The organism is Flavobacterium sp. 2755 (assembly GCF_031455715.1).
Lineage (GTDB): Bacteria > Bacteroidota > Bacteroidia > Flavobacteriales > Flavobacteriaceae > Flavobacterium.
Window position 1 is genome coordinate 1 of the sequence record NZ_JAVDTG010000014.1, and the last position, 57446, is coordinate 57446.

Genomic DNA, 57446 nt, shown 5'->3' on the forward strand with positions numbered 1-57446 from the left:
AATAATAATAATAATAATAATAATAATAATAATAATAATAATAATAATAATAATAATAATAATAATAATAATAATAATAATAATAATAATAATAACAATAACAATAACAATAACAATAACAATAACAATAACAATAACAATATCAATCATTAACAATCAACAATTAATAATCATCAATCAATCAATCAATCAATCAATCAATCAATCAATCAATCAATCATGAAAAATTTTACCATTTACCTCGTAATCCTCGTTTTCTTATTCGTAAGCAAAGTACTGGGACAGGAAACCTTTGAATCAAGAGCAAAGCAAATTGCTAACAAAATCGAAAAGATTACCAAAGAAGAAAAAGAAACCCTTAAACAAGAAATTGAAGCTGTAAATGTGCAATTATCAGAAGGGAAAATTACACAAGAACAGGCAGATAAACGCAAAAAAGAATTAGCAGAAGCCCGTGCTGTAATTATCGAAGAAAAAGTGACTTTGGCACAAAACGAACTGAACGATTTGGTTCAGCAAAAAGTCGACGGAAAAATCAAAGAAGATTCTTCTAAAGTCTACATGATTCGATGGAAATCTAACAGGCATGACAAAGATTCTATTCACGGCGAAAAAAGAACAACATCACAATTTGTATTTGCAATGGGTTTAAACAATACAATGGTTGACGGAAAACTGCAGGATTCAAATTATCGTTTTATGGGTTCGCATTTTTACGAATGGGGTTTTACTTATAACTCCAGATTAATGAAAAACGATAATCTGCTTCATGCAAAATACGGGCTTTCCTTAATGTATAATAATATTCGTCCAACAGATAACAGAAGTTTTGTGGTAAACGGCGATCAAACCAATTTGGTGGAAAACCCGGTTCATTTAACGGAATCTCGTTTTAGAAACGTGTATTTAGTAGCACCGGTTCATTTAGAATTTGATTTCACAAAAGCAGGAGAAAACAATGGTAAAAAATATTTCAAAACACATAAAAGTTTCCGTTTTGGAGTAGGAGGTTACGCTGGAATCAATGTGAAATCAAAACAAATTTTAAAATTTGAAGAAGACGATTTAAAATATAAAACCACAATTAAAGGCGATTATAATGTAAATAATTTTATTTACGGTTTAAGTTCTTACATTGGTTACAGAGAATTGAGTTTGTATTTTAAATACGATTTAAATCCCATATTTCAGGATAATTTAACCAAAGAAAACAATGTTTCTTTAGGATTGCGTCTTGATTTGAATTGAGAATAAAGTTTGAGTTTAGTTAGTAGAAAAAGTGCTTCGAAAGAGGCACTTTTTTTATTTTAATAACAAAAATTCAAAATGGATTTGTGTACTTTTACAAGCTATAATTTTTAAAAAATAAATTACGTTTTGATTTCACAAAGTACAATAGATTCTGTTTTTGAAACTGCTCGAGTTGAGGAGGTTATTGGTGATTTTGTCAATTTAAAGCGCGCAGGAAGTAACTACAAAGGCTTGAGTCCGTTCTCTGATGAGCGCTCGCCTTCGTTTATGGTTTCGCCTGCAAAAGGAATCTGGAAAGATTTTAGTTCCGGAAAAGGCGGGAATTCAGTTGCTTTTTTAATGGAACATTCCCATTTTACCTATCCCGAAGCCATTCGGTATTTAGCCAAAAAATACAACATTGAAATCGAAGAAACCGAACAGACAGATGCTGAAAAGGCAATGACAGATGTTCGTGAAAGTATGTATCTGGTTTCGGAATTTGCGGCAAAGTATTTTGAGGATGTTATGGTTAATTCTGAAGAAGGAAAAGCCATCGGTTTATCTTATTTTAAAGAAAGAGGGTTTACTGCTGAAACGATCAAAAAATTTAATTTAGGATATTCACCGGAAACCTGGGATGCGTTGACGAAAGAAGCACTTGGAAAAGGCTATAAGTTAGAATTTTTGGAAAGTACAGGTTTAACAATTGCGCGGGAAGACCGTCCTTTTGACCGTTTTAAAGGCCGTGTAATGTTCCCAATTCACAGTATGTCGGGACGTGTTTTAGGTTTTGGAGGGCGTATTTTAACTAACGATAAAAAAGCAGCAAAATACCTGAATTCACCCGAAAGTGATATTTACCATAAAAGTAAAGTCCTGTACGGAATTTATCAGGCCAAACAATCCATTGCCAAACAAAATAATTGTTATTTGGTAGAAGGTTATACCGATGTTATCCAGTTTAATCAAGCCGGAATTGAGAACGTTGTAGCTTCTTCAGGAACTGCATTAACGCCGGATCAAATCCGATTAGTGAATCGTTTGACCAAAAATATTACGGTACTTTTTGACGGCGATGCTGCCGGATTACGTGCTTCTATTCGAGGAATCGATTTGATTTTGGAAGAAGGCATGAATGTTAGGGTTTGTACTTTTCCTGACGGAGAAGATCCTGATAGTTTTGCCCGCAAAAATTCGCATGACGCATTAGTTGCTTATTTAGAAGAAAACAGTAAAGACTTTATACAGTTTAAGGCTTCGATCTTGATGAATGAAGCTAAAAACGACCCAATCAAAAAAGCAGATTTGATTCGTGATATGGTAACTAGTATTTCTAAAATACCAGACCGTATTCAGCGTGAAGTATATATTCAGGAATGTGCCCGAATTATGGACATTTCGGAGCAGGTTTTGGTTAGTACGCTGGCGCAGTTAATTCAAAAAGATCTTGCAGACGCTAATAAAAAACAAAAGCAGGAACAAAAACCTTTTGATGTTGTTAGAAACCAGCCTTCAAAAAATGTCAATTATTCTGGAGGAGATCCCGAAGATCCAAGAAATGGACCGCCAGATGATTATCCAGGTGATTTTGGGTATCCGGCAGAACAGGAGAAAGTAGATATTTTATACGGTTTCGAAAGAAAAATTATTGAGATATTATTGCTTTACGGAAGTGTAGAGGAAGATTTTGAAGATGTTTTCCTGAAAGCAGATGAAGAAGGAAATGTTAAAGAAGTTAGCGAAAAACGAAGATACAGAGTTTACGAAAAAGTCTATTTGAGTCTTCAGGAAGATGAAGTAGAATTGTCAAACTCGTTATTTCAAAATATTTACACTAATATTATTGAATTCTATAATCAAAATGAAGCTTTTAGTCTTGATAAATATTTGATGCATTTGCAGCCTGATTTTGCTCAGGAAGTGACTAATATTTTAATGGAAGATGAAAAAGTAAACATTCATAACTGGGAAGGACAGAATATTTTTCCGAAACATAAAAACGAAACCATCGAGCAAAATGTTTCTGATACTATATTTTCTATGAGATGGTTTTTGGTTTCGAAACTTATTCATGAATTAAAAAATTCACTTATTTCTGATCCGCAGGAAGATAATTCAGAATTGTTGATGATGGTAGTAGATTATTCTAAACTGCTCAATAATTTCTCTAAAAAGCTAGGAAGGGTAGTAGTTCCTTACCATGGTGGCTAAAAATCAAAAAGCTCTATAGTGATAAACAATATAGAGCTTTTTTTATGGTCGATGATTCTGGCCTAAGCGAATCAGGATACCATCAAATTAAATAATTTCTAAAGTCTTAGCCTTATTTACTAAGTCTACTAAATTAGTAACATTTAATTTAGTCAATAATCTTAGTTTGTAAGTACTGATCGTTTTCTCGTTCAGATTTAAGATTTTAGAAATCTCATTGTTTTTCTTACCATCACTTAAATAACGTAAAACCTCGATTTCACGGTTAGAAAGTTTTCTGTACAAACGTTCGCTCTTGCTTTGTTTAGCAATAAGGGCCATGTTTTTGCGAACTGTTTCGTTGATGATAATTTTCCCTTCGTGTACTTTAATAATAGAAAGACCTAAAGTTTCAAGTTTTTCTGTTTTGTGTACATACCCGGATACTCCTGCTTTAATAGCATTTGGAGCATACATTTGCTCAGCTAGGTCACTGAAAATTACAATTTTTGTCTTCGGGAAATTTTTCAAGATTGATTTAACTTCGAAGATACTTGAAAGTCCTTCTAATTCTAGATCTAAGATTAGAATGTCGATTTCCTTCGTTTGAAGAATATCTCTAACCATTGAAAAATTGCCTACGTTGGCAACAATTGAAATTTGATCGTGGTCTTTGAAATAAGACTTAACGCCAAAGTGAGTCACAGGATGATTGTCTGCAAGACATACTTTAATCATAATTTTACCTTTTTAGAATTGTTATCATGTTTTTGGAATTGTAAAATTAATAAATAAATTCTGTAATTAATTGTTGACAAATGTTAAAAATTTTATTTTAACGTTTTTGGGATTAAACAAACTGGTATTGCATCCATTTTATGCTTGTTGCTGGTGTTTAATCTTTTATAAATTTCAAAGACAGATTTTTCTCTCCCGTTGAAGTCATCTGCCGATTTTCCTGACTCCGCGGCGATCATCGCCCATTCCAGCTCGTCGTAACTTGCACCTAATTGATCTTCATCTGTTCTGTTATCTCCAAAAAGTCCATCTGTTGGAGCAGCTGTTAAAATTGAATTTGGAATAGTTAAAAATTCACCCAAAGCATAAACATCAGACTTCATTAAGTCAGCAATTGGGCTTAGGTCGACACCACCGTCACCATACTTTGTGTAGAATCCTACACCAAAATCTTCTACCTTATTCCCTGTCCCTGCTACTAAAAGCCCATGAATACCAGCTAGATAGTATAAAGAAGTCATTCTTAAACGCGCTCTTGTGTTGGCTAATGATAAATTAACTTTTGTTGAATCTTTTGAAGTTGGTACAGATGACTTAAACGCCTCAAAAGTGTCAGTTAAATCTGTTTTTATACTTGAAACGTTTGGAAAACGTTTTTTTAACTGATCAATATGTTCTCTTCCTCTTGATACCTGACTTTCAGCCTGATGAATCGGCATTTCTACACATAAAACTTGCAAACCGGTCTGCGCACATAGCGTAGAGGTCACTGCAGAGTCAACTCCGCCTGAGATTCCGATTACAAATCCGTTGACTTTTGCATTAGCAGCATAATTTTTTAACCATTCAACAATATGTGTATTTACTTTTTCTGTCTGAATTGTGCTTTTTTTAGCCATAATAGTTCAAGTTTTAAGATGGAGGGATGTATATTTGCAGAATTATTTTTTAAGTAGAAAAGTACTTAAAATCCAGCAACACAAATCTAAATAAAATAAAATGAAAATTTATCGCTTTGTAGTGGTTCTGTGCTTGTTTTTTTTGTCTTGTGACCAAAAAACAAAGGTTGAAAAAGAGGTCGAAGAAATTCCGGTAGATATAAAAGTAGAGCGTTTTGATAAAGCGTTTTTTGAAACTAAACCTGAGGATCTTGCCAAACTAAAAAAACAATATTCATACTTTTTTCCAGGAAATGATGACAACGTCTGGCTTCAAAAAATGAAAGAGCCAATTTGGAGAGAAGTTTACGAAGAGGTACAAAAAAAATACAGCAACTTTGAGCCTGTCCGCGAAGAATTCAATGAGCTTTTTAAACACATAAAATATTATTTCCCAAAAACTAAAACGCCAAAGGTTGTTACTGTAATAGGAGAAATGGATTATAATGCAAAAGCAATTTATGCAGACAGCCTTGTTGTAGTTGCTTTAGAATTGTATTTAGGTAAGGATCATAAATTTTATGAGTTTCCGACGTATTTAAAATATAATTTTGAAGAAAAACAGATTATGCCAGATGTAGTTTCGAGTTTTACTTACCGAAACATTCCGGCTTATCCGGATAAAAATTTAGTTTCTCAAATGATTTTTGAAGGAAAACAATTATATGCAAAAGATTTGCTTCTGCCTAATTATACAGATGCAGAAAAAATGGGTTACACACCCGAACAAATAAAATGGTGTGAAGAAAATGAAAGCTATATGTGGCGTTATTTTCTTGAAAGCGAAATGTTGTACAGTTTAGATCCTAAATTAACAACACGATTTATAGCACCGGCTCCATTTTCTAAATTCTATTTAGAAATAGATAACGATTCTCCGGGAAGAGTCGGAGCATGGATTGGCTGGCAGATTGTTCGTTCGTATATGAAAAACAACAATGTGTCGCTGTCAGAATTATTAAAAGTGAATGCAAAAGAAATTTTCGAAAAGTCAAAATATAAACCTAAGAAATAATGTCAAATACAATACAATCAGAAATTAAATTCAACGTCGAGTTAGACGAAAACCGTGTTCCCGAAAAATTAACGTGGAGCGCACAAGACGGCGGTGTTAGTGCCGAAGAAGCAAAAGCAATAATGTTGTCAATTTGGGACAGTAAAGCAAAGGAAACAATGCGTATTGACCTATGGACAAAAGATATGCCGGTAGATGAAATGAAAATTTTCTTTCACCAGACATTAGTTGCTATGGCTGATACTTTTAAACGTGCTACAGATGACGAAAAAATGTCAGATACAATGAAAGATTTCTGCGATTATTTTGCAGAGAAACTGGAACTGACAAAGTAGTTTTGAATTCCAATAAAAAAATCCCAAATTCCAATTTTACAGGTTGGAGTTTGGGATTTTTTATATTTTAAAATTTAATCTTTTTATTGGAACTTGGAATTTAAAAAATTGGAATTTATAATTTTAAATCGAATCTAAAAATCCACTATTGCTTTTAAAGACTTCCTGATTTACTTCGTCGATATAGGTTAAAAGTTCTTCTTTTCCAATCGATTCTGTAGATGAGGTTACAAAATAATGCGGCATTTCGGCCCAATTGTTAGCATACATTTGTTTTTTGTAAGCGGCAATATGAGAGTCAATTTTCACTTTACTGATTTTATCGGCTTTAGTGAAAATAATGCAAAACGGAATTTCGCTTTCTCCCATATAAGACATAAATTCAATATCAATTTTTTGAGCTTCGTGACGAATATCAATTAAAACAAAAGCACAGACTAACTGCTCTCTGTTTTCAAAATAATCCGTAATAAACTGCTGGAAAATTGATTTTGTTTTTTTTGAAACTTTAGCATAACCATAACCTGGTAAATCGACTAAAAACCAATTGTTGTTGATTTTAAAGTGATTTATCAGCTGTGTTTTTCCTGGTCTTCCAGATGTTTTTGCTAAATTTTTATGATTGGTAATCATGTTAATCAATGATGATTTACCAACGTTTGATCTGCCTATAAATGCGTATTCCGGCAGAAAATCTTTCGGGCATTTTGATGCATCAGAATTACTGATGAAAAATTCGGCGGTATTAATTTTCATATTCTTGTTTTTTAAAACCTCCTAAAATCGAAAGTTAGAGGCTATAATTTCTGCTCAGTAAGCCATTTTTCAAGAATTTCATTAAATTCCTGAGGATGTTCCATCATAGCTGCGTGTCCACATTTGTCAATCCAATACAAAGTTGAATTTGGCAATAATTTATCAAATTCTTCGGCAACATTTGGCGGCGTTACAGAGTCATTTTTACCCCAAATAATACAGGTTTCAACTGTCATTTTTGGTAAATCTTTAGCCATATTATGACGAATAGCGCTCTTTGCAATCGTTAAAGTTTTGATCAGTTTAATGCGATCGTTAGCCGTTGCATATACTTCATCAATAAGTTCAGGAGTAGCAATTTTTGGGTCATAAAATACATCTTCAGCTTTCTTCTTGATGTACTCATAATCACCTCTTCTTGGATAACTATCTCCCATTGCGCTTTCGTAAAGACCAGAACTTCCGGTAATTACAAGTCCGGCTACTTTTTCAGGATATAATTTTGTGTGGTACAATGCAATGTGCCCTCCCAATGAATTTCCTAATAAAATAACCTTGTCAAAACCTTTAAAAGTGATGAAATCCTTAACGTATTTAGCAAAGCTTTTTACATTCGTTTTTAAAATGCTTTGTGTGTATATTGGCAAATCCGGGATAACAACTTTATATCCTTTCGTTGGGAAATATTCTGCTACACCATCAAAGTTACTAAGGCCTCCCATTAACCCGTGTAAAATTACAATAGGGGTTCCTTCGCCAGCTTCAAAATAGCTGTATTTGCCTTCTTTTTTGTAGTTTTTGTCCATCTAGTTTAATGCCAATTTCAATTTCGACAAATATAGGGTTTAATAAATAAAAATGAATTTTTGCTGCCATTTTTTAACTACATAATTTTAGTCGAATATATAAGTGTTTAAAAATCAGCTTTTAGAGTGCGTTTTGTTATATTATGGAATTGTTAAAATCATTGCATTATAATTACTTTTTTAAGAGAAAGACTATTTATTTTTTTTAATTGTTAAAGGATTCGAATCTTAAACTGATTAATATCTAAAGTGTTGATTTGGTAATAATTAACTGAAGTGGTAGAAATGTGGTTAAACTTATTAACAAAGTGGTATTTAGTGGTAATATGTGGTAATTTTTTTTATATTTTTGCTGTATAACATGTTAAGTGGATTTTCTTGAACACAATTGTAGGAACATATGAGTGTAAAGTCGATGCTAAAGGGAGGTTAATGATACCTGCACCTTTGAAAAAGCAATTGGCTTCTTCTCTTCAGGACGGTTTTGTCTTGAAGCGCTCTGTTTTTCAACAATGTTTGGAATTGTACCCAATGGATGAGTGGAATTTGATGATGGCGAAAATTAACAAGTTGAATCGTTTTGTAAAAAAGAACAATGATTTCATTCGCAGATTTACTGCCGGCGTAAAAGTGGTAGAGATTGATGCATTAGGAAGATTGTTAGTGCCAAAAGATTTGGTGGCTTTTTCTGGTATTGCTAAAGATGTTGTTTTTTCATCTGCGGTTAATATTGTGGAGATTTGGGATAAAGATTTATACGAAAAATCAATAAGCGGCGAAGATATGGATTTTGCAGATTTAGCCGAAGAAGTAATGGGAAATATTAATGACGACGACAATGGAATATCATAATCCGGTTTTACTTCATCCAACAGTTGATGGTTTAAATATTAAGCCAGACGGCATTTACGTAGATGTAACGTTTGGCGGCGGTGGTCACTCAAAAGAAATTTTGAGACGTTTAGGGCCAAACGGAAAGTTATTCGCTTTTGATCAGGATGAAGATGCTTTAGCAAATGCCCTGCCGGACGAAAGGTTTACTTTAATTAATGAGAATTTCAGATTTATAAAAAGATTTCTTCGTTTTCATGGTGTTAAATCGGTTGACGGGATTTTGGCAGATTTAGGAGTTTCATCACATCAGTTTGATGTTCCGGAAAGAGGTTTTTCAACCCGATTTGATGCCGAGCTTGATATGCGGATGAGTCAGAAAAATGATTTAAATGCTTACCGAGTGGTTAACGAATATGAAGAACAGGATTTACGTCGTGTTTTTTTTGATTATGGGGAGTTGAAAAACGCACCGGTTTTAGCAAGAACAATTGTAGAAGCGAGAAGAGATTACCCAATCAAAACGACAGACGAATTAAAAGACGTTTTGAAGAAATTTTTACCTGAAAAAGTTCGAAACAAAATATTGGCCCAGATTTATCAAGCTATTCGAATTGAAGTAAATCAGGAAATGGACGTTCTAAAAGAATTTATTGAGCAATCGTTAGAGATTCTTAACCCAGGCGGAAGACTTTCAGTAATCTCATACCATTCTTTAGAAGACAGGCTGGTAAAAAGATTTATTAAAAACGGAATGTTTGAAGGAGAGCCTGAGAGAGATTTTTTCGGAAATTTTTCAGTACCGTTTAAAACAATAGGAAAACTGATTGTTCCTGATGATGAAGAAATCAAAATCAATAACAGAGCAAGAAGTGCAAAATTGAGGATTGCCGAAAAGATATAATATATATAGGTAGAAAAAATGAAAGGTGGAGTATTCAGCATATTAAAAGCAAGATTTCTAATAAACGATGACGCAGTAAAAAACTGGCGATTCATAGTTTTTATAATTCTGCTGGCCATTTTGATGATTGCAAATACACAGCGATACGAACAAAAGGTTTTTGAAATCGCAAAATTGAATAATGAAGTAAAAGAATTGAGATCTGAATTTGTAGATCGACGTTCAGAATTGATGAAGTTAAAAATGGAATCGACGATATCAGATAAAATGCTCGAAAAGCAAATTTATCCATCAACAGTTCCTCCAACAAAAATAGAAGTTAAAAAAGAAGAAGAAAAAAGTTTCTTTAAAAGAATATGGCAGTAGACGATAAACATATATCCTACAGAATTTACCTCGTAGCAGTTTTCATCTTTTTGATGGCAATTGCTATTGTTGTTAAATTGACCAATATTCAATGGGTAGAAGGAGATCATTATAGACAACTGGCAAAACAGCGTACCGTTAGAAATTTTGTAATTCCGGCAAACAAAGGAAATATTTATTCTGCTGACGGAAGTTTACTGGCAACCTCAATCCCGAATTATGAAATTCGTTTTGATGCCAAAGCGCCAAAAACAGAAACTTTTGAAAAACATGTAAAAGCATTATCAGATTCTTTAGAAACGATCCTGGATAGGCCATCAGGTTATTATGAAAAAGAATTAAGAAAAGCGAGAGCAAACAAAAACCGATATTATTTAATTGCCCGCAATTTAAGTTATACCGAATATGTGAAAATTAAAGGTTTTCCATTATTCAATTTAGGTGCTTTTAAAGGCGGAATTATTGTAGAACAAGAAACGGTTAGAAAACATCCGATAGGAAAAATTGCTGAAAGAACAATTGGTTACGACCGTATTGATCCGGCAACCGGAATTGAAGTTGGAAAAGGGATTGAATGGGCTTTTAAAAGTTATTTAAACGGAAAAGACGGGAAAATCCTAAAACAAAAAATTGCAAAAGGACAGTGGAAACCCATTCGTGATTTAAACGAAGTAGACCCAATTGACGGTTATGATGTTATTTCGACAATAGATGTTTTCATTCAGGATATTGCGCATCATGCTTTGTTAAAACAACTGGAAGACTACGAAGCAGATCATGGTTGTGTGGTAGTTATGGAAACCGAAACAGGCCATGTAAAAGCAATTTCAAATTTAGGAAGAGCAGAAGATGGGTCGTATTATGAAACAACAAATTATGCAATTGCAGAATCTCATGAACCGGGATCGACTTTTAAACTAGTTGATTTAATGGCAATTTTAGAAGACAAAGTAGCCGATACAAGTACAGTTTTCGATAGTCACGGAGGTCAGGTTAAATATTACGGGCGAGCTGTTAATGATTCGCACAAAGGTGGTTATGGAAAAGTTTCATTAGCACGCGGATTTGAGCTTTCGTCAAATACGGTTATGGTTCAGGCGGTTTATGAAAATTACAAAAGTAATCCGTCTAAGTTTGTGAATCATATTAATAGTTACGGATTAAATAAGACATTAGGATTGCATTTTAAAGGAGAAGGTAGACCGTATATTCCACAGCCAGGTGACAAACATTGGTCAGGAACTACACTTCCGTGGATGGCTTTTGGATATAATGTTTCGGTTACGCCAATGCAGACTTTGGCATATTATAATTCAGTTGCCAATAATGGTGTAATGGTAAAACCGCAATTTGTTTCTGAAATTAAAGAGTGGAACAAAACCATCAAAAAGTTTGATGTTGAAGTAATAAATCCAAGAGTTTGTTCGCCGGAAACTATTAAAAAACTGAAAGCAGTATTGCTGAATGTGGTTAAAAAAGGAACAGGTTCTAAATTGTATTCGAAAGATTTTTCGATGGCAGGAAAAACAGGAACGGCTCAGATGAATTATGGAGGAAAAGAAGGAAAATCAGCATTGTATTATGCATCATCTTTCGTAGGATATTTTCCGGCAGAGCATCCAAAATATTCTTGTATTGTGGTAGTTCACAAACCAAATACATCAAAAAACAATTATTACGGAGCAGACGTTGCAGGGCCGGTATTTAAAAGAATTGCCCAAAAAATATTTACAGACGCGCCGTCAACAAATAAAATTAAACAACTGGATTCTAAAATTGCAAAACAGGAAATCAGTTATGACAAGTTTGATAAAGAATCAAATAAAAAATTAAATCAAATTCCGAATTTAAAAGGAATGCCAGGGATGGACGCCGTTGCTCTACTTGAAAATTTAGGTTTAAAAGTAAAAGTAAACGGATTTGGAAAAGTTAAGAATCAATCGATTCAGGCGGGACAAAGCATAATTAAAAACACAACTATAGTATTAGAATTATCGTGAAAATACTAAAAGACATATTATATAAAGTAGCTATCGAATCTGTAACAGGTTCGACAGAAATTGGTATCCACAAAATTGAATTTGATTCACGAAAAGTAGAGTCAAATGATATTTTTGTTGCCATTCGCGGTTCATTATCTGACGGACACGATTATATCGAAAAAGCGATTCAGTTAGGTGCAAAAGCTATTATTTGTGATACACTTCCTCAAAATATTGAGAAAGAAGTAACCTATATTCAGGTAAAAGATACCAATACAGCATTGGCTTTTATTGCGGCTAATTATTTTGAAGATCCATCTTCAAAACTAAAATTAGTAGGCGTAACCGGAACAAACGGAAAAACAACAATTGCATCATTATTATTTCAATTGTTTCAAAAAGCAGGATTTAAAGTTGGTTTATTATCAACCGTAAAAATCATGGTAGATGATACAGAATATCCTGCAACGCATACAACACCAGATTCAATTACAATCAATCATTATTTAAATGAAATGATCGAAGCTGGAGTTACGCATTGTTTTATGGAAGTAAGTTCACACGGAATTCATCAAAAACGTACAGAAGCTTTGCATTTTGTAGGTGGGATTTTTACGAACCTTTCGCACGATCATTTAGATTATCACGCAACATTTGCTGAATACAGAGACGTAAAAAAATCATTTTTTGATTCTCTGCCAAAAACAGCTTTCGCATTATCAAACATCGATGATAAAAACGGAACTGTAATGCTGCAAAATACGGTTGCAAGAAAATTTACATATGCCCTAAAATCGTATGCTGATTTTAAAGCAACAATTTTAGAAAGCCAGTTATCTGGTTTATTGTTAAAAGTAAACGACAATGAAGTTTGGGTAAAACTAATTGGAACTTTTAATGCATACAATGTTTTGGCTATTTACGGAACTGCAGTTGAATTGGGAATGGATAGTTTGGAAGCATTGCGCTTACTGTCTGATTTAGAAAGTGTTTCAGGCCGTTTTCAATACATTGTTACCGATTCAAAAATAACTGCAATTGTAGATTACGCACACACGCCGGATGCTTTAGAAAATGTTCTAAAAACGGTTGATGATATCCGTACAAAAAACGAACAATTGATTACAGTTGTAGGCTGCGGCGGAAACAGAGATAAAACAAAAAGACCAATTATGGCGAAAATTGCGACAGATCTTAGTGATAAAGCAATTTTAACATCAGACAATCCAAGAAACGAAGATCCAGAAGTGATTTTAGATGAAATGGAACAAGGTGTTGAAGCTCATAATTATAAAAAGATATTGAGAATTACGGATAGAAAACAAGCCATTAAAACTGCTTGTCAATTGGCTCAGCCAAATGATATTATTCTGATTGCCGGAAAAGGGCATGAAACCTATCAGGAAATAAATGGTGTTCGCCATCATTTTGACGATATGGAAACTGTGAAAGAAATTTTAGACCAACTAAATAAATAATAAAATTTTTAAGTTCAAATACCGCCAGAATTGGAATTTGGAGTTTCAAATTGGAATTTAAAAAATAGAAAAATATGCTATACTATTTATTTGAATATTTTGACAAAACACTTGATTTACCAGGAACAGGAGTATTCCAGTATATCACATTTAGATCGGCTTTAGCATTTTTGCTTTCATTGCTTTTGTCAACTATTTATGGTAAAAGGGTGATTAACTTTTTGCGTCGCCAGCAAGTTGGAGAAACAGTTCGAGAACTTGGTTTAGCAGGTCAAAACGAGAAAGCAGGTACGCCAACAATGGGAGGATTAATCATCATCCTGGCTACATTAATTCCGGTTTTTCTATTTGCAAGATTGCACAACATTTATATCGTATTGCTTATTGTAACTACGTTATGGATGGGAACTATTGGTTTTGTTGACGATTATATCAAAATATTCAAAAAAGACAAACAAGGACTAAAAGGAATTTTCAAAGTAATTGGTCAGGTTGGTCTTGGGATAATTGTTGGAGCAGTTCTATATTTTAATCCAGCCGTGACGGTAAGAACAGATACAGGACGTACAGATGTTTTTAAATCAAATGTGAGTACAACGGTAGTTTTGCCGGCGCCAATTGAAGAAAAATCGACAGCAACCACTATTCCTTTCGTAAAAAATAATGAGTTTGATTATGCCGAAGTTTTGTCATTTATGGGTGATGGATATGAAAAATGGGCTTGGTTAGTATTTATTCCAGTTGTAATTTTTATCATCACAGCAGTTTCAAACGGAGCCAATTTAACAGATGGAATCGATGGTCTAGCGGCCGGAACCTCCGCAGTCTCGGTACTCGCACTCGGAATATTTACGTTTGTTTCGGGAAATATCATTTTCTCAAACTATCTCAATATAATGTACATACCCAATTCGGGGGAAATGACCGTCTTTATATCGGCCTTTGTTGGAGCTTTAATTGGATTTCTTTGGTACAATTCATTTCCGGCGTCCGTATTTATGGGAGATACAGGAAGTTTGACCATTGGAGGAATCATTGCCGTTTTAGCCATTGCAGTTCGTAAAGAAATATTGATTGTTTTATTCTGTGGAATTTTCCTTGCCGAAAGTGCTTCAGTAATTATTCAGGTGACTTATTTTAAATATACTAAAAAACGTTTTGGCGAAGGCCGAAGAATTTTCCTGATGTCGCCGTTACATCATCATTATCAGAAAAAAGGATATCACGAAAGTAAAATTGTGACCCGTTTCTGGATTGTTGCCGTAATGTTAGCCATTTTATCAATTGTTACCCTAAAATTAAGATAGATGAGATTAGTGGTATTAGGTGGAGGAGAAAGCGGTGTTGGAACCGCGATCCTGGGTAAAAAAAAGGGATACGATGTTTTTGTATCGGATTTTGGAAAGATAAAAGAAAGCTATAAAGAAGTTCTTATCATTAATAAAATTGCCTGGGAAGAAGAACAGCATACCGAAGATTTGATTCTGAATGCTGATTTGGTAATGAAAAGTCCGGGAATTCCAGATAAATCTCCAATAGTTAAAAAGTTGATTGAAAAAGGGGTTAAAGTGATTTCAGAAATCGAATTTGCCGCTCCTTATACAGAAGCAATGACAGTTGGAATTACCGGAAGTAATGGTAAAACCACCACCACAATGCTCACGTATCATTTGCTTAAATCGGCTGGGCTCAATGTAGGTTTGGGAGGAAATATAGGAAAGAGTTTTGCCTGGCAGGTAGCCGAAAATAAATACGACGCATACGTTCTTGAATTAAGCAGTTTTCAGTTAGACGGAATAATAGAATATAGGCCGGATATAGCGATAATAACAAACATCAGCCCGGATCATTTAGATCGATACGAATATAAATATCAAAATTATATCAATTCGAAGTTCCGAATAACAATGAACCAAACCGAAAGCGATTATCTCATTTACGATGCAGATGACGAGGCAAGCGCAGAATGGTTAAAAAATAACAAAACAAAAGCAAAATTAATTCCTTTTTCTCTGACAAAAAGTTTTGACGAAGGAGCTTCTATAAATAACAACAAAATGGAAATAAAGATCAACCAAGAAGAGTTTACAATGGAAACAGAATACATTGCGTTAGAAGGAAAACATAATATGAAAAACGCAATGGCAGCAAGCTCTGTAGCAAAATTGATGCAAATTAGAAACGCAACAATACGCGAAAGTTTATCTAATTTTCAAGGTGTTGAACACCGTTTAGAGAAAGTATTAAAAATCCAGAATGTACAATACATCAACGATTCAAAAGCAACAAACGTAAACGCTACTTTCTTTGCATTAGACAGCATGAATGTACCAACTGTTTGGATTGTTGGAGGAGTTGATAAAGGAAATGATTACAACGAATTAATGCCATTGGTTCGTGAAAAAGTAAAAGCCATTATATGCCTTGGAGTTGATAACCATAAAATTATTAATGCTTTTGGTGATGTTGTTGATATTATGGTTGAAGTGAATAATATGAGCGACGCTGTAAAAACAGCTCAAAAATTAACTGAAAAAGGCGATGCCGTTTTATTGTCTCCAGCCTGCGCAAGTTTCGATTTATTCGAAAACTACGAAGATCGTGGAAAACAATTCAAACAAGCGGTACATAACTTGTAGAAAATAGTTTAAAGTTTCATGTTTCAGGTTTCAAGTTCGAAGCTGAAACAGGAAACCTGAAACAAAAGAAACCTGAAACAAAACAACAATGAAAGAACTAGTAAACAAACTAAAAGGAGATAGGGTAATATGGTCATTCGTGGCCCTATTGGCATTGTTTTCGTTTATGCCTGTTTTTAGTGCGAGTAGTAATCTGGCGTATATCGGTCATGGAACCGGAAACACATTGGGTTATCTGGTAAAACATTTGGCACACGTTTGTATCGGTTTTTTGATTATTTACTGGGTTCACAAAGTACCGTATCATTATTTTAGAGCAATTTCAAAAATTGCACTTCCGGTGGTTTGGTTGTTGTTATTATACACATTGTTGAAAGGAACTGTAATTGCAGGAGCAAATGCAAGTCGTTGGATTCAGGTACCGTTCATTGGAATCACGTTTCAAACATCAACATTAGCGGCAAGCGTATTATTTATTTACGTAGCCCGTTATTTGTCGAAAACCAAAGAAGAAAATGAGCCGTTTCAAACCTCATTTGTTCAGCTTTGGGTTCCGGTATTTATCACTTTGGCATTAATATTACCAGCCAACTTTTCGACCACAGCGTTGATTTTTGCCATGGTAATGATGCTGACATTTATTGGTAAATATCCATTAAAATATATTGCCTTTATCATTGGCTCAGGAATTGCGATGTTAGCCTTTTTCTTATTGGTAGCAAAAGCATTTCCAGAATCAAGATTCTTTAGCAGGGTATCAACATGGGAAAGTCGTATTATGAACTTTACCACAGATAAGCCAGACGAAGATGATTATCAAATTGAAAAAGCAAAAATTGCAATCGCATCTGGAAGATTAGGCGGATTAGGGCCGGGAAAAAGCGTTCAGAAGAATTTTTTACCACAATCATCTTCGGATTTTATTTACGCGATTGTAGTAGAAGAATATGGTTTAGTAGGCGGAGTTTCGATATTGGTGCTGTATTTATTGTTATTGTTCCGATTTGTGATTGCGTCACATAAAGCCAATACATTATTCGGAAAACTAGTCGTCGTCGGTCTCGGATTTCCGATGATATTTCAGGCCATGATTAATATGGCTGTTGCAGTAGAATTACTGCCGGTAACAGGACAGACGCTTCCGTTGATAAGTTCTGGAGGAAGTTCCATCTGGATGACTTGTTTCTCACTTGGAATAATTATTAGCGTAACTAAGAAAGAGGAAGAAATCGCCGAAGAACAAGAAGAAAAAGAAAGAAGAAAAGAAGCGCTTCAACGATTAATAGATAAAGAATTGGCAGAAGAAGATCTGCCGGTTGATGAAAGAGAAGAAATTTACGAAGAAGAAGCGATGTATTCTATTCAGGATAATTCAAAAAATCCGATGAATGCAGTTTTAAACAAATAATAAAGGATAAATAGTTTAACGATAACTATTACGAGATATGACAAAGTATAAATTCATATTAAGCGGAGGCGGAACAGGAGGGCATATTTATCCTGCAATTGCTATTGCAAATGAATTAAAATTACAATTCCCTGATGCTGAATTTCTTTTTGTAGGTGCCAAAGATAAAATGGAAATGCAAAAAGTACCTCAGGCAGGTTACGAAATAAAAGGTCTTTGGATTGCCGGATTGCAAAGAAAATTAACCTTGCAGAATATGATGTTTCCTCTAAAATTAGCAACAAGTTTGTTAGAATCAAGAAGAATCATCAAACAATTTAAACCAAATGTAGTAATAGGAACTGGAGGTTTTGCCAGCGGACCATTATTACAAGCAGCAGGATCGGCAGGGATTCCAACTGTAATTCAGGAACAGAATTCTTTTCCGGGAATTACAAACAAGCTGCTAAGCAAAAAAGCAAATGCAATTTGTGTGGCCTATGAAAATTTAGAGCGATTTTTTCCAAAAGATAAAATCGTTTTGACAGGGAATCCGGTTCGTCAGGATTTAATTGATATTGATGATAAACGCGACGAAGCAATTGCTTTTTATGGTTTAGATCCAAATAAAAAAACATTGCTGGTTCTGGGCGGAAGTTTAGGCGCAAGAAGAATCAATCAGTTAATTGAAAAAGAATTGCAAAATTTTCTTTCGCAAGATGTTCAGATCATCTGGCAGTGCGGAAAATTATATTTTGAAGATTATAAAAAACACAATCAGCAAAACGTAAGAGTAGTTGATTTTATTGAAAGAATGGATTTTGTTTACGCTGCCGCAGATGTAATTATTTCAAGAGCAGGCGCGTCATCAGTTTCAGAATTATGCATTGTGGGGAAACCGGTAATTTTTATTCCGTCTCCAAATGTTGCTGAAGATCATCAAACAAAAAACGCACAGGCGATTGTCGAGGCTAAAGGTGCCATTTTGTTGAAAGAAACTGAACTAGACAGCGAGTTTAGCATTGTTTTTGAAGCGCTGCTGAAAGATGATGGAAAACAAAAACAATTAAGCGCAAATATTAAAAAACTGGCAAAACCAGATGCGACAAAAGTAATTGTAGAAGAAATTAAAAAGTTGTTATAATATAACTTTTTACAAAAATTATGAAACATTCAGCGAATTGCGCAATGTTATTTTTAGGCAATTTGGTCAAATAAGAAGAAGAAAAATACAAAGACTTAATTATTAGTTTTTTATGAAATTAAAAGCAGTAAACGAGTTTTGAAAAATAGAATTTAAAGAGTAAAGTTTTATGGCTTAAAGCCTAAAACATAATGCTTAAAGTAAAAATTGAAATGAATTTAAATCAAATACAAAACGTTTATTTTATTGGCATCGGAGGAATCGGAATGAGTGCCTTGGCCCGCTATTTTAAATATATCGGGAAACAAGTTTCAGGTTACGATAAAACACCGTCAATGCTGACAAGTGAATTAATTGAAAGTGGTATTGATATTCATTTTGAAGACAATATTAGTTTAATTCCGTCTGATTATTATGTGGAGAATACGCTGGTAATTTTTACACCTGCAGTTCCAAAAACACATTCAGAATGGAATTATTTTATCGAAAGAAATTACGAAATTAAAAAGCGTGCCGAGGTTTTAGGGATTATCACCAAAGACACTTTTAGTTTTGCAGTTGCCGGAACACACGGTAAAACAACAACGTCAAGTATTTTAGGACATATTTTATATGAAAGCGGCGCAGATGTTACGGCATTTGTGGGCGGCATTGTAGAGAATTATAATTCTAATTTAATTGGAACCGGAAAAACGGTAACCGTTGTAGAAGCTGACGAATTTGATCGTTCGTTCCTGCATTTACATCCAAATATTGCCTGCGTGACTTCAATGGATGCAGATCATTTGGATATTTACGGAACAAGTGATGCTATTGAGGCTTCGTTTGTGGAGTTTGCTTCTAAAGTTGAAGATAAAAGCAAATTGTTTATAACCAAAGAATTGCCTCTTGACGGAGTTCAATGTGCTATAAATGAAGATGCTGTATACAAAGCATACAATGTTCGAATTGAAGACGGAAGTTATGTTTTTGATGTGCAGACACCATCAGAAATTATAAAAGACCTTCATTTTGGACTGCCAGGAAAACACAATCTTATGAATGGGTTAATGGCTATTGCGATGGCAAAAACTTATGGTACCCCAACCGATGCTATCGCAAAAGCTATTGCCTCGTTTAACGGAATCAGAAGACGTTTTTCGTATCAGATTAAATCTGAAAAATTAGTTTATATAGATGATTATGCACATCATCCAACAGAAATAAATGCTGTTCATCAAGCAGTTAGGGAATTGTATCCGGGACGTAAAGTTTTGGCAATTTTCCAGCCGCATTTGTTCAGCAGAACAAGAGATTTTGCTGACGGATTTGCCGAAAGCTTATCTCAGTTTGACGAAGTGTTTTTAATGGATATTTATCCGGCACGCGAATTACCGATGGAAGGGATTACATCGCCGTGGCTGTTGGAGAAAATGACCAATTCGAACAAAAAAATTGTTGCAAAAGAAGATCTATTAGCGCAGATCAAAGCCAGTGATGCGCCAATAATTGTAACAATAGGAGCTGGTGATATTGGTGAAATGGTACCGTCAATTAAAAAAATGCTAAATGAAAATATTTAATTGGACAAATATTCGATTAGTACTCATTTTAGGGCTTGTTCTTTTTTTATATTCTTTCGCACAACACCGAAACGGAGATAGAAAATTGAAAAAATCTATGGTCGTTTTTGTAGGAGAAAATACGCTTTTTGTAAAACCGGAAACGGTTAATAAATTGTTGATAGAAAATAAAAGGGACGCTTCCAGTATTAGAAAAGATGAAGTAGATTTGAATAAGATAGAAAAAAACCTTGATACGCAAGACATGATTGAAAAGTCAGATGTTTTTGTAAGTATCGACGGTGTTCTAAAAGCGGTAGTAAAACAGAAGACACCAATAGCGCGAGTTTATGATGGTGATCGCTCTTTTTATATTGACTATGAGGGAAATAAAATGCCCTTGTCAGATAATTTTACGGCGCGAGTTCCTCTTGTTTCAGGGGCAATAAATGAAAAAAATAACGAAGATTTAGCTGCTTTATTTCGCACAATTTACGACGATGCGTTTTTGAAAAAAAACATCATTGCGATACAAATTATGCCTAATGGCAGCCTAAAAATGTTTAACCGAAACTATGATTACTTCATAGATTTTGGTCGTACAATGAATGTTGATAAAAAATTTAGAAACTATAAAGCGTTTTTTCAAAAAGCAGTTTTAGATAGTTCGTTATATAAATACAGCAAGATTGACCTTAGGTTTACGGAACAAGTAGTTTGCACAAAATAATAGAAGATGGAAAAAGATAATATTGCAGTAGGTCTAGATATTGGAACGACAAAAATAGTTGCCATGATAGGCAAGAAGAACGAATATGGTAAACTTGAAATTTTGGGTATTGGGAAATCCAAAAGTTTAGGTGTTGCAAGAGGTGTTGTTAACAACATTACGCAGACTATTCAATCGATTCAGCAAGCAATACTTGAAGCAGAAAATAATTCAGGTTACAAAATAAAAGATGTTGTGGTGGGTATCGCCGGACAGCACATCAGAAGTATTCAGCATACAGATTACATCAGCCGTAATAATCCGGAAGAAGTAATTGGCGAAAAAGATATTCAGCTTTTAATCGATCAGGTAAATAAACTGGCAATGTTACCGGGAGAAGAAATTATTCACGTTCTGCCGCAGGAATTTAAAATCGACGGACAGTCTGAAATAAAAGAGCCAATCGGGATGTACGGCGGAAGATTAGAATCTAGTTTTCACGTTGTAGTAGGACAGGCTTCTTCAATCAGAAATGTTGGAAGATGTATTCAGAGTTCAGGAATCGAATTATCAGGATTGACATTAGAACCATTAGCTTCGGCAGATGCCGTTTTAAGTCAGGAAGAAAAAGAAGCTGGAGTTGCGCTTATCGATATTGGTGGCGGAACTACAGATTTAGCCATTTTTAAAGACGGAATTATTCGCCATACCGCTGTAATCCCTTTTGGAGGAAATGTAATTACAGATGATATTAAAGAAGGCTGTTCGATTATCGAAAAACAAGCAGAGCTTTTAAAAATAAAATTCGGATCAGCATGGCCGGGAGAAAATAAAGACAACGAAATTGTTTCTATTCCAGGTTTAAGAGGAAGAGAGCCAAAAGAGATTTCGCTTAAAAACTTATCTAAAATTATTCACGCCCGTGTTGTGGAAATTGTAGAACAGGTTTTCGCAGAAATAAAAGCTTACGGACACGAAGATCCCCGCAAAAAATTAATTGCAGGAATCGTTCTTACAGGTGGTGGAGCTCAGCTAAAACATATTAAACAATTAGTAGAGTATATTACTGGGATGGATACCAGAATTGGATATCCAAACGAGCATTTAGCTGGAAACTCAAGCGAAGAAATTTCTAGTCCGTTATTTGCAACCGCTGTTGGATTAGTAATGAACAGCATTGAAAACAGCACACAAAGCGCAATTAGAATGGAAGTTGTAAATGAACAGCCAAAAGTTGTTTATAGAAATGTTCCTCCGCCGGTGCAGCGATACGAAGTTGAAGAAAACTACGTTGAACAAGTAGAAACTTTTGAAGAACCAAGAGAAGTGAAAACGACAAAGGTTGCTGCAGAATCTACAGAAACAAAAATAAGACGATCATTTTTTGATAGATATGTCGATAAAATCAAAGATTTTTTAGACAACGCTGAGTAAATATAAGCCGAATAAAAAGAGAAAAGGATTACTTTTTGCCCCAAGTCAAGAAGTAAAAAATGTACTAAATAAGAATTTCAAAAAACCAAAAAGATGATGAGCAACTCAGAATTTGGAAGTATTTCATTTGATTTACCGAAAAACCAATCAAATGTAATCAAAGTAATAGGTGTAGGTGGAGGTGGTAGTAACGCGATTAACCACATGTTTAAACAAGGGATTAAAGGTGTAGATTTTATCGTATGTAATACCGATTCACAAGCATTGCAAAATAGTTCAGTACCTAACAAAATTCAGTTAGGTATGAATTTAACAGAAGGTTTAGGAGCAGGAGCAAATCCTGATGTAGGACAACAGTCTGCTATTGAAAGTATCGCTGACATTGAAAAAATGTTAGACCGTGGTACTAAAATGGTATTTATTACCGCAGGTATGGGTGGAGGAACCGGAACAGGTGCTGCACCAGTTATCGCACAATTAGCAAAAGAAAGAGAGATCCTTACAGTAGGTATCGTGACAATTCCGTTTCAGTTTGAAGGGAAAGTACGCCAGGAGCAAGCTTTATTGGGAATCGAAAAATTACGTAAACAAGTTGACTCTTTAATCGTAATTAACAATAATAAATTAAGAGAAGTTTACGGAAATCTTGGTTTCAAAGCAGGATTCTCAAAAGCAGATGAAGTTTTAGCAACAGCCTCTAGAGGTATTGCTGAAGTAATTACGCACCACTATACTCAAAATATCGATTTACGCGATGCTAAAACAGTTTTGGCAAACAGCGGAACGGCTATTATGGGATCTGCTGTGGCAGAAGGAGAAAACAGAGCAAAAGATGCTATCGTATCTGCCTTGGATTCACCTTTATTAAATGACAATAAAATTACAGGAGCCAAAAACGTATTGTTGCTTATCGTTTCTGGATCTAACGAAATAACGCTTGACGAAATCGGAGAAATCAATGATCACATTCAGGCAGAAGCAGGTTATAATGCTAATATTATCATGGGAGTTGGTGAAGACGAAACCCTTGGTGAAGCTATTGCAGTAACTATTATTGCTACTGGTTTTGATGTTGAACAACAAAACGAAATCGTTAATACGGAGCCTAAAAAAATCATTCACACGTTAGAAGATGAGCAAAGAAGTGTTCACAATTTAACAAACAGACCGCTTACTTCTTTTGATTTAAATGCAGAGACACCTATTGCAAAAACAGAAGATAAAGTAGTTTTTGATTTAATGGAAGATACGGTTGCTCCCGTAATTCAAACTCCAGTTGCGCCGGTAACAACGCCAACAATTAATCAGGAAGAATTGGTAGTGATGTCTGAGTTTATTAAAAACCTTGATGTGACTTTTGAAATCGTTTCACCAATTACTGATATTGATTTTAAAATTTCAACTCCGGCAGCAGTTGTTCAGGAAGTGAAACCTGTACAGCAGCAAAGAACTTTTGAAAGAGAAGAACAAACTACTTTTTCATTTGATTTACCGCTTTTCAAGTCTGAGCCAGAAGTGAAAAGAGAGCCGGCAGCAGAGCAGGAAAATAAAATCATGTTTGAGTTAACAAACGAAACTCGTAACATTAAAGTAAACGATCCAGTTTCATTTGTTCCGGTAACAGAACTTTCTGATAACGGAATTATCAAATATTCGTTAGAAGAATATATGGAAGTTGAAAATGAATTAACAGCTTCTAAACCAGTTGAAAAAGTGATTGAAGATACAGTTCCTGAGGAATTGAACATTACTTTGAAACCAAGAGTTGATTTTGCAAGTCAGCCTGATTTTACAACAACTTCAGAAGTTTCTCCATTAGAATTAACAATTGAAGAAACACTTCGTTTAAGAGCTGAAGAAAGAAGAAAGAAACTAAAAGAATTTAATTATAAATTCCACAATAACGTTTCAAGAATCGATGAGTTGGAAAAAGAGCCGGCTTACAAAAGATTAGGAATCGATTTATCGAATTCTCAATCAAACAATACAAATTCCAGAATTTCGGTTGGAACAGATAGTAACAACGATTTGCAATTGCGTTCAAACAATTCATTTTTGCACGACAACGTAGATTAATTTTACAATCATAATATTAGGATAGCCCGAAAATTGGATTTAATTTTCGGGTTATTTTTTTTATCTTCGCACAGAATTTAGAAATTTGACTTTTAAATTAGTATTTTAAAGACAATATTGTCACCCTGAGCGAAGTCGAAGGGCTTTTTGTCGGAAAGGGCTTCGACTTCGCTCAGCCTGACAAATTAGAAATACTAGTTAAAATAAAAAAAACACCTAATTAATAGATCAATTTATAAGCATTAGCTTATTCAAATAAAAAAAATAAAAGATGAGTTTACAAACACAAATCATGGAAGAGATTAAAACTGCCATGAAAGCAAAAGATACAGTAGCATTAGAATCTTTAAGAGCAATTAAATCTGAATTATTATTAGCTTCAACAGCTTCTGGATCTAAAGAAGAATTATCAGAAGACGATGAAATTAAATTACTTCAAAGATTAGTTAAAACTCGTAAAGAAAGCGCAAGAATTTTTACAGAACAAAACCGTCCAGATTTAGCAGAACCAGAATTGGCTCAGGTTGCTGTAATCGAGAAATTTTTACCAGCGCAGTTAAGCGAAGAAGAAGTAGAAGCTGTAGTTGCAAAAATTATCGCTGAAACTGGAGCTTCAGGAATTGCTTCAATGGGTAAAGTTATGGGATTAGCTTCTGCTCAATTAGGCGGAACTGCTGAAGGAAAAACTATTTCTACAATTGTGAAAAAATTACTTTCGTAAAAAATTTTAGATTTTAGAGTTCAGATTTTAGATTGAATCGGAATTCTAAAGTCATAAATCTAAAATAAAATGACCGCGTAGTTCAACTGGATAGAATATCAGATTTCGGCTCTGAGGGTTGGGGGTTCGAACCCCTCCGCGGTCACTATAAATGCTAATTTATTGGTGTTTACAAAGGTTTTGTGCAACCAGCGTGCAACTAAGTTGTAAACGGTTTCATAAAACCTTTTTTTTAGTTTAATTCAGTTAACTAAAGATTAAGAGAAAAGGTAATACGTGCGAACAGATAGTTGCATATTTGTTTCTTCTTTTTTACGGGTACAAAAACTCAATTTTGATTTCGTCTATCACTGCCAAAAATTATTAATTACACTACCTGTACGCGCGCGCGTATTGTTTTGATTTTGAAAAAAAAATTGATTAATCAAATTTTTTCAAATTGAATCGGACGAAATGAACGATATAAAAAGGATTTCACTTGTGAACAGATACCTATAAATTACACGCGAACAGATAGGCACGAACTTTTAGGTATTTTGGCATAGAGAAGAAAAGTAAAACAATACGCGCGCGTAATGGTCTCCTTTTATCTCGCGCGAACAGATAGGGAAATATTTGCTAAATGGTATCAGTGCAAATCCTGATTCTACATAAACAACGATACTACTTTTAACTAATTTAGATTGATAAAGTGCCTTTTAATGCTTAATTTTGATATGTTTACTGCTTGCCTGTGGTTGGACTGTTTGAATAAAAAAAGGCGTTCCTTATGGTTCGCCTTTCTCATTTAGTAACTATTGATTGCAGTTAACTTATCATCGTCAAAATGATAATAAGTTTTACCGTAAATATAAATCCGAGATATTCCGTTGTAACTTTGAAAAGTAGAAGTGTCGTCAGGTTGTCCAAGTATTTTTACAACATCATAGTTAGTCATTCCTAATGTTACTTGTTTTTTGGGTTGCTTTGTATAAAATTTAGATTGTACTTTGTAGATATTGCAATCAATTTCGACCTCTGCATAATCTTCATGTAATTTGATTAAGTCTAAGGTTGCACCGTGTCCGTAATATTTAAAAAGTTTTCCGTTTTCATCATAAACCTCTGTTTCATTTGCAACTTTTAATTTTTCTTGTGCTAAAACATTAATGGAAATTAAAAACAATATGATAATTAGAAAATTTTTCATCGTCAATGATTTAGTTTGAAATTTGTAAAGCGAGTTCTTCGTTGAAATTAATTTTATCAGGTTATGTATATTACTTAATAAATTTTGATAATTCAGCTTTCTTTAAATCGTACTGCTCTTTTGTTATTAGTTCTAGTTCATATTTATCTTTTGCTTTTTTTAGCTCTGACAAAGCTTGGTCGCTTGTCATTCCATAAGACACAATCTCTTGGTTTGCAATCGCATTTTCAAAATCAATATTGAAGTTGTTGATTCCAATTGAACTTTTTGTTTTTAACCATATTGTAAATCCTGCTTTTTTTGTCCCTAATATTTTAAATTTAATAATCTCGGTTTTTTGTCCACTAAGTGATATAGTAGCAGGAACAAGAGGCATCATTATTCCATCTCCCGTTGAGATAAAAGCAAAGACATTATTCTTAGTAGGAATTCCGATTGTTAATATGTCACCAACTTTATAGCTTGATCCATCTTTTGCAATATATTCAGTTATGTCATTGTCAAATTTAGGACGTTCTTTTGAATTTGTAATATTTTCATAAGTAGCTTTTACGCTTTCTTGACAAAAACTGTTTACTGCTGATAATAAAATAAAGCTTAGTAATATTTTTTTCATTTTCATTTTTCCTTTAAAATTTATAATCTTCAAATCTAGTCTTTTCTATTTAAACTTAAATACGGTTTTCCATACTTTCTTAATCTAGAGGAAAGTCTAGCTGTGGAAAACTAAATTTTCCTTTTGGTTTTACTTGTTTTAAAACGAGTTTTTCTTTAAAGTCAATTTTATGAAAATTACAATATTCTTTGAAAAATACTTCGCCTCGGCTGTAAGCGTCTTCAATGGTAGTATTATTAAAAATGCTTTTACTAATATCAGTATCAAATACATTGCTCAAATTTGAAATAGGTACAATTTCCTGTTTTAATATTGTCATGTATCTTAAATCAAATTCAATAGCTCCAGCTTCAACACTATCAAAATTTTTGTCACTAACTGATTTAATCAAATCGGCTTTTAAGTTTTTAATGACTTCTAAATCTCTTTTAATTTCTAATTCAGTGGCTTGTCCTGAAATGTCACATAGTATTAATAGCAATTGTTTGGTAATAATTCTATTGTTGACTAATTCATTAAACTTTATTAATGATTTTTCGTAGGCTTTTATTTTCTTCTTTAAAAAAGCATTTTGTTGTTGTTGTTTTAACGATAACGACTTAAAAAGTATGCTCTTTATAGAAGTGTTATAAAGAGTTTCATTCTTAACTTGTTTTCGTCGTGCGCGCTGTAATCCTGTACATAATAAATTAAATTTTTGAATGATTGCAAAAACGAGTAAATTGTTCTTTCGTGCTCCATTTTGATTAATTGGGTTTATGTAATTATAATCTTCAATTGTTATGCGTTCTTCAATTAAGCAAAAGAGTTCTTTGAAGTTATTTTGATTATTAACTTTTTTTAAAGCATCATATTTCGCTTTGTTAAAGTCGCCTCTTTTTTTAAAACTCATTTGCTCTGTTATTGTGTAATTACGTTCCTTAATTAATATTAAAGCTGGATTGTATTTAAATTTAATAACTCTTAAATACACTGATTTTACATTAAAAATGTATTGACTATTTGCACGAATGTGTTGCAATATTTTATAAACCGTATCACGATTTGTTTTTCTTCTATTTAAACATTGTAAAGTACTTAACATTGCGTGTAGTCTACGGAGAAACTGCAGGTAAGTTGTTTGATAGTCATTTAAATTAAATCCCGCGCTTGTATACGGGAACTTATCGTTATAAAACTTAAAACCATTTGCTTCACCTTTTACCTCGCCTTTTTTGGTTGGTTCAGTTCTGTCTATTAAGGTTAAACCTTGTGGTATACTGCTAATGTATTCGTAAGGTATTCGCTTGTCAGATAATCCAAAACTTTCTTTATAGGCTGGTCTGTTTAGTTCTTTATAACCAAAATCGCAATTTGGTTCAATTTTTAATATTGTTGGTTTTACTTTGTCATCAATAAAAAGTACTGCATCGTGTAACCTCGTTGCGCGTTGCAAATTGTTTATAAAAATAAAATTCTTAATTGCGTTGCTTTCTTGTTCTGTCATAAACGAATAAAACTTAATCGTAGGATGATGAGTTAATTCTAAAATGATCGCACATTGTTCCGCTGTATAACCACAAGACAAAAAGAACTCTGTTGTTTGCTCTTTGCTTTTATAGTTGCCACTGTTGCACATTTTATTGAATAAAATCTTTGCTTCACCACGCGTTATACTTTTTGCTTTCATTAGGTTGTTGTAAACCAAGTCTTTTAAGTTTGATCCTGTTTCAATATCTAAGAAAGTAGGGAATGCGCTTTTAATATCACACTCAATTAATTTAAAAGGTGTGAGGCTTCTTAATTGTCTTGAGGTTTGCGGTAATGAGCTAAACTCTCTATTGTCATTTATATTGCAGTTAAAGTGTGTGACGGATAGTTTTAGTTCTTTACATACTAAAAGCAAAATACTGTAATACCATTGACTAACTAAAGTAAATCCGTTTATAGTTTTCTTTTTTATTGACTTTTCAATGTCATTATATTTTTTGTCTAAATAAATAGGATCGTATTTGTATTCTTGAGTTGGTAATTTTCTTCCTGTTTCTATGTAATGATTTAAATAGTCGATGTGTTGATGATGTCCGAAATGTTCAGAATTAAAAAACCAGGCACATTGTATAATTAGCCAGCAATGTTTAAATAAAAAAGCATCATTTAATTTATAATATTTAACATCAATTTCATGTATGGCTGTGTATTGAGTTAGATTATTCGCATCTAAAAAGCCTTTTACCATTTCAATTGTATAGTAACTATCTTTTATTTTATCCTTGAAAATTTCAGAATAAAAATAAGCCATTGCCAAAAGTGTAATTTCTGAAAACGGAATACCGCTACCGTTTTTATTGTCGCCTTTAATATTATTTAAGGCATCAAAAAAAACGGCTTGAGTATTATTTGAAATACGGTGCTGTATGTCATATTTTAAATTAGAAGTATTGAAAAAATCTAACTTAATCCATTCAGAAATATAGGTTCTTGGCACGGCTTGTTTTGTAGCCGTGTCCATTGCCTAAACTTTGTATTTTAAAAGTAATTCTATGCTCGTTGTTAAATAAGTTGCTCGGTGTTTGGTTTTTTTACACAAACCTTTGAAGACTTCGAAAAGTAAACCCTCTTTTTCAAATTGCCTTTTAAAACGAGTTAAATTCTTTTGTGGAATTCCTGTTTTAGCCGTTACCATTGAATTTGTTGCAACGTGCTTTTTTAGGTAGTTAAAATAGTAAGTTTTTTGATTAGCATAGCTTTTGTCCGTGGCGTTGTTTAAGTTGCTTAAACCGCTCGCCTGTGATTGATTACTATTATTCATAAGATTATGAATTAATAGGTTTAACGGCTTCTAATACTTCACTACGTTTGTATAAAACGCGGTTTCCGATTCCGTAGGATTTTAGTTTGCCCGATTTCGTATGTTTCCATAAACTTGTAAAATTTATTCCTAAAATTTCGCAAGCTTCTCTTCGATTAAGAAACTCTTTAACGATTGGTAATTGTTCAACCATTTGTGGTTGTAAAAGTGGTGCAATTGCTTCGGCTAGTTCTTGAATAGAAATGCCATTTAAAAAAATTTGATTCATTGTGAATTCATTTAAAGTGAATCACAATGATATTGAGTGTTTTAAGGGGTTTTCAATGGGTATAAATAGTATTTTTATGGTATAAAAATGGTATGTATAGTTCTTTGAATTTTACATAAGCTATAATTTTAAAAAACTGTTTTCAAGTGCGAATAGAATAGGTTTTTCTACCTCGTCATATCTTTCTGATTTTGCGAATTTCTTTATTTCAATTCCTATTCTTGTTTTTATCAAAAGTTTGTATTCTTCTTGTTTTAAATTAAAAATAAAACTCTTTTTATCAGCATCTTTTTTTAAGAAATGAAGGATGTTTACATATTTTACAGTAGTTTTTTGTGAAGGTCTGTAATTTTCAACGAGAAATTCAAAAAATTGATTTCCTTTTGTGTTGGTCGGTTGTCCCAAATAAGTATCTTCTGTTTTAAGAGTGCTTTCTAAAATAGAAACATTGTCTTTTGAATTTTTTTCATTTTCTGTTAAATCTATCGCCTTACGAATCATTTCATCCTTTAATTGTAATGTTTTAGTTTCGTAAACAATGTTAAAAAGATCATCGAATTGATTTTGAATTTCTTTTTGTTTTTTGGTTTGATTATTCTCGGATAGTAATCCAGCAAAAGCAACTACGGTTAGCTCTATGCGATCACTATCTGTCAATTGGTTTTTACTTTTTGTTCGAATATAATCGAATGAATCATTTGAAGCTTTATAAATGTTTGCTAGTTCTCCATACTGAATTATTATGCCTTTAGTGTAGGCTTCAAATAATTGATTATAATGATCATCATTTATTGATTTTGTTTTGATTGAATGCAAATCCATTTCAAAAGAGTATTCTATTCCTTGAATTGCCATTTCCTCAGCATTTTTTATTATTTCAAAGGTTTCTTTCTTGTTGATTAAATAGTTTTTGCTCGTGGCATCTTGCCGACGCTGATTTAAATCACTTAGCATTTTTATTTTACTTAACTCTATTTTTTTATTTAGAGCTTTTTCTAACTCTTTGAACTCTTTTTTTAATGGACTTTTATAAACATCAATTCCGATTTTATTTTTCAATACATCAATCCAATCATTAAAAATGAAAACATAATAGTCTCTAATTTTAATAGCGATTTGTATGTTATCATCAATTCGCTCATTGTAAGTTATTGTCTTTCCGAATTTTTTAATTTCTTCCAAATTGTTTTTTACAACATCTGTCTTGATGTTAATTACAGTAATTAGCGATATGCTGTTAGTGTCTTTGTAGGTATTTATTGCTTTGTATAATTGAGTAACATCATTTATAAGGGAAAATAAATATTTATTATACGTGCTTAATAAATTTTGAGTTTCGTTTAGGCTTTTATTGTTTTTTAAATTATCATTTTGCTGATTTAAAACGGAAACAGTTGCATTGTGATAAAAAAGTGGATTCTCAATACCATCAACACGTTTATTTATAACGTTGCTAAAAAAGTGATGTCTGTAAGATTTAAGATATTTTTCAATATTTATTTCTTCTATTTCTTCGCTATCAGATTGATGTTCAGTTAATTTTTTTGCTAGAAAAGAGTTGTAAGCCTTACAGATTTCAATACCTTTATTCGGATTTACATTTAAGTATAATCTCATTTTAATTTCTTTAGCTAAAAAAGAACTTTGAATAGTGTTATTTTGTTCAATCTGCTTTTCAATAAAATTTTTGGTTTGTTCAATTTTATTAAAAAGAGCTCCTAATTCTTTGTGCTGATTTTCTAGGAATTTTAAACGTGCCAATTCATAATATTCAGGTACTAAATCAGGACAATGAAAAGGGAATCTTAAATTATCATCTTTGAGATAAATTTTTCTGTAAAAATCATTCTCAGTGTAAAGTTTGTTTTCGGGTTTGCTTGCATAAAATTTTCCCTCGTTGCACTCCAAGTGGTATGAACTTTTGGTGTTGTAAAGATCATTAATGTGTTCTTCACTCAATCCGAAACTTTGTAAATTTTCTCTAGTTAATTCTAAAATCATTTTGCCTGTGATTTATGTACAACGTCCAAAATGGGCGTTTTTTCTTTAGGGGTTAATTTACTAAAATATTCTAACATTTGGTAAGCGTTGTCGTATGTTGTTTTCCCGATGTAGGATAAAAACATTCGCTCAGAACCGTGAGCGGTTATGTTCATTAAAACGGGGGTTGGTATTCTGCCATAAAAGTTAGTAGCAAATGAACGACGACAAACGTGCGAGCTAATAACTTTATACTTTGGGAACGTTCCTTTTGTGGTCGCTTGATTATTTTTTAATTTCTCACGTCCTTTTGTCGGTTCTGTTAGTTTAGCTTCTTCGCACACGTCTTTTATGTATTCGTTAAATCTCACTAATGAAATTTTATAAGGCAAACCACTTTCTATTATTTCTATCGCTTCCGGTAATAACGGTATTGCAACCAGCTTTCCTGTTTTTTGTTGCTTTAGTTCAATTATTTTCATTCCGTTTAGCTCTTTTATATTTTTATCAGTAATGTTTAATAAATCGCCTCCACGTTGCCCAATCAAGCAACCCAATAACAGCCATTTGCGCGCATTAATAAGAGATTCTCTTAAAAGGGTTGCATTTTTTATTAGTTCCTGCTCCGATTCATTTAAAAAAATAATGTCTTCGGGTTCTCTACTTTCAGAAACTCCCTTAATATTTTTTACTTGTGTTGAGATTTCAATGTCATTTTTTGACGCGTCAATACAGATTGTAGTTATGTTGGCAATATTCTTTCCTACGTAGTTTATCGAATAATCTTTGCTAAAAAGCCAATTTTTATATTTTTCGACAAATTGTAAATTAATATCTCGTATGATAATTTTTTTATTCTTTAAAACCTCAGCTTCATACTTTTCAATTGTTCTTTTAAAGAGCTTTAAGTTTTGTACGCGTCCTTTACTTAAACCAAGTTCCTTTTTTGCATTTGGTTTGTAAGGAGCATCATCAATATATTTTTGTATGTAGTTGGTTAAAATGTCTAATTCAATAACGGGTATTTTGTTATTAAATAAATCGATCTGTAATTGTAACCAATCATTTGTAAAATCTATTCCAGCACTCACACCATTATTATAGGCATCATTTATAAAAACGGCAAGTTTTTCAAGTTTTATTTTTAACGTTTTTAATTCTTGTCCTCTTTGAATTGGTATTGCTTTTTCTTCATTCCAATCTTTAGCATCAATTATAAAACCTGTTTTCTTTATTAAACGTGTTTCTCGATTAATTGAGTAACGAACAAAAATATTTGAGTTGTCGTTTTTCGAGCGAAGTATAAATTTGAGCGTTGCCATAAATTGATATTTGAATAATCAAATTTAATTAAATTAAAAATGTTGTGCAACCAATGTGCAACCAAAAGTGTATTACTATGAATTATTGCGATTCACTATGAAATATTAAACTTGACAGTTCCTTATTTTACAGTGTATTTTAAAATATTTGATTTTGTTAGTATTTATGGGTTTTGTCCCCTCCGCGGTCACTAGATAAAAAAAGCCTGCAAAATAATATATTTTGCAGGCTTTTTTTTTATTGGTTCGAGAAAAACTTTGTAATATTGAAAGTTGAGATCGATACATCAAATTACTTTGGTCAAATAATAAATAAATAATAGTATGATGACACTAATTGCAATATTTTTTCCGTCCCTTTCTTTTTTATTGAGAGGTAAAATTTTTACTGCCATTATCTGTTTAATTCTGCAGATAACTTTGATTGGCTGGATTCCTGCTGCAATTTGGGCTGTGATTTCTTTACAAAATTCAAGAGCAGATAAACGTAATGAGAAATTGATAAAAGCGACGAGAGCCAGGTAAACAAACTTTTACTTTTAAAGTTTTTCTTTTAAACGGAACGTAAAAATCTTAAGCTTAGTTATTTCTCAGATCGTTTTTTTCTAAAATTTTTAATCAAAACAATAACTGAAAACACAAAAACAATACTATACACAATTGCCAGTGCCGGTTTTTCAAATTTTAGTGTTTCAAAGTCGAATTGCTTATAGAGCGCTGCACCTAAAATGATTGCAACAATAGTAAAAGTAAATACTGGTACATTGTTTTTGTTTTCAATGTTTTTGATATTTTGGTTTTATAAGGTTAATTATTTAATAGTTTCTCCCGCATTTCCTGTTTTCACTTCTCCAGCTCGTTTATAACTGGCTAAAATGACTCCTGTTGTAGTTACAGTACTTTCTGTTAAAGTAAATCCTGATGGATGCGCAGTATTGTCAAAAAGCTTTTTTCCTTTACCAAGCAATAAAGGATGAATTTTCAATTTAAGTTCATCTACCAAATCATTTTTCAATAATAAATGAACAAGTTCACTGCTTCCCCAAACCTGAATATCCAAACCTTCTAAAGCTTTAAGTTTCTTTATATCGGCCAGACTTTTGATGAAATTAGAATTTTTCCAATCTGATTTTTTTCTGGTTTTAGAGAAAACATATTTATTACCTTCATTAATTCCCGGCCAAAATTCTGTGTTTTTAGGCCAGTAATCTTCCCAGATTTCAAAAGTTTTTCTCCCTAAAAGATAATCTGCAGGTTTTATTTCATTTGCTACAGCTTTACTATAAACTTCATCGCCAAATGGTGCTGTCCAGCCGCCAAATTTAAATCCGTCTGATTTATCCTCTTTTGGTCCGCCCGGAGCCTGCATAACCCCATCTAACGAAATCATTGACAAAACAATTATTTTTCTCATAATGTATTGATTTTGTGGATATGTAAATTTAACGAACATTTTTTTAAGGGCAATAAACCTAAAGGCACTAAAATAAAAAAAGGTTTTAGTTCTTTTTTGAGACTAAAACCTTTATAATCGATTTAATTTCCGGAAACCTATTTTGTATTCTGTAAAAAATTATCGATGTAATTTACTACCAGTGGAATATTTTGATGCTGAGGAGCATGCCCTGTTTGTGGCAGAACAATTAACTGTGATGTTGGAAGCTGTTTGGTCAGCGGATACCAATTTTCTACAGCAAAACTAGTGTCGTGATCTCCGGAAATAATTAATATGGGTGTTTTGGTTGTTTTCAGTTTATCTCTATAATTGTCTTTGTCTTCGGCAGCGCCTTCGCCTCCGGCAAAATAAAGCTGAAAAACATCCATAGTCGATGGAATTTTAGAGACATCAATTCTTTGAGCAATTCGGTCGTGAGAAGCTTTTGCGGCTTTTCTGCTTTCTTCAGATTCTGGTTCGAAGAAAAGTATAACTTCATCTTCAAAATCATTTATCGGTTTTAAAGCATGATCCAGAAAAGATTGTTCCAGCGGTACAACTCTTTTTCCTATCGGGCCAGTTCCTAATAAAATTGTATGTGTAGCCAATTCTGGATATTGGTGTGTTGCGGCTTGTGTAACCAATCCACCATACGACCAACCCATTAAAATGGCGCTTTTGATTTTTAGAAAATCAGCCAGATCTTTTACATCTTTGGCTACTTCTTTAATATCTGTTGGAAGTGTTCCTGTTGAATAACCAATTCCCGAATAATCAAAAGTAACAACCTGATGTTTTTCTGCCAGCAGATCTAAAAATAACGGATCCCAAGTGTCAAGGATTCCTCTAAAACGGTTAATTAAAATAATTGGAGTTCCCTCGCCAATTGATCTGTAAGCGATTGTTCGACCAGAAAGTTCTGCAAATTTTGTTTCTGAATTTGATGCGTTTATTTTTGTGCTCATTGGTTTAAATTTTGGTTAATAATGAATTACTAAAACAATTTTAATGCCTTTGAAAGTTTTATTTACAAATCAAACCTTTACAGGATTTGAGCAATTATACCTCTATTTTTATTTCGCTAAAAAATGATGTTTTTACGAAATATAGAAAATATTAGATCTCGATTGTATCGCCAATTTTAGGCAAATAAAGATTAAGATTTGCATTTTTAAAATCATTTAAAGCTTTTTCATGATCCATTTTGATGAAGCCAAAAGTGTCATAATGAACGCCCAATATTTTGTCAACTTCAACCAGTTTTGAAGCTTCAATCGCTTCTTCAATTCCCATTGTTAATCCGTCGCCAATTGGGAAAATAGCAAAATCAAGTTTAGTAAATTTCGGAATCAGTTTCATGTCTAAAGTCAATGCTGTGTCGCCGCTATAATAGAAATTTCCATCGACAGTTGTAAGGACAAAACCAGTTGCAATTCCGCCATAAGTTCCATCCATAAAACTGCTCGGATGCTGTGCAATCACGCATTTTACAGTTCCAAAATCAAAACTGAATTTTCCGCCCGGATTAATTGGGTGTGCGTTTTCGATTCCGTTTTTTAAGAGCCAGTTGTAAATTTCAAAATTTCCCAGAACTTTCGCTCCGGTGTTTTTTGCAATTCTTTCCACATCCAGAATATGATCGTAATGCGCATGCGAAATAAAAATATAATCAGCCTTTATTTCATCCACATTAATGTGTTTTGCTAATTCGTTTGGCGTAATAAAAGGGTCGAAGAGAAGATGCTTTCCATTTGCAAAAACAGAAAAACAAGAATGTCCGTAATAAGTTAATTTCATGATATATAGATTTTAGAATTGATAACAGTTAAGTTGATTAATATCCAAAAAATATACCAGCAGAATTTACCTTAAATATGCCATTATTCTTCGAATACTTTTTCGGTATCAACAGGATTGTTTTCCCGATACAATTTTTGCCCAATTTTACCCTTATCACCTAATGCGCGCCCTTTTATAAGCCATGCAGTTCCAAATGCAAAAAGAGCCAGCGCTTCAAGGGCGAGAGTAGAATAAGTAAAAAGTTTTAAACTCTCTGAAACAGGAACCAAAACAATAGAAATCAAAATAATATAACCACAGGTTCTGTAAATATTATTTTCGTTTAAAATGCTTTTAGGTGTTTCGATATATTTTTCCTGAGTAATTGTAAAAACATTAATAACAAGCAAAGCCAATATCAAAAACAGCACCGCAGCAAAACCATAATGGAGCCAGCCGAGCCATTTCTCTGTCAATGGAATAATGGTATAGATTTTTTGTGAAATGCTTTCGGGATTTGTAGGAACCAGCGCCACACCAATTGCCATAATTCCGGCAATATTGGTCAGTAAATTATCATTTTTGAAAATTGATTTATTTCCGTGTCCTTTATACCGAATCAAAAATAAACCTACAGCACATAAAGTTCCGGTAAAAATTTCCCTTAAATTGGTATAGTAATAATCGCTGACAGAAGGCTGGATTTTGGTTTGAAAAAAAGAAATTAAAGAAAATCCAACCAAAAATACAGGCAGCAAAAATCCCAGATAACCAATTGCCCGCCTGATTCTTCGGTACGTGAAAATATCATAATTTTCAATCTTTATTTCTTTGGTATCTATTATCATAATTTGTAAACAAAAATCAATCAACTATTATTTTCAGATCTGGTTCCATCAAATCCTGCCGGCCACACTCCATATCTGTTTTTAAATTCTAAAGGAGTTTCCGGCTGCCCCATATTTCCGTAAAATTTATTTACTTCCTGCTCTTTTACCAGCCTTTCCCATGTTTCATCATCCATTGGTTTTTTTTGAAAAGAAGCTAGTTTTTCTGATTCCGGATAATGTTTTCTTTCAATATTTCTGTTAATTCTGATTTTTTGTTCAGATGTCAGCCTGGCTGCAATTTGTTTCCATATTTCACCAATAGGATTTTTAATTGCTAGTTCAGTCAGATTTTGAATTTCTTCTTCACTTAAATTCTTAGGAAAATCATCTGGATTAAAATCTTTCATATAACAAAATTGAATTGTTTAAATCTTTTGCAATTGGAAATAAAAAGTAAATTACTTTCTCGAAAACAAATTCTCTACAACCCAGGCCGGGCCAATTAATAAAAACTGAAGATCTTTTAAAAATGAAGGTTTTTTACCTTCAATATTGTGTCCATAGAACTGCCCAATCCAGGCAATTACAAAAACACCAATAGAGAATGCCCATAATGGAAAAACCTGCTCAATGTAATAATTAACAACTAAACAAATTGCTGAAAAAATGGCAATTTTTAAAGCCATTGCAATCGAAAGTCTAATGTAAAAAACAAGGACAAAAAGCAAAACCACAAAAGCCCAATTTTCAATAATTGGTGCATTTAGTTTTAAAGTATTCGCAATAATTCTACTAGGAATACTCATTAACAAACCAACAATAGAAAAGTAAATTGCCGGAACGCAAATATAATGTATGGCTTTGTTTTTTGGGTTTTGGTGACTTACGGCATATTCTGCAAACCATTGATCAAGTGTTCTCATTTTGTGGTTTTAAGGTTAGTTAACGTAAATCTAGTAAAAAAAATCGAAGCTTTTATTACATCTTAAATCCAACAATAAAAATCGTTATGAGTAACCAAAATAAAGTAGGGAATAAGCCAAGAGCAATCCAAATGAATTTATATTTTATGTTTAAATTGAAATCTTTTTTCAAAATAAAAATTAGAAACATAAAAGATAAAACCAAAGAAATAATTTGAAAAGTATAACATGAAATCCAGCCAACGTGATAAAGCCATCTCCATTTATCAACATATCTAAATTGCTGTGTGCTTTTAGACATTATAAAAGCTGATACAAAAAGCAATATTATAGAAATTGAAAAAGGCTTTAATTTATTCATTTATATTATTTGGTCACATTATACTCAAAAACATTATCCCATAATTCATCGATTGTAACAAGCGCCTTATTTAGTGGGATAACTTCCCATTTTCCGTTAGTTTCTATTCCTAAACCAATGCTTTTTAGTTTTAATAAAGCATCGTTTACATCAAAATCTAATTCAGTATTTAATTGAGAAGCAAACCACGATTCAATTTGAAAATCCAGTTCTTGCGCAGTTAACGGATTTTGACTTTTATTTAAAAAGGTATAAGCCAAAATAGTTTCTTTTAAAGCTTCTTCTTCAGATGAGTTTAAAAGAGAATAAAATGCACCGCTGTTGTTCCCAACATTTTTAAAATACAAACTGTCTGAAAGCATTTTAGAATATCTGATTTTCTTGTTTATGAAATTATTGTACTGGCGAAAGCAGTAAGCAGATAAAATTCCTAAAGCAATTAAACCTTGATTTAAGGAAGTTTTGCTGTTTAATAAATCGATAGTTTCTCCGGTTTCATAAGCATTGTACATGTTTATTAAAGCCGGAATTACTTTGGCACTTAATAATGAAATACCTCCAAAAACTCCCGGAACCCAAAGCAGCAATTTGTCTTTTAAAGACATTTTAGGAATTGCATTTGGAAAAATCGTTTCGAGATCGTTTTTAGGAACGCGCTTAAATATCTTTAAAGCAATAGATCCCGGATCAATTGGCATTTTTCCCAACTTGACTTTTTTCTGAGTCAAATAATCGGCGTCGCTGTAATTCAGGTAAATAAGAACACGATCATAATATTCAATTTCAACTTCTTTTTTCCAGAAATAATATTTTTTTACCGTTTCTTTTGCTTTATGATGACCACGAACATACAATTCGTAATCCTTAAAAGCATGAAAATCAATGGCAAGGTTTAAGCCTATTAAATCAGATTCTGTAAAAGCTTCTTTTAAAGTTTCCTGATCGATTCTGTAATAATTACCGCGGTCTAAAACAGTAAGCAGCGTTTCTTTAAAAACAGAAAAATTGCTTTTGCCAATAAAAACTTCGCGTTCTTTTTCGCTCAAATCCGGATCGTAAAGCGCGTAGTTTTGTTTTAAATTTCGGTTAAGATTAAAAGATTCATAATGATAATAATGCTCGATAATATCGAATAACTTTTTAAAATCATCAACTTTTTGTTTGTCATCGGCGAAAGCTGCAATTTGCTGTTCGAGTAAAAATTCTTTATTAAACGGAATATAATGTTCTCGAGTCATATCGATTCAGGGCTTTAATTTGTTTTTTGGCGTGGAAGCGCAAAGGTACAAAGGTTGTAAATAATTCAATGATTGATTATTACTAAAAGATTTATAAAATTAGAATGCTTTGATATGCAATTTTACAGATGCTTTGCAGGGTTTGTCTATTTTGATAAAAACAAAAGCCGCAAAGATATTTCTTTACGGCTTAGTTTCTTAGGGGAATACATTAGATTATGCGAGGATCAGCTGCATAACTAATATTGTATCTATTACATGAATAGATGTTGGCAGCCCATTTACATATAATCTGATACAGAAAATCCGGATTCTTCTGCTCAAAGCTTTTGTTTGCTCCTGGAGAAAAAAGCTGGGCCGCTCTTTTTGGTAATTTGATCCTTATTGTGTAATACTTAATGTATTTTATTTACTGTTTATTTCTTTTTTTAATCTATTGGCCTGACTCTCTCTCACGATCTTATATTCGTTGTCAAGTCTTTTGTATTCGGCCTTTATTAGGTCGCAAATAATGCCTACACGATCCCCTCGAATCGATTTACGAATATAATCGTAAGAATAACCATGTTTTTCTTTAATAATCTTTAACACATCTTGATTGTAACTTGGCTTAGATTTTATATTTTTGCTCATTGCTTAATTTGTATTAAAAGTAAGACAAATATAGTAAGATATTTCTTAAGAATGAGTATAAATTAGATTATTTCTATAAATAAAAATGAAGGATTATGACAGAAAATACTATAAATAGGATCAAACAGTATTTAGATTACAAAGGTGTTAGAGTGGGCGCCTTTGAAAAAGTGGTGGGTATGTCTAACGGTTCTTTTGCGAGCCAGTTAAAGCATAATAAAACGATAGGTGTAGATAAATTAGAAAATATCTTAAAAAAATATACTGATATTGATATAGAATGGCTTTTAACCGGTGAAGGAGACATGATTAAACTGAATGTTTTGCACGAAAAAGGAGAGGTTTATAAAAAAACGGAAAAGCTTACAGAACACGAAATTAACTACAAAGATCTGGCAGAAGCCAGAAAGGAAACAATTGAAAGTCTGAAAAAGATTATTCAGCATCAGGATGAACAGATTGCAGCTTTGAAACAAAGTAGCAATTAGTAGTATTAAGTACTAAAAAAGAAAAAGTGAGATTTCTAATCGTTACCAGCGATACGAAATCTCACTTTCTTGTTCCAAAAAAATTGACAAAATTTACAAGTTTCCTTGCGGAAGACTATATTCTAAAAGAAAAAATTATTCCTTGCAATTTTACTACTTATTAAAATTCTGGCAATACGTATTTATACCTGTTTTTCTGTTTTTTTGAGAGTCAAAGTTACAAAGGTTCAGAGGAACAAAGGTTTCTCTAATTGAGTTCGGATTTTTTTAACTCGATTATCTGCTGAATATATTCTATTAAGTTTTCTCTTTCTATTGAAAATAAGGCATTTTCAGTTTCTGTACGAAGGTATAAATCTGCAATAGTTTCGGCATCCATATTTTTGTTTAGGTAATGATCCTGGGCAAATTGTATAAGATTTTCTAAAAAAAGCTCTTTTTGTCTTCCTTTTTCCAGCGTTTCTTCGTCGCCATTTTTTATCTTTTCAATTTCAGATTCCGGTAAATCAATAGTGAGGTACGTTATATCTACGGGAACTTTTGAAAGCATTTCGGGAGTAGTTTTTCCGGAACCATTGCAGTAGGCGCAGGGAGCCGGAACCCATTTTAATAATTTGTTTAAACGCCTGATATCATCCCAATCAACAAAACCTTTCCCAAGACATCTGGGACATTGTAAATCTGATTTTTTAAATAGGAAATTAAAAATGGACATTTTCTAACAAATTATATTAACATTTCTTAGTACGCTAAGGTAATTATTTATGTAAGAAAATTATTTTGAATGTGGATTTTTTTTGAAGAATAAAGATTTCCTGAAATGAATTTATACTTTTTGAACTTTTGAAACAGCTGCTTTGTATGTAAAATTGAATTTTAAACATGGATATTAGATAACCCATAAGTAAAAAATGTAGAAAACTGTTTTGGGCTTAATGTTATAAATTTGAATAAAGATTTTATAGAGACTATAACATAAAGTATACAATACAGATGGAAAATATACACACAACCAAAATCCAGAATTTCTTTAGAGTTCTATTAGGACTTTTTATGATTACGGCAGCGATAGGACATTTTACTTTTCAAAGAGCCGATTTTCAGGCACAAGTTCCAAATTGGGTTCCGCTTGACAAGGATCTTGTTGTAGTTCTTTCCGGAGTTGTTGAAATAGCTTTAGGACTTAGTATGTTATTTCTAACAAGATATAAAGTATTTACAGGCATTGCATTGGCTGTGTTTTATATATTGGTTTTTCCGGGTAATATCGCCCAATATTTAAACCAAACTCCCGCCTTCGGACTCGATACAGATCAAGCCCGTTTAATAAGATTGTTTTTTCAACCTGTTTTGATTTTCCTGGCTTTGTGGTCGACTGGGGCGATTGGGTATTTTAGGAGAAAGGTTTGAGAAGATTTTTAAGAATTAAAATTTTCTAATTCGATTGCTTCGTCAAAGTGCTTTTTAAAAGTATCATATAAATTTTTCTGTTTAAATTTAATTATAGTGTAAGAGCTGTCAAAAGCAATGATTTCAATTGTAGAATTGGGAATTTGAAAGTTTCCATTTTTCCAAATCAGATCATTTCCATCTGCAAAAGGCAGATTGTTTTCATCGAAAGATATTTGTTCGTTTTCTGAAAAACCAGATAGAACTCCCCAAATTAATTGTGTGTTAGAATTCAGGATCTCATTAAATTCCTTACTTGTTAAAACATAAAAATCTTTTTCGTGATGTATTGGAAGTGTTTTATCTGATATAAATTGGAAGTCACTTATTAACCATTTAAAGGATTCTATTTCTGGTAAAATTGGTTTTAACAACTCTTTTAAATTGGTTTGAAAATCTAGTTTATCTGTATGTTGAATTATCCAATTCATTTGTTAATTATTTAGCCTGAAAAGGTAACATATAAGAGCTTCTTACGATTCTGTTATTTTGTTTTGCCGGAGTCCATTTCATAGCTTTTAGTGCCTTGGTAAATTCTTTTGTTAATTCAGGGCTGTTGCTTCTTAGAACTTTAATATCGCTTAAACGTCCGTTTTTTTCAATTATAAACTGAGCAAAAACTTTTTGAGAACCTTGCTGTTCGAGTATTTCTTTACTGATTTTAATTTTCTTTTCAAGAAAAGCAAAAACAGCTTTTTCACCACCCGGATATTCAGGATTTACTTCCACTTTTCCGGCAATAAATACTTCTTTGTCATAATCAATTACGACCTGATCTATTTTTTCATAGTCGTCAACGGTTCTTGTTTCTTCGCGATTAACTTGGTTTTCGGTTTGGGAAAATGAAATTGTTGTGATTAGGAATGTGAATAATAGGATTAGGTTTTTCATTTTTTTAGATTTTGGGGTTGTTTTTTGGTAATGCTAATGTAAGGAATTTGGGTTTTTTGTGGTAGGTTTTTTGGATTAAAAAAGCTGCAAGAGTTTTTAGGTCTGCAGCTTTTGTGTGTTTACTTTATATTTTTTAATATATTTTCTTGATGTTACATACATACGTTTTGATCATATAGTAAGATAGATATACTTTGTGTTCACGAGCGAGACGCTTGCGCCAGCAGGTGAAATTATATTGCTAAGTCGTTTTTATGCGTTCAAACAATAATTCAAAATCTGTTCTTTTCATATCTCTAATAATGTAAACTAAAGAAAGTTTAGCAATCCTAGATTTAGTATTAATAATTTCTTCTTTTATTGATAAGGGACTATCAGAGCAATAAACAAAAACAAAAGCAAATTTTTTGCCTGATTTGAATAATTGAATAAATTCATCTTCTGAAATATCATTTAGATTACCATCAATATTCAAAGTTAAAGAATTGCCATTATAGTGTTTATCACATATACTTTTGTAATAAGATTTTAATCCTGCATTATTCTCTTCATCTTTAAAGTAGGTTAAATAACGAGCAGCATTGTTAATTTGACTTATTAATGCTCTTGTGTCTTGACCTAATCCTTTTTTAACATGATAAAAGTAGATCTTATTACCAGTAACTTTGATAATGTCTGCCATTTCAATTAGATTCAAATATGCTCGATCACCAACTATGAAATCTTGACGATTTTTATAACTTTCATTATACAATCCTTCTGATTCCTGAGTCCAAGATTCAAGATTATTAGTAGTGTTATTTTCAAAATCAAAATTTACGAAGAAGGAGTTTAAATGTTCTTCTAAACTATGCCTGTAAAGATACCATGAGCTATCTAACTTAAAATATTTTTTGCCGTCATATTCTACTTCACCACAGAACCATTGGTCAAGGCTTACACCAACGCTAAAATCTTCATTTTCATTTGCTCTGTAATGACCAAAAGTATTTTGTAAAGATTCTACAAAAGTATCTTCGGTTGCAACATTTATTAATTCCTTCTCTACAAGTTCATTCATGATATTTATATAGCCAAAAGAAGAGCAGAATTGAATATCCTTGAAAATTCCATCCTTATTATAAAATCGTACCTCAGTTGATCGTAAATACTCAAAGACATTTGGGCTGTAGAAATCAATTGTTTCATTATTGATATAACAGCTGTATGCATAGCTTAATAAATTTTCATTTAAGCTATCTTTTATTGGATTTAATTCAGATGTGGGTAATCTGTAAAACTGATTAAATTCGACGCCATCGGTTTCAAGTACTTCCTGAATTTTTATTATTCTTTCAACTAATTCTTCATAAGTAAAATTTGAAGAAACTTCAAGAGATGAACTTCCTGTAATTGATAGCTTTTTTGTAGAAGTTCGTTTTTGTATAATACCTAACTTTTCAAAATCATCTTCTTCTATAGAGGCGAGCATTGTCTTATATATCTTGCCAAAATCATCTTCGAAAGCAAGATTGTAATTTTCTCTAAAATAACGTTGAGAGCCAATTTCAGTTCCAAACAAACCTCTTTCTTCTATTTGTTTAATTTCAGTTGAGTTTTTGTTTACCAATCGAGATAATACTTCCAATCCAAAGAAAGTATCGATGTATTCTTCTAGAAGAAAATGTCCGTAATATCCTTTAGAAATAACAAAAATAGAATTATCACTATAAATAAAAAGAACGAATGAAGAGTATTGGATTTTAATCTTGTCTAAATCTTGTTCATTTTGTACAATATCAGATAAAAAATCCTGCCAGTGAGGTGGTTTTGCTTCAGTTGTAAAAATGTATAATTTTGCAAACCATGTATCTACATTAGAAGTTTCGGAAAGTTCAATTTCTGAAAATTTGTTTCCAGTTTTTAAATTATAAGTATGAACGATATCTTCAATTAATTTTTCATTATCATTTCTGTCTTGAATAATTGAATCTTGAATTTTATAAAGTTTTGCATTAACTGTTTTTGCCATAGTTATAAATTAAAATTTGTTATTTGCTAAATAAAATCAAAGATTACAATTTTAGTGCTTCAAGTTTTACGGAAATCCATAATCTTAATAAATTTATTATCAGACAATTATATTAATAAAAAACTGCTTGATATCAGGTAGTTTTACGTGATTTCTAAAAACAAAAAAGCCCAACCTAAAAAAGTTGAGCTTTTCAAAAATTATCTAATAGAAAGATTGACAAATTATCTAATAGAAAGATTATCTATTAAAATCTGGTACTTCCGCCCAACAGGAATAATTTCCCCATTAGACATAGTAAGGTTTTTAAACGTAACAGCAGAAATTTTATTTACGTTTACAATAAAAGAGCGATGAACTTGAACAAAACTTGAATTGTCAATTTCTGAGGCAATGCTCGACAGCGAACCATAAACAATATGTGGTAAATTAAGTTTCGTACAGTAAAGTTTCATGTAGTTGCCAAGACTTTCGATATAAATAATATCACAAAGCGGCATATCAATTGTTTGTCCGTTTAAGCGGTAAGAAAGGTTTTTTGTACTGTTATTATTTTCTTTTTTCAGATTGTTACCGGAGAAATAGGTTTTGGCTTTTTCGATTGCTTTCGCAAATTTATCGGGCGAAATGGGTTTTAGTAAATAATCGATCGCATCGTTTTGGTAAGCCGAAAGCGCAAAATCAGAATAAGCGGTTGTGACAATTGTAAGCGGTCGATTAGGCTGAAGTTCCATTAATTCCACACCCGAAATTACAGGCATATTAATGTCCAGAAAAATAATATCATATTGATTGGCATTAAGTAGTTTTAGCGCTTCCATGCCACTAAAAGCACTTCCGGAATGTTCCAGTTCGTCAAACTTCGAAATATGCGAAGCAAGCGCTTTATGCGCCGGCGATTCGTCATCGACTATAAGACAGCGGTAGGTAAGTGCCATATACTTAATTTTACAACAAACATATTTTTCTCTTTTTCGCAGCTTAAATCATGTCTTAAGCGATAAACTTCCAATCGTCTTTTTAGATTTTCAATTCCAATTCTGGTTCCCGAAAGCCGCGATCCGGATTCCAGATAATTGTTCTTAATAGTAAAAATCAAATTTCGTGATTTTACTTTTAAATCTAATGAAATAAAAGGCGTTGGAGTTTCGGCCGAAAATTTAACCGCATTTTCTACCAAAGGTAAAAAGAACAAAGGCGGAATTTCGATTTCGTCAAAAGGACCTTCAAAATTCTGGGTAATATTCAAACGATCGTTTCTAAAAGAATAATATTCAATGTATTTTTTAACGAAAGCAATTTCTTCTGCAACTAAAACATAATCTTTTTTGGTGGCTTCTATCTGGTAACGCAGTAAATCTGAAAGATTCAGAATCCTGTCTGGAACTTTGTCCGGTTCAGATAATGCTTCTCCGTAAAGGTTATTCATGGCATTCAATAAAAAATGCGGATTAAGCTGCTGTTTTAAAAATGAAAGTTCAGACTTGAAATTCATAATATCCTTATCAGCATCCATGATTTTTTTAGTAATCACAACATGAATAAAATAAAAAAACATTCCGTTGATAAGCAGCGATAATATCTGCAATGTTTTAAAATTTCCGAAACCAACTAAAGGAAAAAACCAATTAATGAAAAAGTAAAAAGAAGTCCAATACGTTAAAAACAGCAAAAAGAATATTTTGACCTTTTTTTTGAATAATAATCGTTTAATTATAAATAGATTAAAAACAGTAATCCAGAGAATACAAGGAAAATATCCTATTGCAATTTTAGTGATCATATAACAAAAGTCATGACCAGCTAAACGAAGTTCATCATACACACAGGCAAAAATTACCATAAGTATGAAGGTATGCACGATGAGGTTCCTTAGGAAAAAGTTTTGGTAAATTTTGAGGATTTTCATGAAGGCAAAAATAGTTTAATATTATAGTTCATAGCTATTTGAGGATACTATTTTATACAAACGCCATTCGTATAAATGATACGCCGTTAGTATAAATATCCTATTATAATAGGTAACTCTAAAGTATTTTTGACTTCGAATTTAATTATCCTCTAAAACCAAAAACGACATGGGTTATATTTTGTCACAGCATTTTTTATTTAAAGGGAAATTTAAAAACCGTAGAATTTCCATAAGCACAAAATCAAATTCTGAAAGTTTTTACTTAAATTTAAACACCTCAAATTTAAAAGGCGTTTATGAGCTGAGTCAGCCGGAATTTAAATCCGCCGCTACCTACGATTATTGCTTTACGCCAGAATTAGAATATCCTATATCTTTTTCAACGAAATTTATCCCACAGTTTAAAAATTAAATAAATAATTATGGTTGTTGAAATTTTTAAAACAAACGTCTGCAAAGAATCAGACAAAAACTATGTAACCGCCGTTATCCAGACTCAGTTTCCGGATTATAAAATCAATTTTGACCTTGAAGACTGCGACAAAATATTACGCGTAGAAGGTGTAGAATTGCATTGTGATAACATTATCGATTATGTTAATTGCCTTGGTTACACTTGTATTCGTTTAGATTAACATTTCATTAAACAAAACAGGTAGAAATACGCAGCTGAAATATGTCAGTTTATAAATAGTTTTGCATAATAATTCATTGCTAAAAATTTAAAAAATCAAATGATAAGTTTTATACTTTCGGTTTTCGTTTTTCTTTTAAAACAGTTTTGTTAGTATAACTGTTTGGTTTATTATTAATACTTTTCAATTAGAGAAGGTTAATTCTATTTGGGCATTATTTTCTACATTTGTGCCTTATGAAAAAAGCTTTCCAACTCTTCGATTTTACTCAAAAGGTCAATTATAAAAATGAAATTTTAGCCGGATTTACTGTCGCCATGACAATGATTCCAGAATCTTTGTCGTTTGCAATTTTGGCTGGTTTTCCGCCTTTGGTTGGCTTATACGCTGCTTTTATTGCCGGATTAGTGACAGCTATTTTTGGCGGAAGGCCCGGAATGATTTCGGGCGGAGCGGGAGCAACGGTAATCGTTTTGATCGCTTTAATGAAATCTCATGGAATTGAATATGTTTTTGCAGCCGTCGCGCTTGGCGGTGTCGTGCAAATTTGCATTGGACTTTTTAAACTCGGAAAATTTATTCGTTTAGTGCCACAGCCTGTTATGTTTGGTTTTGTAAACGGTTTGGCTGTTGTGATTTTTATGTCGCAGTTAGAACAATTTAAAACTGTAATTAACGGACAGGTTTCCTGGCTTCAGGGAACGCCTTTGTATATTATGCTGGGTTTGGTGGCGCTTACGGTTGCCATTGTTTTGGTTTTTCCTAAAATAACAAAAACAGTTCCTGCATCTTTGGTTGCTATTATGATTGTTTTTGCTTTGGTCATTGTGTTTAATATTGAAACCAAAACAGTCGAAGATATTGCATCGGTTCAAGGCGGATTTCCTCCTTTCCACATTCCAAATATTCCAATTTCTTTTGAAACTTTAAAAATAATATTTCCGTATTCTGTTATTGTAGCGGCTGTTGGTTTGACCGAAGGTTTACTTACGCTGAATTTAGTCGACGAAATTACTGGAACGCGCGGAAACAGTAATCGTGAATGTATTGCACAAGGAAGTTCGAATATCTTAAACGGTTTTTTCTACGGAATGGGAGGCTGCCCAATGATCGCACAGACTTTAGTAAATCTTGGTGCAGGTTCAAGAGCAAGACTTTCAGGGATTATTGCATCTTTGACAATTTTAATAATCATACTTTTTGGAGCGCCTGTAATAGGCAAATTACCAATGGCGGCTTTAGTCGGCGTTATGATGATGGTGGCGATTACTACTTTTGAATGGGCAAGTTTCAGGATTATCAACAAAATGCCAAAACACGATATTTTCGTTGGAATTTTAGTTGCCTTAATTACAATTGTATTGCACAATTTGGCTTTGGCGGTTTTAATTGGCGTAATCATTTCGGCTTTGGTTTTTGCCTGGGAAAGTGCCAAAAGAATTCGTGCGAGACATTTTATTGATGAAAACGGAGTAAAACATTATGAAATTTACGGCCCATTATTCTTTGGTTCTATAACTGCTTTTTTAGAAAAGTTTGATATACAAAACGATCCAAATCATGTAATTATTGATTTTAAAGAAAGCCGTGTTTCTGATATGTCGGCAATAGAAGCGTTAAACAATCTGACTAAAAAATACAATCAGGAAAATAAAACCATAGAATTACAGCATTTAAGCCCAGACTGCAGACAATTACTTAAAAATGCCGATGCCGTTATTAATGTCAATGTAATTGAAGATCCTACGTATAAAGTGGTGTCTTAATAATTGTGAATTGTTAATTATTGATTGTTAATTAATTTATCCGCCACAATTTTCTGTAGAGACGCACAGCAGTGTGTCTCACGCACGTAACCACAATGTTTGATATACGAGACGTAGACGCACTGCTATGCGCCTCTACAGATATGCATTGTGTAAATCATTATCTAATTATCAAAAATTATCTAAAGATTGTCAGGCTGAGCGAAGTCGAAGCCCACGTGCTAATTGGAGCGCCCTTCGACTTCGCTCAGGGTGACACACGATTCGTTAATTATCATATTTTCTAATTTGTTTGATTTTCGTAACTTTGCAAAATGAAACTAACAGAAACCTTAGAAGATTTTTACACGATAAAAGTAAACGGAATGCCCGAAAATCTTAAAAAAGAAATCGGACATTTTAATGTTTTTAAATTGGATGATTTTGTTGGAAGTATCTGTAAACCATTTCCGTATACTCGGAAAGACTTTTATAAAATCAGTTTGATCATCGGCAAAAACAAAGTGCACTATGCAGATAAGATCGCGGTTATTGAAGATCAGGCTTTATTTTTTGCTAATCCGCAAATTCCGTATAACTGGGAACAGGTTGATGAAAACCAAACCGGTTTTTTCTGCATTTTTACCGATGCCTTTTTTAGTCAATATGGTAATTTAAAAGAATATCCATTGTTTCAACCCGGAGGAAATCCGATTGTTCCGATTTCGATAGAATTGGCCGAATCTTTAAAAACGGTTTATTTAAGAATGTTTGACGAAATCAATTCTGATTACGCTTTTAAATATGATGTGCTCCGAAACTTGGTTTTCGAAATTATTCATCTCGCACTCAAAACCCAAACCGTAACTACTTCATTATATAGTAAATCAAACGCCACAATCCGAATTTCTTCATTGTTTCTAGAATTACTGGAACGCCAGTTTCCGATTGAATCGATTACACAACAGGTTAATTTTCGTTCACCTTCAGAATATGCAAGTCAGTTAAATGTGCATGTGAATCATTTGAATAAAGCATTAAAAGAAACTACCGGAAAAACAACTTCGCAGATTATTTCGGAAAGAATTGTTCAGGAAGCGATGATACTGCTCAAACAAACCAATTGGAATATTAATGAAATTGCATGGTGCTTAGGCTTCGAAGAATTGTCACATTTTATCAATTTCTTCAAAAAAAATGTTCAGGTTTCACCTAAAAACTATCGTTTAGCCGAAATTGTTTGATTTTCGTAACTTCTTGCTTGATTAGTTTAATGTTTCAGAAGCATTTCGCCAATACCTTTGTCCTGTAATTAAAACGTAAAAATTTAAAATCATGGGACATAACAAAGTTTGGTTTATCACAGGTGCTTCAAAAGGGCTTGGATTAGAATTAGCTAAAAAATTATTAGCAGAAGGTTTCAAAGTTGCTGCAACATCAAGAAGTCAGGAAGCTTTAGTGAAAGTATTAGGAAATCCATCAGATAATTTTCTTCCTCTGGAAATGGATTTAGTTAATGAGAAAAGCGTTAAAAATGCAATTGAATTAGCTGTCAGCCATTTTAAAACAATTGATGTTTTAGTAAACAATGCAGGTTATGGTTTATTAGGAACATTAGAAGAATTAACTGATGCAGAATCAAGAAAAAATTACGAAGTAAATGTTTTCGGATTATTGAATGTGATCAGAAATACAATGCCGTATATGCGTGCTGCAAGATCGGGACATATTTTTAATATTTCTTCTGTTGGAGGTTATTACGGAGAATTTCCGGGCTGGGGAATTTACTGTTCTACAAAGTTCGCTGTTGCTGGTTTAACAGAATCTTTATCTGCAGAAATTAAGCCTTTTGGAGTTCACGCTACTATCGTTTATCCAGGCTATTTTAGAACAGATTTCTTAAAAGACAGTTCTTTATTATTGCCGGAAAATCCAATTGCAGAATACAAAAACGTTAGAGAATCTGAAAGCGCTCACAAAGACGATATCAACGGAAATCAGCCAGGAGATCCTGTAAAATTAGCAGAAGCATTAATTAAAGCAAGTCAGGACCAAAACCCACCGTTACATTTGTTTTTAGGAGAGGATGCCTACAATATGGCAAATCAAAAAATAGCAAGTGTTCAGGGTGAATTGGAAAAATGGAAATCAGTTTCTGTATCAACTGGTTTTTAAAAAAGATTTTAGCCCAGCATTTTTTGTCGGTGTAGAAGTCCCCAGTAATGCAATTCATTTAGAACATTTTCTAAAGATTTTCCATGTTCTGTAATAGAGTATTCAATAGTTGGCGGGAAAGTATCGTAAACTGTCCTTTTTATCAGTTGATTGCTTTCGAGGCTTTTCAGCTCTTTGGATAACGTTTTATCAGTTATTCCCGTAACAGCTTTCGATATTTCATTGAAGCGTTTATTTTCTGCTGAAAGAGAAAACAGGATTAATAATTTCCATCTTCCTTCCAGTGCTTCTAAAGCATCTTTGATTGAAAGTGCTGTTTTTGGACAGCCGCCTTTAATTAGCATTTTAGTTTATTTTATAATTATACCACTTCCACTTTGGATAGCACTATCCAAAGTGGAAGTACTGTAAATAAGGAAGTAAATATAAATATTTTTGAGATCTTAATTTATAATTTATCTCAAAATGGAAAAACAACCACATTCAAAAACGGTTCTTATTATGCTTTGGACGTCACAGATTATCTTATCTGTATGTTTCATTTGGGGAGCATCAATGAAATTATTTCTTTCAATAAAAGAATTATCCATGATGTGGCCTTGGGCAGGTGAAGTTCCTGTTGCATTGGTAAAAGGAACGGGAATAATTGATTTACTGGCCGGAATAGGGATTATAATTCCATCATTTATTCAAAAACCTAAACTTGTATGGTTAACGTCTATTGGAACAATTGCTCTTATGTTTAGTGCAAGTATTTTTCATATCTGCAGAGGAGAAGCTTCTCAAATTGGCATTAATGTCTTTCTGGCTATTTTGGCGGCTTTTGTTGTCTGGGGGAGAAAATAATCAAAAAAAGCCTCATAGGATTTCTATGAGGCTTTTCTGTTGTGGTTATAATTAGTTTTTCAGCATGTTTTTTACTTCACTGAATTTTCCATCAATTTGGCCAATTTGCAAACCTAAAATATGTGCGATTAAAGGATAAACCGAAACGTTTTGAAATGTTTGTACTGTTTTGTCAATTTTAAAAGCAGGACCTTTTCCATAAAAAATAGCATGCATATCTTTCTCATCATTGTCATAGCCATGTGTGCCGCCATTTATGTGTGTACTTTCTTTACCAACTAAACTCCATCCCTTATCTGCTTCAATAACAAAATCATGTACACGCGGATTTGTTCCGTAATGTAATCTCTTCGGAACTTCGGTTGATTTCCAAAACTTGATATGCGGTACTTTTTTTAGAGCGTTTGCAATCGAATCCTGAAAACCCGATTTTGCCTGAAGGCTCATAATTGGATTAATTACATCTTTGTAACCCAGCCATTTCGGTTTTAGATAATCCAGAACAGCTACCTTTTTATCATTGCTGATATCGGCCATTCCGTGATCTGATACGATAATTAAATTGATTTGTTTTCCGATGGCTAATTGATCTAGTTTTTTAGACAATTCTCCCATAATAGAATCCATTTTGATAACCATTTTTTTGTTTTCAGGAGAAAGCGGACCAAAATTATGTCCGGTATGATCTGGTTCGTCAAAGTATAAAGTAACCAAATGCGGACGTTGTTTCTCCGGAAGCTGTAACCATTTTAAAACGGTATCGATTCTCGCTCCATACGGAATTTTATTATCGTAATTTTTATAATAACTTGGATTTCTTTTGTCAATATCAGAACCTGGCCAGAAGAATGATGCCGCTTTTACACCTTGCTGCTCAGCTACATTCCAAATGGGATTTCCACCATAAAAACGAGAATCATTTTTTGCTTTGGATGACAATGAAAAAGATTCATTTAGTGATGCATCATAAAAAACATTATTAATGATTCCGTGATGATCGGGATAAAGTCCCGTTACAATAGAATAATGATTGGGGAAAGTTTTACTTGGGTAAGAAGGTTTCATTGATTTTGCATGAACGCCTTCTTTTGCAATTTGCTTTAAATTTTGAAGATTAAATTGCTTTTGATAATCCCAGCGGAATCCATCCATAGAGACTAAAACTACATAAGCGTCTTTATTAGATTGGGCTTGTAAAACAAAAGAAAGTGAAAGAAAAATTAAAGATACGAATGAGGTAAAATGCTTTTTCATTATTGAATTTTATTGAATTCACAAATTTACCTATAACCGACTTTAAGAGCAAAAACAGAATGTTAAACAATTATAAATTTAAAAAGAGGTTTACCACGAATTACACGAATTTTCACGAATGCTTTGTGTAAAAAAAGTTTGCCACAGATTAAAAGGATTCTCACAGATTATAATCTTTTTAATCCTTTTAATCTGTGGCTAAAAAAAATAATTCGTAAAAATTCGTTTAATTCGTGGCAAACAAAAACAAAAAAAACGCCAGATAAATATCTGGCGTTTTAAGTTTTAAGAAAAGAACGATTACATCATTCCTGGCATACCGCCACCCATTGGCATTCCGCCAGCGCTTTCTTCTTTAATATCAATTAATGCACATTCTGTAGTTAAGATCATTCCAGAAACAGATGCAGCGTTTTCAAGAGCTACACGAGTTACTTTTTTAGGATCGATAATTCCAGCTGTAAGCATATCTACATATTCGTCAGTTTTAGCGTTGTATCCAAAATCACCTGAACCTTCAGAAACTTTAGCAACAACAACAGAACCTTCAAGACCTGCATTTTCAACAATAGTTCTTAATGGAGATTCAACTGCACGAGAAACAATCTGGATTCCAGTTGCTTCGTCAGCGTTATCTGCTTTAAGCTCAGCTAAAACAGCTTTTGCTCTTAATAAAGCAACACCACCACCAGCAACAATTCCTTCTTCAACAGCAGCGCGAGTTGCGTGTAATGCATCATCAACTCTGTCTTTTTTCTCTTTCATTTCAACTTCAGAAGCTGCACCAACATAAAGAACCGCAACACCTCCAGCTAATTTAGCCAAACGCTCTTGTAGTTTTTCTTTATCATAATCAGATGTTGTAGTTTCCATCTGACCTTTAATTTGATTTACTCTATTTTTGATAATGTCAGCTTCACCAGCGCCACTTACGATAGTTGTATTGTCTTTATCGATAGAAACTCTTTTTGCGTTTCCTAACATTTCGATAGTTGTATTTTCAAGTGTATAACCTCTTTCTTCAGAAATTACAGTTCCACCAGTTAAGATTGCGATATCTTCTAACATTGCTTTTCTTCTGTCTCCAAAACCAGGAGCTTTTACAGCAGCAATTTTAAGAGCACCTCTTAATTTGTTTACTACTAAAGTAGAAAGAGCTTCTCCGTCAACATCTTCAGCGATAATTAATAATGGTTTTCCTGATTGTGCAACTGGCTCTAAAACAGGTAGTAATTCTTTTAAAGAAGATACTTTTTTGTCGTATAATAAGATGTATGGAGAGTCTAATTCAACTTCCATTTTCTCTGGATTAGTTACGAAGTAAGGAGAAAGGTATCCTCTGTCAAACTGCATTCCTTCAACAACGTCAACAAAAGTATCAGTTCCTTTAGCTTCTTCAACAGTAATAACTCCTTCTTTTCCAACTTTTGCGAAAGCAGTAGCGATTAATTCGCCAATAACTTCGTCATTGTTTGCAGAGATAGAAGCAATTTGTTTGATTTTATCAGAATCACTTCCAACAACTTTAGCTTGTTTTGCTAAGTCAGCAACGATAGCCTCAACAGCTTTATCGATACCACGTTTCAAGTCCATTGGATTTGCACCTGCGGCAACGTTTTTAAGACCTTCTTTTACGATTGCCTGAGCTAAAACTGTAGCAGTTGTAGTTCCGTCACCCGCTAAATCATTGGTTTTAGAAGCAACTTCTTTAACCATTTGTGCGCCCATATTTTCTAATGGGTCTTTTAATTCGATTTCTTTTGCAACCGAAACACCATCTTTAGTAACAGTTGGTCCACCAAATGATTTTCCAATAATTACGTTACGACCTTTTGGTCCAAGCGTTACTTTTACAGCATTTGCTAATGCATCAACACCACGTTTTAATCCGTCACGTGCTTCAATATCAAATTTTATATCTTTTGCCATTTTTTTATTTGCTTTAGGCAGTAGGCTTTAAGCTTTACGCTTTCTACTGCTGGATTAATTTTTGTTTTAGTTTGTAAATTTTGCTTTTTATGCTGTTGATTTTTTCTATTTGACTTTCGGCAATTTCATTATTAAAGTATTGCAGGTCTTTAGCTAAAATCAATAGATATTCTCTTTCACTGGCAGAACCCAAAGCTATGTTGAGAAATTGATTGAATTCTTTGTCGCTGTTTCTTCCACAACCTTCGCTAATGTTAGTTGGAATTGATGAAGAAGCTCTTCTTATCTGACTTGTTAATCCATAAAGTTCTTCTTTTGGAAAAATAGAAGTTATTTTATAAATCTCTAAGGTAAAAGAATGGCTTAGCTGCCAAATATCATACTTTTTAAAATCTCTCATTTTTTTGAGGCTTTACGCTTTAGGCAATAGGCTTTACGCTTTTATTGAAGCCTATAGCTTACGGCTTAAAGCTTACAGCAATTAAATTATTGCAAGAATATCATCCTCACGCATGATCAAATAATCAGTTCCTTCTAATTTCAATTCTGTTCCGGCATATTTACCGTACAAAACTGTATCACCAACTTTTACAGTCATAGTATGATCTTTAGATCCGTTTCCAACTGCTACTACAGTACCTTTTTGTGGTTTTTCTTTGGCAGTATCTGGAATAAAAATACCTGAAGCAGTTTTAGTCTCAGCTGCAACAGGTTCAATAAGTACGCGGTCTGAAAGCGGTTTAATGTTTAAAGCCATGATTTTATATTATATTAAGTTATACGTTTTTTAATGTTCAATAAACTTTCAGAAATTGTGCCATGCTCTGTAAACTGACATTATTTCCTAAAAAAAATGCCAGCTTTGACAGGCTGGCATTTTAATTTATATCAAAATTATTATTTTGCTGCAGGAGCTGCCGGAGCAGGAGTTTGTTGAGCTGGAGCAGCTGGCGTAGACGCAGGCGCTTCTGTTTTATCAATAATTTTAGATCCTGTATCACCTAAAGCTCCAGTGAAGCTTAAGCTTGAAAGTAAGATTAAAGCAATCAAAATAGTAGCTAGTGTCCAAGTACTTTTATCTAAAAAGTCAGTTGTTTTTTGTACACCGCCTAACATTTGAGTTCCGCTGATAGTTGAAGATAATCCTCCACCTTTAGGGTTTTGTACCATAATTACTACGATCAATAGAAAGCAAACTATTGTGATTAAAACTAAGAAAATTGAAAATGTGCTCATTGTATTAAATGTTATTGTTATTTTGTTGTAAAATCTTTATATCCGAAATGCGGTCTGCAAAGAAACTAATTTTTTCTGGATATTTCAAAATTAATATTTCATATGCTTGTATGGCCTTTGTATATTTTTTTTGTTCCAAATAAACACGGGCCAAAGTCTCTGTCATTAAGTATGAATTCTCCTCTTCATTAATATTAAACTGAATAGGAGGAGTAGCCATTGTTGGTTTTATTGGAGAAATTTTTGGGTTTGTTTCAATAAAACGGTCAATTATTTCTGCTTTTTTC

58 protein-coding genes and 1 tRNA gene (1 of these 59 running past the window's edge) are annotated in these 57446 nt (G+C 32.9%); 27 read left to right on the forward strand and 32 right to left on the reverse strand.

Annotated features, from left to right (window positions below):
• Positions 1-219: 219 nt before the first annotated feature.
• Positions 220-1248: a hypothetical protein gene (locus J2Y38_RS23065; protein WP_309847354.1), complete on the forward strand. Its 1029-nt coding sequence runs from the start codon at positions 220-222 to the stop codon at positions 1246-1248.
• 129 nt (positions 1249-1377) lie between these two features.
• Complete coding sequence (dnaG, locus tag J2Y38_RS23070) at positions 1378-3444, forward strand: DNA primase (protein ID WP_309847357.1); 2067 nt, start codon at positions 1378-1380, stop codon at positions 3442-3444.
• An 87-nt stretch (positions 3445-3531) separates the two neighbouring features.
• On the opposite strand, the gene J2Y38_RS23075 is transcribed toward dnaG, so the two are convergent.
• Both J2Y38_RS23075 and nadE read right to left on the reverse strand, forming a co-directional pair.
• Entirely contained in the window at positions 3532-4161 is a 630-nt protein-coding gene (locus J2Y38_RS23075; protein ID WP_026730588.1) for a response regulator transcription factor, read from the reverse strand.
• Between the two features lie 92 nt (positions 4162-4253).
• A complete protein-coding gene (gene nadE, locus J2Y38_RS23080) occupies positions 4254-5060 on the reverse strand; it encodes an NAD(+) synthase (RefSeq protein ID WP_309847387.1) in 807 nt (268 codons plus the stop codon).
• Positions 5061-5160: 100 nt separating this feature from the next.
• On the opposite strand from nadE, the gene gldB reads away from it, so the two are divergent.
• Both gldB and gldC read left to right on the forward strand, forming a co-directional pair.
• Positions 5161-6114 (forward strand): gliding motility lipoprotein GldB, encoded by a 954-nt coding sequence (gene gldB / locus J2Y38_RS23085; protein WP_309847390.1) that lies wholly within the window; start codon positions 5161-5163, stop codon positions 6112-6114.
• A complete protein-coding gene (gldC, locus tag J2Y38_RS23090) occupies positions 6114-6449 on the forward strand; it encodes a gliding motility protein GldC (RefSeq protein ID WP_309847393.1) in 336 nt (111 codons plus the stop codon). Before gldB ends, gldC begins: the two co-directional genes overlap by 1 nt.
• A gap of 123 nt (positions 6450-6572) precedes the next feature.
• Here gldC and yihA read toward each other — a convergent pair whose 3' ends face one another.
• Positions 6573-7205: a ribosome biogenesis GTP-binding protein YihA/YsxC gene (gene yihA / locus J2Y38_RS23095; RefSeq protein WP_309847394.1), complete on the reverse strand. Its 633-nt coding sequence runs from the start codon at positions 7203-7205 to the stop codon at positions 6573-6575.
• A 41-nt stretch (positions 7206-7246) separates the two neighbouring features.
• Complete coding sequence (locus J2Y38_RS23100; protein ID WP_053472088.1) at positions 7247-8011, reverse strand: alpha/beta fold hydrolase; 765 nt, start codon at positions 8009-8011, stop codon at positions 7247-7249.
• Between the two features lie 378 nt (positions 8012-8389).
• On the opposite strand from J2Y38_RS23100, the gene J2Y38_RS23105 reads away from it, so the two are divergent.
• From J2Y38_RS23105 to J2Y38_RS23175, 15 genes are all read left to right on the forward strand, one after another.
• A complete protein-coding gene (locus J2Y38_RS23105) occupies positions 8390-8863 on the forward strand; it encodes a division/cell wall cluster transcriptional repressor MraZ (RefSeq protein WP_056204812.1) in 474 nt (157 codons plus the stop codon).
• Entirely contained in the window at positions 8838-9746 is a 909-nt protein-coding gene (gene rsmH, locus J2Y38_RS23110; protein WP_256637023.1) for a 16S rRNA (cytosine(1402)-N(4))-methyltransferase RsmH, read from the forward strand. The genes J2Y38_RS23105 and rsmH overlap by 26 nt, the downstream gene beginning before the upstream one ends.
• A gap of 18 nt (positions 9747-9764) precedes the next feature.
• A complete protein-coding gene (locus J2Y38_RS23115) occupies positions 9765-10112 on the forward strand; it encodes an FtsL-like putative cell division protein (protein WP_053472090.1) in 348 nt (115 codons plus the stop codon).
• Entirely contained in the window at positions 10103-12112 is a 2010-nt protein-coding gene (locus J2Y38_RS23120) for a penicillin-binding protein (RefSeq protein WP_309847396.1), read from the forward strand. Before J2Y38_RS23115 ends, J2Y38_RS23120 begins: the two co-directional genes overlap by 10 nt.
• Positions 12109-13572 carry a UDP-N-acetylmuramoyl-L-alanyl-D-glutamate--2,6-diaminopimelate ligase gene (locus tag J2Y38_RS23125; RefSeq protein WP_309847398.1) on the forward strand — a complete coding sequence of 488 codons (1464 nt, stop codon included), beginning with the start codon at positions 12109-12111 and terminating at the stop codon, positions 13570-13572. The genes J2Y38_RS23120 and J2Y38_RS23125 overlap by 4 nt, the downstream gene beginning before the upstream one ends.
• A 74-nt stretch (positions 13573-13646) precedes the next feature.
• Entirely contained in the window at positions 13647-14879 is a 1233-nt protein-coding gene (gene mraY, locus J2Y38_RS23130) for a phospho-N-acetylmuramoyl-pentapeptide-transferase (protein WP_309847401.1), read from the forward strand.
• Entirely contained in the window at positions 14880-16211 is a 1332-nt protein-coding gene (gene murD, locus J2Y38_RS23135; protein WP_309847404.1) for a UDP-N-acetylmuramoyl-L-alanine--D-glutamate ligase, read from the forward strand.
• An 88-nt stretch (positions 16212-16299) separates the two neighbouring features.
• Positions 16300-17619, forward strand: coding sequence for an FtsW/RodA/SpoVE family cell cycle protein (locus tag J2Y38_RS23140; protein ID WP_309847405.1), 1320 nt, complete (start codon positions 16300-16302; stop codon positions 17617-17619).
• A gap of 37 nt (positions 17620-17656) precedes the next feature.
• Positions 17657-18742 carry an undecaprenyldiphospho-muramoylpentapeptide beta-N-acetylglucosaminyltransferase gene (gene murG, locus J2Y38_RS23145; protein WP_309847407.1) on the forward strand — a complete coding sequence of 362 codons (1086 nt, stop codon included), beginning with the start codon at positions 17657-17659 and terminating at the stop codon, positions 18740-18742.
• A 212-nt stretch (positions 18743-18954) separates the two neighbouring features.
• Entirely contained in the window at positions 18955-20304 is a 1350-nt protein-coding gene (gene murC, locus J2Y38_RS23150) for a UDP-N-acetylmuramate--L-alanine ligase (RefSeq protein WP_309847592.1), read from the forward strand.
• Positions 20291-21013, forward strand: coding sequence for a cell division protein FtsQ/DivIB (locus J2Y38_RS23155; protein ID WP_056204843.1), 723 nt, complete (start codon positions 20291-20293; stop codon positions 21011-21013). The genes murC and J2Y38_RS23155 overlap by 14 nt, the downstream gene beginning before the upstream one ends.
• A gap of 6 nt (positions 21014-21019) precedes the next feature.
• A complete protein-coding gene (gene ftsA / locus J2Y38_RS23160) occupies positions 21020-22426 on the forward strand; it encodes a cell division protein FtsA (protein ID WP_053472098.1) in 1407 nt (468 codons plus the stop codon).
• 93 nt (positions 22427-22519) lie between these two features.
• Positions 22520-24502: a cell division protein FtsZ gene (ftsZ, locus tag J2Y38_RS23165; RefSeq protein ID WP_309847410.1), complete on the forward strand. Its 1983-nt coding sequence runs from the start codon at positions 22520-22522 to the stop codon at positions 24500-24502.
• Positions 24503-24773: 271 nt separating this feature from the next.
• Entirely contained in the window at positions 24774-25223 is a 450-nt protein-coding gene (locus J2Y38_RS23170) for a GatB/YqeY domain-containing protein (protein WP_056204850.1), read from the forward strand.
• A gap of 71 nt (positions 25224-25294) precedes the next feature.
• Positions 25295-25368, forward strand: a tRNA-Arg gene (locus tag J2Y38_RS23175).
• Between the two features lie 642 nt (positions 25369-26010).
• Here J2Y38_RS23175 and J2Y38_RS23180 read toward each other — a convergent pair.
• The 7 genes from J2Y38_RS23180 to J2Y38_RS23210 all read right to left on the reverse strand — a co-directional run bounded on the left by J2Y38_RS23180 (position 26011) and on the right by J2Y38_RS23210 (position 33389).
• Entirely contained in the window at positions 26011-26412 is a 402-nt protein-coding gene (locus J2Y38_RS23180) for a hypothetical protein (protein WP_309847414.1), read from the reverse strand.
• A gap of 70 nt (positions 26413-26482) precedes the next feature.
• Positions 26483-27028 carry a hypothetical protein gene (locus tag J2Y38_RS23185; protein WP_309847417.1) on the reverse strand — a complete coding sequence of 182 codons (546 nt, stop codon included), beginning with the start codon at positions 27026-27028 and terminating at the stop codon, positions 26483-26485.
• Positions 27029-27107: 79 nt separating this feature from the next.
• Positions 27108-29309 carry a hypothetical protein gene (locus J2Y38_RS23190; RefSeq protein ID WP_309847421.1) on the reverse strand — a complete coding sequence of 734 codons (2202 nt, stop codon included), beginning with the start codon at positions 29307-29309 and terminating at the stop codon, positions 27108-27110.
• Positions 29310-29522: 213 nt separating this feature from the next.
• Positions 29523-29819, reverse strand: a complete 297-nt coding sequence (locus tag J2Y38_RS23195) for a hypothetical protein (protein WP_309847423.1) — start codon at positions 29817-29819, stop codon at positions 29523-29525.
• 4 nt (positions 29820-29823) lie between these two features.
• Positions 29824-30087, reverse strand: coding sequence for a helix-turn-helix domain-containing protein (locus J2Y38_RS23200; protein WP_309847426.1), 264 nt, complete (start codon positions 30085-30087; stop codon positions 29824-29826).
• Between the two features lie 120 nt (positions 30088-30207).
• Positions 30208-32088 carry a hypothetical protein gene (locus J2Y38_RS23205; RefSeq protein ID WP_309847429.1) on the reverse strand — a complete coding sequence of 627 codons (1881 nt, stop codon included), beginning with the start codon at positions 32086-32088 and terminating at the stop codon, positions 30208-30210.
• A complete protein-coding gene (locus J2Y38_RS23210) occupies positions 32085-33389 on the reverse strand; it encodes a phage integrase SAM-like domain-containing protein (protein WP_309847432.1) in 1305 nt (434 codons plus the stop codon). Before J2Y38_RS23210 ends, J2Y38_RS23205 begins: the two co-directional genes overlap by 4 nt.
• Positions 33390-33713: 324 nt before the next feature.
• Between J2Y38_RS23210 and J2Y38_RS23215 the strand changes: the two genes are divergently transcribed.
• Positions 33714-33914: a YqaE/Pmp3 family membrane protein gene (locus tag J2Y38_RS23215; protein WP_205720334.1), complete on the forward strand. Its 201-nt coding sequence runs from the start codon at positions 33714-33716 to the stop codon at positions 33912-33914.
• 286 nt (positions 33915-34200) lie between these two features.
• Here J2Y38_RS23215 and J2Y38_RS23220 read toward each other — a convergent pair whose 3' ends face one another.
• The 8 genes from J2Y38_RS23220 to J2Y38_RS23255 all read right to left on the reverse strand — a co-directional run bounded on the left by J2Y38_RS23220 (position 34201) and on the right by J2Y38_RS23255 (position 39955).
• Entirely contained in the window at positions 34201-34803 is a 603-nt protein-coding gene (locus J2Y38_RS23220) for a dihydrofolate reductase family protein (RefSeq protein WP_309847435.1), read from the reverse strand.
• 137 nt (positions 34804-34940) lie between these two features.
• On the reverse strand, positions 34941-35789 hold the full coding sequence (locus J2Y38_RS23225) for an alpha/beta hydrolase (RefSeq protein WP_309847438.1): 849 nt from the start codon (positions 35787-35789) through the stop codon (positions 34941-34943).
• A 151-nt stretch (positions 35790-35940) separates the two neighbouring features.
• The gene (locus J2Y38_RS23230) at positions 35941-36621 is read right to left on the reverse strand and encodes a metal-dependent hydrolase (protein WP_309847441.1); all 681 of its coding nucleotides are present in this window, start codon (positions 36619-36621) and stop codon (positions 35941-35943) included.
• 83 nt (positions 36622-36704) lie between these two features.
• The gene (locus J2Y38_RS23235; protein ID WP_309847443.1) at positions 36705-37451 is read right to left on the reverse strand and encodes a hypothetical protein; all 747 of its coding nucleotides are present in this window, start codon (positions 37449-37451) and stop codon (positions 36705-36707) included.
• A gap of 20 nt (positions 37452-37471) precedes the next feature.
• Complete coding sequence (locus J2Y38_RS23240) at positions 37472-37840, reverse strand: hypothetical protein (protein ID WP_309847446.1); 369 nt, start codon at positions 37838-37840, stop codon at positions 37472-37474.
• A gap of 51 nt (positions 37841-37891) precedes the next feature.
• The gene (locus J2Y38_RS23245; protein ID WP_309847447.1) at positions 37892-38356 is read right to left on the reverse strand and encodes an Mpo1-like protein; all 465 of its coding nucleotides are present in this window, start codon (positions 38354-38356) and stop codon (positions 37892-37894) included.
• Between the two features lie 55 nt (positions 38357-38411).
• A complete protein-coding gene (locus tag J2Y38_RS23250; protein ID WP_180859962.1) occupies positions 38412-38717 on the reverse strand; it encodes a hypothetical protein in 306 nt (101 codons plus the stop codon).
• A gap of 5 nt (positions 38718-38722) precedes the next feature.
• A complete protein-coding gene (locus J2Y38_RS23255) occupies positions 38723-39955 on the reverse strand; it encodes a TMEM143 family protein (protein WP_309847449.1) in 1233 nt (410 codons plus the stop codon).
• 728 nt (positions 39956-40683) lie between these two features.
• Here J2Y38_RS23255 and J2Y38_RS23260 point away from each other — a divergent pair.
• Positions 40684-41076 (forward strand): hypothetical protein, encoded by a 393-nt coding sequence (locus J2Y38_RS23260; protein ID WP_309847452.1) that lies wholly within the window; start codon positions 40684-40686, stop codon positions 41074-41076.
• Between the two features lie 247 nt (positions 41077-41323).
• Here the strand turns inward: J2Y38_RS23260 and J2Y38_RS23265 are convergent, their stop codons facing one another.
• The gene (locus tag J2Y38_RS23265; RefSeq protein WP_309847454.1) at positions 41324-41791 is read right to left on the reverse strand and encodes a hypothetical protein; all 468 of its coding nucleotides are present in this window, start codon (positions 41789-41791) and stop codon (positions 41324-41326) included.
• A 278-nt stretch (positions 41792-42069) separates the two neighbouring features.
• Between J2Y38_RS23265 and J2Y38_RS23270 the strand changes: the two genes are divergently transcribed.
• Positions 42070-42486 (forward strand): hypothetical protein, encoded by a 417-nt coding sequence (locus J2Y38_RS23270; protein ID WP_309847457.1) that lies wholly within the window; start codon positions 42070-42072, stop codon positions 42484-42486.
• Positions 42487-42494: 8 nt separating this feature from the next.
• Here the strand turns inward: J2Y38_RS23270 and J2Y38_RS23275 are convergent, their stop codons facing one another.
• From J2Y38_RS23275 to J2Y38_RS23295, 5 genes are all read right to left on the reverse strand, one after another.
• Positions 42495-42956, reverse strand: a complete 462-nt coding sequence (locus tag J2Y38_RS23275) for a hypothetical protein (RefSeq protein WP_309847461.1) — start codon at positions 42954-42956, stop codon at positions 42495-42497.
• A 7-nt stretch (positions 42957-42963) separates the two neighbouring features.
• Complete coding sequence (locus tag J2Y38_RS23280; RefSeq protein WP_309847464.1) at positions 42964-43416, reverse strand: energy transducer TonB; 453 nt, start codon at positions 43414-43416, stop codon at positions 42964-42966.
• Positions 43417-43657: 241 nt separating this feature from the next.
• Positions 43658-45427: a DUF6119 family protein gene (locus J2Y38_RS23285; RefSeq protein ID WP_309847467.1), complete on the reverse strand. Its 1770-nt coding sequence runs from the start codon at positions 45425-45427 to the stop codon at positions 43658-43660.
• A 224-nt stretch (positions 45428-45651) separates the two neighbouring features.
• Complete coding sequence (locus J2Y38_RS23290; protein ID WP_309847469.1) at positions 45652-46365, reverse strand: LytTR family DNA-binding domain-containing protein; 714 nt, start codon at positions 46363-46365, stop codon at positions 45652-45654.
• Complete coding sequence (locus tag J2Y38_RS23295) at positions 46338-47270, reverse strand: histidine kinase (protein WP_309847471.1); 933 nt, start codon at positions 47268-47270, stop codon at positions 46338-46340. The genes J2Y38_RS23290 and J2Y38_RS23295 overlap by 28 nt, the downstream gene beginning before the upstream one ends.
• Positions 47271-47761: 491 nt before the next feature.
• Here J2Y38_RS23295 and J2Y38_RS23300 point away from each other — a divergent pair, with 491 nt between their 5' ends.
• The 4 genes from J2Y38_RS23300 to J2Y38_RS23315 all read left to right on the forward strand — a co-directional run bounded on the left by J2Y38_RS23300 (position 47762) and on the right by J2Y38_RS23315 (position 51894).
• Positions 47762-47974, forward strand: coding sequence for a hypothetical protein (locus tag J2Y38_RS23300; RefSeq protein WP_053472125.1), 213 nt, complete (start codon positions 47762-47764; stop codon positions 47972-47974).
• Between the two features lie 236 nt (positions 47975-48210).
• Complete coding sequence (locus tag J2Y38_RS23305; RefSeq protein ID WP_309847473.1) at positions 48211-49740, forward strand: SulP family inorganic anion transporter; 1530 nt, start codon at positions 48211-48213, stop codon at positions 49738-49740.
• 314 nt (positions 49741-50054) lie between these two features.
• Positions 50055-50963: a helix-turn-helix transcriptional regulator gene (locus tag J2Y38_RS23310; protein ID WP_309847474.1), complete on the forward strand. Its 909-nt coding sequence runs from the start codon at positions 50055-50057 to the stop codon at positions 50961-50963.
• Positions 50964-51054: 91 nt separating this feature from the next.
• Positions 51055-51894 (forward strand): oxidoreductase, encoded by an 840-nt coding sequence (locus tag J2Y38_RS23315; RefSeq protein WP_309847477.1) that lies wholly within the window; start codon positions 51055-51057, stop codon positions 51892-51894.
• Positions 51895-51902: 8 nt separating this feature from the next.
• On the opposite strand, the gene J2Y38_RS23320 is transcribed toward J2Y38_RS23315, so the two are convergent.
• Positions 51903-52238 carry a helix-turn-helix domain-containing protein gene (locus J2Y38_RS23320; RefSeq protein WP_053470640.1) on the reverse strand — a complete coding sequence of 112 codons (336 nt, stop codon included), beginning with the start codon at positions 52236-52238 and terminating at the stop codon, positions 51903-51905.
• Between the two features lie 121 nt (positions 52239-52359).
• On the opposite strand from J2Y38_RS23320, the gene J2Y38_RS23325 reads away from it, so the two are divergent.
• The gene (locus J2Y38_RS23325) at positions 52360-52740 is read left to right on the forward strand and encodes a DoxX family protein (RefSeq protein ID WP_309847480.1); all 381 of its coding nucleotides are present in this window, start codon (positions 52360-52362) and stop codon (positions 52738-52740) included.
• 51 nt (positions 52741-52791) lie between these two features.
• Here J2Y38_RS23325 and J2Y38_RS23330 read toward each other — a convergent pair whose 3' ends face one another.
• The 6 genes from J2Y38_RS23330 to J2Y38_RS23355 form a co-directional block, all read right to left on the reverse strand.
• The gene (locus J2Y38_RS23330; RefSeq protein ID WP_309847482.1) at positions 52792-53994 is read right to left on the reverse strand and encodes an ectonucleotide pyrophosphatase/phosphodiesterase; all 1203 of its coding nucleotides are present in this window, start codon (positions 53992-53994) and stop codon (positions 52792-52794) included.
• 300 nt (positions 53995-54294) lie between these two features.
• Positions 54295-55923: a chaperonin GroEL gene (gene groL, locus J2Y38_RS23335; RefSeq protein ID WP_309847484.1), complete on the reverse strand. Its 1629-nt coding sequence runs from the start codon at positions 55921-55923 to the stop codon at positions 54295-54297.
• Between the two features lie 43 nt (positions 55924-55966).
• Positions 55967-56323 carry a four helix bundle protein gene (locus tag J2Y38_RS23340; RefSeq protein ID WP_309847487.1) on the reverse strand — a complete coding sequence of 119 codons (357 nt, stop codon included), beginning with the start codon at positions 56321-56323 and terminating at the stop codon, positions 55967-55969.
• Positions 56324-56404: 81 nt separating this feature from the next.
• Positions 56405-56680, reverse strand: coding sequence for a co-chaperone GroES (groES, locus tag J2Y38_RS23345; protein WP_012023920.1), 276 nt, complete (start codon positions 56678-56680; stop codon positions 56405-56407).
• Between the two features lie 140 nt (positions 56681-56820).
• Positions 56821-57159: a preprotein translocase subunit SecG gene (secG, locus tag J2Y38_RS23350; RefSeq protein ID WP_073488821.1), complete on the reverse strand. Its 339-nt coding sequence runs from the start codon at positions 57157-57159 to the stop codon at positions 56821-56823.
• A gap of 4 nt (positions 57160-57163) precedes the next feature.
• A protein-coding gene (locus tag J2Y38_RS23355) for a hypothetical protein (RefSeq protein ID WP_309847506.1) crosses the window boundary here: on the reverse strand, positions 57164-57446 show its final stretch. 1421 nt of this gene lie beyond the right edge of the window; 283 of the gene's 1704 nt are visible here — the last part of the coding sequence; the start codon falls outside the window, past its right edge; the stop codon is at positions 57164-57166.

Bases quoted from the DNA above. Each gene is read 5' to 3' on its own strand.
- J2Y38_RS23235 (WP_309847443.1), bottom strand. From the start codon at position 37,451: ATGATAATAGATACCAAAGAAATAAAGATTGAAAATTATGATATTTTC.
- J2Y38_RS23115 (WP_053472090.1), top strand. From the start codon at position 9,765: ATGAAAGGTGGAGTATTCAGCATATTAAAAGCAAGATTTCTAATAAAC.
- J2Y38_RS23250 (WP_180859962.1), bottom strand. From the start codon at position 38,717: ATGAATAAATTAAAGCCTTTTTCAATTTCTATAATATTGCTTTTTGTA.
- J2Y38_RS23190 (WP_309847421.1), bottom strand. From the start codon at position 29,309: ATGGCTTATTTTTATTCTGAAATTTTCAAGGATAAAATAAAAGATAGT.
- J2Y38_RS23305 (WP_309847473.1), top strand. From the start codon at position 48,211: ATGAAAAAAGCTTTCCAACTCTTCGATTTTACTCAAAAGGTCAATTAT.
- J2Y38_RS23205 (WP_309847429.1), bottom strand. From the start codon at position 32,088: ATGATTTTAGAATTAACTAGAGAAAATTTACAAAGTTTCGGATTGAGT.
- murG (WP_309847407.1), top strand. From the start codon at position 17,657: ATGACAAAGTATAAATTCATATTAAGCGGAGGCGGAACAGGAGGGCAT.
- J2Y38_RS23210 (WP_309847432.1), bottom strand. From the start codon at position 33,389: ATGGCAACGCTCAAATTTATACTTCGCTCGAAAAACGACAACTCAAAT.
- rsmH (WP_256637023.1), top strand. From the start codon at position 8,838: ATGACGACGACAATGGAATATCATAATCCGGTTTTACTTCATCCAACA.
- secG (WP_073488821.1), bottom strand. From the start codon at position 57,159: ATGAGCACATTTTCAATTTTCTTAGTTTTAATCACAATAGTTTGCTTT.
- J2Y38_RS23260 (WP_309847452.1), top strand. From the start codon at position 40,684: ATGACAGAAAATACTATAAATAGGATCAAACAGTATTTAGATTACAAA.
- J2Y38_RS23240 (WP_309847446.1), bottom strand. From the start codon at position 37,840: ATGAAAGATTTTAATCCAGATGATTTTCCTAAGAATTTAAGTGAAGAA.
- mraY (WP_309847401.1), top strand. From the start codon at position 13,647: ATGCTATACTATTTATTTGAATATTTTGACAAAACACTTGATTTACCA.
- murC (WP_309847592.1), top strand. From the start codon at position 18,955: ATGAATTTAAATCAAATACAAAACGTTTATTTTATTGGCATCGGAGGA.
- J2Y38_RS23225 (WP_309847438.1), bottom strand. From the start codon at position 35,789: ATGAGCACAAAAATAAACGCATCAAATTCAGAAACAAAATTTGCAGAA.
- J2Y38_RS23170 (WP_056204850.1), top strand. From the start codon at position 24,774: ATGAGTTTACAAACACAAATCATGGAAGAGATTAAAACTGCCATGAAA.
- ftsA (WP_053472098.1), top strand. From the start codon at position 21,020: ATGGAAAAAGATAATATTGCAGTAGGTCTAGATATTGGAACGACAAAA.
- J2Y38_RS23285 (WP_309847467.1), bottom strand. From the start codon at position 45,427: ATGGCAAAAACAGTTAATGCAAAACTTTATAAAATTCAAGATTCAATT.
- J2Y38_RS23320 (WP_053470640.1), bottom strand. From the start codon at position 52,238: ATGCTAATTAAAGGCGGCTGTCCAAAAACAGCACTTTCAATCAAAGAT.
- nadE (WP_309847387.1), bottom strand. From the start codon at position 5,060: ATGGCTAAAAAAAGCACAATTCAGACAGAAAAAGTAAATACACATATT.
- J2Y38_RS23120 (WP_309847396.1), top strand. From the start codon at position 10,103: ATGGCAGTAGACGATAAACATATATCCTACAGAATTTACCTCGTAGCA.
- J2Y38_RS23215 (WP_205720334.1), top strand. From the start codon at position 33,714: ATGATGACACTAATTGCAATATTTTTTCCGTCCCTTTCTTTTTTATTG.
- J2Y38_RS23180 (WP_309847414.1), bottom strand. From the start codon at position 26,412: ATGAAAAATTTTCTAATTATCATATTGTTTTTAATTTCCATTAATGTT.
- J2Y38_RS23230 (WP_309847441.1), bottom strand. From the start codon at position 36,621: ATGAAATTAACTTATTACGGACATTCTTGTTTTTCTGTTTTTGCAAAT.
- J2Y38_RS23065 (WP_309847354.1), top strand. From the start codon at position 220: ATGAAAAATTTTACCATTTACCTCGTAATCCTCGTTTTCTTATTCGTA.
- J2Y38_RS23295 (WP_309847471.1), bottom strand. From the start codon at position 47,270: ATGGTAATTTTTGCCTGTGTGTATGATGAACTTCGTTTAGCTGGTCAT.
- J2Y38_RS23300 (WP_053472125.1), top strand. From the start codon at position 47,762: ATGGTTGTTGAAATTTTTAAAACAAACGTCTGCAAAGAATCAGACAAA.
- yihA (WP_309847394.1), bottom strand. From the start codon at position 7,205: ATGAAAATTAATACCGCCGAATTTTTCATCAGTAATTCTGATGCATCA.
- J2Y38_RS23290 (WP_309847469.1), bottom strand. From the start codon at position 46,365: ATGGCACTTACCTACCGCTGTCTTATAGTCGATGACGAATCGCCGGCG.
- J2Y38_RS23310 (WP_309847474.1), top strand. From the start codon at position 50,055: ATGAAACTAACAGAAACCTTAGAAGATTTTTACACGATAAAAGTAAAC.
- J2Y38_RS23100 (WP_053472088.1), bottom strand. From the start codon at position 8,011: ATGGACAAAAACTACAAAAAAGAAGGCAAATACAGCTATTTTGAAGCT.
- murD (WP_309847404.1), top strand. From the start codon at position 14,880: ATGAGATTAGTGGTATTAGGTGGAGGAGAAAGCGGTGTTGGAACCGCG.
- J2Y38_RS23270 (WP_309847457.1), top strand. From the start codon at position 42,070: ATGGAAAATATACACACAACCAAAATCCAGAATTTCTTTAGAGTTCTA.
- ftsZ (WP_309847410.1), top strand. From the start codon at position 22,520: ATGATGAGCAACTCAGAATTTGGAAGTATTTCATTTGATTTACCGAAA.
- J2Y38_RS23195 (WP_309847423.1), bottom strand. From the start codon at position 29,819: ATGAATAATAGTAATCAATCACAGGCGAGCGGTTTAAGCAACTTAAAC.
- J2Y38_RS23275 (WP_309847461.1), bottom strand. From the start codon at position 42,956: ATGAATTGGATAATTCAACATACAGATAAACTAGATTTTCAAACCAAT.
- J2Y38_RS23200 (WP_309847426.1), bottom strand. From the start codon at position 30,087: ATGAATCAAATTTTTTTAAATGGCATTTCTATTCAAGAACTAGCCGAA.
- groES (WP_012023920.1), bottom strand. From the start codon at position 56,680: ATGGCTTTAAACATTAAACCGCTTTCAGACCGCGTACTTATTGAACCT.
- J2Y38_RS23075 (WP_026730588.1), bottom strand. From the start codon at position 4,161: ATGATTAAAGTATGTCTTGCAGACAATCATCCTGTGACTCACTTTGGC.
- gldB (WP_309847390.1), top strand. From the start codon at position 5,161: ATGAAAATTTATCGCTTTGTAGTGGTTCTGTGCTTGTTTTTTTTGTCT.
- J2Y38_RS23185 (WP_309847417.1), bottom strand. From the start codon at position 27,028: ATGAAAAAAATATTACTAAGCTTTATTTTATTATCAGCAGTAAACAGT.
- J2Y38_RS23140 (WP_309847405.1), top strand. From the start codon at position 16,300: ATGAAAGAACTAGTAAACAAACTAAAAGGAGATAGGGTAATATGGTCA.
- J2Y38_RS23155 (WP_056204843.1), top strand. From the start codon at position 20,291: ATGAAAATATTTAATTGGACAAATATTCGATTAGTACTCATTTTAGGG.
- J2Y38_RS23255 (WP_309847449.1), bottom strand. From the start codon at position 39,955: ATGACTCGAGAACATTATATTCCGTTTAATAAAGAATTTTTACTCGAA.
- J2Y38_RS23245 (WP_309847447.1), bottom strand. From the start codon at position 38,356: ATGAGAACACTTGATCAATGGTTTGCAGAATATGCCGTAAGTCACCAA.
- J2Y38_RS23280 (WP_309847464.1), bottom strand. From the start codon at position 43,416: ATGAAAAACCTAATCCTATTATTCACATTCCTAATCACAACAATTTCA.
- J2Y38_RS23340 (WP_309847487.1), bottom strand. From the start codon at position 56,323: ATGAGAGATTTTAAAAAGTATGATATTTGGCAGCTAAGCCATTCTTTT.
- groL (WP_309847484.1), bottom strand. From the start codon at position 55,923: ATGGCAAAAGATATAAAATTTGATATTGAAGCACGTGACGGATTAAAA.
- J2Y38_RS23315 (WP_309847477.1), top strand. From the start codon at position 51,055: ATGGGACATAACAAAGTTTGGTTTATCACAGGTGCTTCAAAAGGGCTT.
- J2Y38_RS23265 (WP_309847454.1), bottom strand. From the start codon at position 41,791: ATGTCCATTTTTAATTTCCTATTTAAAAAATCAGATTTACAATGTCCC.
- gldC (WP_309847393.1), top strand. From the start codon at position 6,114: ATGTCAAATACAATACAATCAGAAATTAAATTCAACGTCGAGTTAGAC.
- J2Y38_RS23330 (WP_309847482.1), bottom strand. From the start codon at position 53,994: ATGAAAAAGCATTTTACCTCATTCGTATCTTTAATTTTTCTTTCACTT.
- J2Y38_RS23325 (WP_309847480.1), top strand. From the start codon at position 52,360: ATGGAAAAACAACCACATTCAAAAACGGTTCTTATTATGCTTTGGACG.
- J2Y38_RS23220 (WP_309847435.1), bottom strand. From the start codon at position 34,803: ATGAGAAAAATAATTGTTTTGTCAATGATTTCGTTAGATGGGGTTATG.